51 protein-coding genes and 2 pseudogenes (1 of these 53 only partly in view) are annotated in these 55,683 nt (G+C 72.9%); 23 read left to right on the plus strand and 30 right to left on the minus strand.

Annotation, left to right across the window (positions count from 1 at the left end):
* Positions 1-227 precede the first annotated feature (227 nt).
* The 6 genes and pseudogenes from ABZX75_RS18910 to ABZX75_RS18935 all read left to right on the plus strand — a co-directional run bounded on the left by ABZX75_RS18910 (position 228) and on the right by ABZX75_RS18935 (position 6,156).
* Positions 228-2,868 (plus strand): annotated as a pseudogene (locus tag ABZX75_RS18910) (nitrate- and nitrite sensing domain-containing protein).
* Positions 2,868-3,323: a roadblock/LC7 domain-containing protein gene (locus tag ABZX75_RS18915; protein ID WP_355411834.1), complete on the plus strand. Its 456-nt coding sequence runs from the start codon at positions 2,868-2,870 to the stop codon at positions 3,321-3,323. Before ABZX75_RS18910 ends, ABZX75_RS18915 begins: the two are co-directional and overlap by 1 nt.
* 16 nt (positions 3,324-3,339) lie before the next feature.
* Complete coding sequence (locus tag ABZX75_RS18920) at positions 3,340-3,720, plus strand: DUF742 domain-containing protein (protein WP_355411836.1); 381 nt, start codon at positions 3,340-3,342, stop codon at positions 3,718-3,720.
* A 209-nt stretch (positions 3,721-3,929) separates the two neighbouring features.
* Positions 3,930-4,517 carry an ATP/GTP-binding protein gene (locus ABZX75_RS18925; RefSeq protein ID WP_355412139.1) on the plus strand — a complete coding sequence of 196 codons (588 nt, stop codon included), beginning with the start codon at positions 3,930-3,932 and terminating at the stop codon, positions 4,515-4,517.
* A gap of 232 nt (positions 4,518-4,749) precedes the next feature.
* Complete coding sequence (locus tag ABZX75_RS18930; protein ID WP_355411838.1) at positions 4,750-5,148, plus strand: roadblock/LC7 domain-containing protein; 399 nt, start codon at positions 4,750-4,752, stop codon at positions 5,146-5,148.
* Positions 5,149-5,319: 171 nt separating this feature from the next.
* Positions 5,320-6,156 (plus strand): DUF6397 family protein, encoded by an 837-nt coding sequence (locus ABZX75_RS18935; protein ID WP_355411840.1) that lies wholly within the window; start codon positions 5,320-5,322, stop codon positions 6,154-6,156.
* Here ABZX75_RS18935 and ABZX75_RS18940 read toward each other — a convergent pair.
* The 3 genes from ABZX75_RS18940 to ABZX75_RS18950 all read right to left on the minus strand — a co-directional run bounded on the left by ABZX75_RS18940 (position 6,120) and on the right by ABZX75_RS18950 (position 10,121).
* A complete protein-coding gene (locus ABZX75_RS18940; protein WP_355411842.1) occupies positions 6,120-6,521 on the minus strand; it encodes a YchJ family metal-binding protein in 402 nt (133 codons plus the stop codon). The two genes, ABZX75_RS18935 and ABZX75_RS18940, sit on opposite strands and share 37 nt — an antisense overlap.
* Before the next feature lie 8 nt (positions 6,522-6,529).
* Positions 6,530-7,519 (minus strand): acyl-CoA thioesterase II, encoded by a 990-nt coding sequence (locus ABZX75_RS18945; protein WP_355411844.1) that lies wholly within the window; start codon positions 7,517-7,519, stop codon positions 6,530-6,532.
* A gap of 79 nt (positions 7,520-7,598) precedes the next feature.
* Entirely contained in the window at positions 7,599-10,121 is a 2,523-nt protein-coding gene (locus ABZX75_RS18950; RefSeq protein WP_355411846.1) for a DUF3516 domain-containing protein, read from the minus strand.
* A gap of 145 nt (positions 10,122-10,266) precedes the next feature.
* Here ABZX75_RS18950 and ABZX75_RS18955 point away from each other — a divergent pair, with 145 nt between their 5' ends.
* Complete coding sequence (locus ABZX75_RS18955; RefSeq protein WP_355411848.1) at positions 10,267-11,058, plus strand: metal-dependent hydrolase; 792 nt, start codon at positions 10,267-10,269, stop codon at positions 11,056-11,058.
* A gap of 236 nt (positions 11,059-11,294) precedes the next feature.
* Positions 11,295-12,482 (plus strand): hypothetical protein, encoded by a 1,188-nt coding sequence (locus ABZX75_RS18960; RefSeq protein ID WP_355411850.1) that lies wholly within the window; start codon positions 11,295-11,297, stop codon positions 12,480-12,482.
* Between the two features lie 70 nt (positions 12,483-12,552).
* On the opposite strand, the gene ABZX75_RS18965 is transcribed toward ABZX75_RS18960, so the two are convergent.
* From ABZX75_RS18965 to ABZX75_RS18980, 4 genes are all read right to left on the minus strand, one after another.
* The gene (locus ABZX75_RS18965; RefSeq protein ID WP_355411852.1) at positions 12,553-14,334 is read right to left on the minus strand and encodes an ABC transporter ATP-binding protein; all 1,782 of its coding nucleotides are present in this window, start codon (positions 14,332-14,334) and stop codon (positions 12,553-12,555) included.
* Positions 14,331-16,187, minus strand: a complete 1,857-nt coding sequence (locus ABZX75_RS18970; RefSeq protein WP_355411854.1) for an ABC transporter ATP-binding protein — start codon at positions 16,185-16,187, stop codon at positions 14,331-14,333. Before ABZX75_RS18970 ends, ABZX75_RS18965 begins: the two co-directional genes overlap by 4 nt.
* A 170-nt stretch (positions 16,188-16,357) precedes the next feature.
* Positions 16,358-19,306: an FAD-binding and (Fe-S)-binding domain-containing protein gene (locus ABZX75_RS18975; protein WP_355411856.1), complete on the minus strand. Its 2,949-nt coding sequence runs from the start codon at positions 19,304-19,306 to the stop codon at positions 16,358-16,360.
* Between the two features lie 40 nt (positions 19,307-19,346).
* On the minus strand, positions 19,347-19,799 hold the full coding sequence (locus tag ABZX75_RS18980; protein WP_355411858.1) for a MarR family transcriptional regulator: 453 nt from the start codon (positions 19,797-19,799) through the stop codon (positions 19,347-19,349).
* Positions 19,800-19,893: 94 nt separating this feature from the next.
* Here ABZX75_RS18980 and ABZX75_RS18985 point away from each other — a divergent pair, with 94 nt between their 5' ends.
* Together ABZX75_RS18985 and mltG are read left to right on the plus strand one after the other, a co-directional pair.
* Positions 19,894-21,777, plus strand: a complete 1,884-nt coding sequence (locus tag ABZX75_RS18985; RefSeq protein WP_355411860.1) for an ABC transporter ATP-binding protein — start codon at positions 19,894-19,896, stop codon at positions 21,775-21,777.
* 56 nt (positions 21,778-21,833) lie between these two features.
* Positions 21,834-22,718, plus strand: a complete 885-nt coding sequence (gene mltG / locus ABZX75_RS18990) for an endolytic transglycosylase MltG (protein WP_355411862.1) — start codon at positions 21,834-21,836, stop codon at positions 22,716-22,718.
* 9 nt (positions 22,719-22,727) lie between these two features.
* Here mltG and ABZX75_RS18995 read toward each other — a convergent pair whose 3' ends face one another.
* From ABZX75_RS18995 to ABZX75_RS19005, 3 genes and pseudogenes are all read right to left on the minus strand, one after another.
* Complete coding sequence (locus tag ABZX75_RS18995) at positions 22,728-23,828, minus strand: FAD-dependent oxidoreductase (RefSeq protein WP_355411864.1); 1,101 nt, start codon at positions 23,826-23,828, stop codon at positions 22,728-22,730.
* 144 nt (positions 23,829-23,972) lie between these two features.
* Positions 23,973-24,658 (minus strand): annotated as a pseudogene (locus ABZX75_RS19000) (beta-phosphoglucomutase family hydrolase).
* A gap of 45 nt (positions 24,659-24,703) precedes the next feature.
* Positions 24,704-25,183 carry an Lrp/AsnC family transcriptional regulator gene (locus ABZX75_RS19005; protein WP_355411866.1) on the minus strand — a complete coding sequence of 160 codons (480 nt, stop codon included), beginning with the start codon at positions 25,181-25,183 and terminating at the stop codon, positions 24,704-24,706.
* 73 nt (positions 25,184-25,256) lie between these two features.
* On the opposite strand from ABZX75_RS19005, the gene ABZX75_RS19010 reads away from it, so the two are divergent.
* A complete protein-coding gene (locus ABZX75_RS19010; RefSeq protein WP_355411868.1) occupies positions 25,257-25,850 on the plus strand; it encodes a histidine phosphatase family protein in 594 nt (197 codons plus the stop codon).
* 62 nt (positions 25,851-25,912) lie between these two features.
* On the opposite strand, the gene lysA is transcribed toward ABZX75_RS19010, so the two are convergent.
* A complete protein-coding gene (lysA, locus tag ABZX75_RS19015) occupies positions 25,913-27,247 on the minus strand; it encodes a diaminopimelate decarboxylase (protein WP_355411870.1) in 1,335 nt (444 codons plus the stop codon).
* Positions 27,248-27,260: 13 nt separating this feature from the next.
* A complete protein-coding gene (locus tag ABZX75_RS19020) occupies positions 27,261-27,596 on the minus strand; it encodes an SAV_915 family protein (protein WP_355411872.1) in 336 nt (111 codons plus the stop codon).
* Between the two features lie 360 nt (positions 27,597-27,956).
* Here ABZX75_RS19020 and ABZX75_RS19025 point away from each other — a divergent pair, with 360 nt between their 5' ends.
* Positions 27,957-28,274, plus strand: coding sequence for a hypothetical protein (locus tag ABZX75_RS19025; protein ID WP_355411874.1), 318 nt, complete (start codon positions 27,957-27,959; stop codon positions 28,272-28,274).
* A gap of 42 nt (positions 28,275-28,316) precedes the next feature.
* Here ABZX75_RS19025 and ABZX75_RS19030 read toward each other — a convergent pair whose 3' ends face one another.
* The 3 genes from ABZX75_RS19030 to ABZX75_RS19040 form a co-directional block, all read right to left on the minus strand.
* Positions 28,317-28,667, minus strand: coding sequence for an ATP-binding protein (locus ABZX75_RS19030; protein WP_355412141.1), 351 nt, complete (start codon positions 28,665-28,667; stop codon positions 28,317-28,319).
* Between the two features lie 183 nt (positions 28,668-28,850).
* The gene (locus ABZX75_RS19035) at positions 28,851-29,306 is read right to left on the minus strand and encodes a DUF5133 domain-containing protein (RefSeq protein ID WP_355411876.1); all 456 of its coding nucleotides are present in this window, start codon (positions 29,304-29,306) and stop codon (positions 28,851-28,853) included.
* Between the two features lie 276 nt (positions 29,307-29,582).
* Positions 29,583-29,987, minus strand: coding sequence for an actin depolymerization factor/cofilin-like domain-containing protein (locus tag ABZX75_RS19040; protein WP_355411878.1), 405 nt, complete (start codon positions 29,985-29,987; stop codon positions 29,583-29,585).
* Positions 29,988-30,241: 254 nt separating this feature from the next.
* Here ABZX75_RS19040 and ABZX75_RS19045 point away from each other — a divergent pair, with 254 nt between their 5' ends.
* Positions 30,242-30,478: a DUF6213 family protein gene (locus ABZX75_RS19045; RefSeq protein ID WP_355411880.1), complete on the plus strand. Its 237-nt coding sequence runs from the start codon at positions 30,242-30,244 to the stop codon at positions 30,476-30,478.
* A 38-nt stretch (positions 30,479-30,516) separates the two neighbouring features.
* On the opposite strand, the gene ABZX75_RS19050 is transcribed toward ABZX75_RS19045, so the two are convergent.
* Entirely contained in the window at positions 30,517-31,362 is an 846-nt protein-coding gene (locus tag ABZX75_RS19050) for a class I SAM-dependent methyltransferase (protein WP_355411882.1), read from the minus strand.
* A 113-nt stretch (positions 31,363-31,475) separates the two neighbouring features.
* On the opposite strand from ABZX75_RS19050, the gene ABZX75_RS19055 reads away from it, so the two are divergent.
* Complete coding sequence (locus ABZX75_RS19055) at positions 31,476-32,078, plus strand: TetR family transcriptional regulator (protein ID WP_355411884.1); 603 nt, start codon at positions 31,476-31,478, stop codon at positions 32,076-32,078.
* Between the two features lie 108 nt (positions 32,079-32,186).
* Here the strand turns inward: ABZX75_RS19055 and ABZX75_RS19060 are convergent, their stop codons facing one another.
* Positions 32,187-32,810 (minus strand): DUF305 domain-containing protein, encoded by a 624-nt coding sequence (locus tag ABZX75_RS19060; RefSeq protein ID WP_355411887.1) that lies wholly within the window; start codon positions 32,808-32,810, stop codon positions 32,187-32,189.
* 84 nt (positions 32,811-32,894) lie between these two features.
* Positions 32,895-33,329, minus strand: coding sequence for a DUF6153 family protein (locus tag ABZX75_RS19065; RefSeq protein ID WP_355411889.1), 435 nt, complete (start codon positions 33,327-33,329; stop codon positions 32,895-32,897).
* Between the two features lie 342 nt (positions 33,330-33,671).
* Here ABZX75_RS19065 and ABZX75_RS19070 point away from each other — a divergent pair, with 342 nt between their 5' ends.
* A complete protein-coding gene (locus tag ABZX75_RS19070) occupies positions 33,672-35,174 on the plus strand; it encodes an FUSC family protein (RefSeq protein ID WP_355412143.1) in 1,503 nt (500 codons plus the stop codon).
* Positions 35,175-35,185: 11 nt separating this feature from the next.
* On the opposite strand, the gene ABZX75_RS19075 is transcribed toward ABZX75_RS19070, so the two are convergent.
* The gene (locus ABZX75_RS19075; RefSeq protein ID WP_355411891.1) at positions 35,186-37,504 is read right to left on the minus strand and encodes an ATP-binding domain-containing protein; all 2,319 of its coding nucleotides are present in this window, start codon (positions 37,502-37,504) and stop codon (positions 35,186-35,188) included.
* Positions 37,505-37,656: 152 nt separating this feature from the next.
* Between ABZX75_RS19075 and ABZX75_RS19080 the strand changes: the two genes are divergently transcribed.
* The 3 genes from ABZX75_RS19080 (at position 37,657) to ABZX75_RS19090 (ending at position 40,749) form a co-directional block, all read left to right on the plus strand.
* Positions 37,657-38,250 carry a GNAT family N-acetyltransferase gene (locus tag ABZX75_RS19080; protein ID WP_355411893.1) on the plus strand — a complete coding sequence of 198 codons (594 nt, stop codon included), beginning with the start codon at positions 37,657-37,659 and terminating at the stop codon, positions 38,248-38,250.
* Positions 38,251-38,479: 229 nt separating this feature from the next.
* On the plus strand, positions 38,480-39,628 hold the full coding sequence (locus tag ABZX75_RS19085) for a nitric oxide synthase oxygenase (protein ID WP_355411895.1): 1,149 nt from the start codon (positions 38,480-38,482) through the stop codon (positions 39,626-39,628).
* Positions 39,629-39,690: 62 nt separating this feature from the next.
* Positions 39,691-40,749, plus strand: coding sequence for a lactonase family protein (locus ABZX75_RS19090; protein ID WP_355411897.1), 1,059 nt, complete (start codon positions 39,691-39,693; stop codon positions 40,747-40,749).
* Positions 40,750-40,837: 88 nt separating this feature from the next.
* Here the strand turns inward: ABZX75_RS19090 and ABZX75_RS19095 are convergent, their stop codons facing one another.
* The 3 genes from ABZX75_RS19095 to ABZX75_RS19105 form a co-directional block, all read right to left on the minus strand.
* Positions 40,838-41,752: a hypothetical protein gene (locus ABZX75_RS19095; RefSeq protein ID WP_355411899.1), complete on the minus strand. Its 915-nt coding sequence runs from the start codon at positions 41,750-41,752 to the stop codon at positions 40,838-40,840.
* A gap of 96 nt (positions 41,753-41,848) precedes the next feature.
* Positions 41,849-42,535 carry a uracil-DNA glycosylase gene (locus tag ABZX75_RS19100; protein ID WP_355411901.1) on the minus strand — a complete coding sequence of 229 codons (687 nt, stop codon included), beginning with the start codon at positions 42,533-42,535 and terminating at the stop codon, positions 41,849-41,851.
* 35 nt (positions 42,536-42,570) lie between these two features.
* Positions 42,571-43,662: an exo-alpha-sialidase gene (locus tag ABZX75_RS19105; protein ID WP_355411903.1), complete on the minus strand. Its 1,092-nt coding sequence runs from the start codon at positions 43,660-43,662 to the stop codon at positions 42,571-42,573.
* 222 nt (positions 43,663-43,884) lie between these two features.
* Between ABZX75_RS19105 and ABZX75_RS19110 the strand changes: the two genes are divergently transcribed.
* From ABZX75_RS19110 to ABZX75_RS19120, 3 genes are all read left to right on the plus strand, one after another.
* The gene (locus ABZX75_RS19110; protein ID WP_355411905.1) at positions 43,885-45,255 is read left to right on the plus strand and encodes a wax ester/triacylglycerol synthase family O-acyltransferase; all 1,371 of its coding nucleotides are present in this window, start codon (positions 43,885-43,887) and stop codon (positions 45,253-45,255) included.
* 80 nt (positions 45,256-45,335) lie between these two features.
* The gene (locus ABZX75_RS19115) at positions 45,336-46,436 is read left to right on the plus strand and encodes an NADH:flavin oxidoreductase/NADH oxidase (RefSeq protein ID WP_355411907.1); all 1,101 of its coding nucleotides are present in this window, start codon (positions 45,336-45,338) and stop codon (positions 46,434-46,436) included.
* A gap of 144 nt (positions 46,437-46,580) precedes the next feature.
* Positions 46,581-46,928, plus strand: coding sequence for a helix-turn-helix domain-containing protein (locus tag ABZX75_RS19120; RefSeq protein ID WP_355411909.1), 348 nt, complete (start codon positions 46,581-46,583; stop codon positions 46,926-46,928).
* A gap of 69 nt (positions 46,929-46,997) precedes the next feature.
* Here the strand turns inward: ABZX75_RS19120 and ABZX75_RS19125 are convergent, their stop codons facing one another.
* The 3 genes from ABZX75_RS19125 to ABZX75_RS19135 form a co-directional block, all read right to left on the minus strand.
* Positions 46,998-47,609, minus strand: coding sequence for an NIPSNAP family protein (locus ABZX75_RS19125; protein WP_355411911.1), 612 nt, complete (start codon positions 47,607-47,609; stop codon positions 46,998-47,000).
* 128 nt (positions 47,610-47,737) lie between these two features.
* A complete protein-coding gene (locus ABZX75_RS19130; RefSeq protein WP_355411913.1) occupies positions 47,738-49,096 on the minus strand; it encodes an FAD-dependent oxidoreductase in 1,359 nt (452 codons plus the stop codon).
* 53 nt (positions 49,097-49,149) lie between these two features.
* A complete protein-coding gene (locus ABZX75_RS19135; RefSeq protein WP_355411915.1) occupies positions 49,150-49,806 on the minus strand; it encodes a DUF305 domain-containing protein in 657 nt (218 codons plus the stop codon).
* Positions 49,807-49,884: 78 nt separating this feature from the next.
* Between ABZX75_RS19135 and ABZX75_RS19140 the strand changes: the two genes are divergently transcribed.
* Positions 49,885-51,369: a hypothetical protein gene (locus tag ABZX75_RS19140; RefSeq protein WP_355411917.1), complete on the plus strand. Its 1,485-nt coding sequence runs from the start codon at positions 49,885-49,887 to the stop codon at positions 51,367-51,369.
* 16 nt (positions 51,370-51,385) lie between these two features.
* Here ABZX75_RS19140 and ABZX75_RS19145 read toward each other — a convergent pair whose 3' ends face one another.
* From ABZX75_RS19145 to ABZX75_RS19160, 4 genes are all read right to left on the minus strand, one after another.
* Positions 51,386-52,024, minus strand: coding sequence for a helix-turn-helix domain-containing protein (locus tag ABZX75_RS19145; RefSeq protein WP_355411919.1), 639 nt, complete (start codon positions 52,022-52,024; stop codon positions 51,386-51,388).
* A gap of 160 nt (positions 52,025-52,184) precedes the next feature.
* Positions 52,185-52,877: a phosphatase PAP2 family protein gene (locus ABZX75_RS19150; RefSeq protein WP_355411921.1), complete on the minus strand. Its 693-nt coding sequence runs from the start codon at positions 52,875-52,877 to the stop codon at positions 52,185-52,187.
* Between the two features lie 110 nt (positions 52,878-52,987).
* The gene (locus tag ABZX75_RS19155; protein WP_355411923.1) at positions 52,988-53,926 is read right to left on the minus strand and encodes a M56 family metallopeptidase; all 939 of its coding nucleotides are present in this window, start codon (positions 53,924-53,926) and stop codon (positions 52,988-52,990) included.
* Between the two features lie 81 nt (positions 53,927-54,007).
* On the minus strand, positions 54,008-54,565 hold the full coding sequence (locus tag ABZX75_RS19160) for a DUF5134 domain-containing protein (RefSeq protein ID WP_355411925.1): 558 nt from the start codon (positions 54,563-54,565) through the stop codon (positions 54,008-54,010).
* A gap of 146 nt (positions 54,566-54,711) precedes the next feature.
* Between ABZX75_RS19160 and ABZX75_RS19165 the strand changes: the two genes are divergently transcribed.
* Entirely contained in the window at positions 54,712-55,251 is a 540-nt protein-coding gene (locus tag ABZX75_RS19165; RefSeq protein WP_355411927.1) for a GNAT family N-acetyltransferase, read from the plus strand.
* A 307-nt stretch (positions 55,252-55,558) separates the two neighbouring features.
* On the opposite strand, the gene ABZX75_RS19170 is transcribed toward ABZX75_RS19165, so the two are convergent.
* Positions 55,559-55,683, minus strand: the 3' end of a protein-coding gene (locus ABZX75_RS19170) for a glycerophosphodiester phosphodiesterase family protein (RefSeq protein ID WP_355411929.1). Its footprint extends 559 nt past the window's final position; only the last 125 of its 684 coding nucleotides appear in the window; the start codon falls outside the window, past its right edge; it ends in the stop codon at positions 55,559-55,561.

The raw sequence follows: 55,683 nt of genomic DNA on the forward strand, positions 1-55,683 counted from the left end.
GGGCCGCCCACGCGACCGGGTCCACCACCGACCACGCGACGATCTACCTCTCCCTCGTCAAGCGCTGGCGGGAGGCCGGACGCACCCTTCCGGGGGGCCGACCCGGCCGCCGTGCCCGTACGGCTGCCCCGCCCACCGCACCATCCGCACGATCGCAGCACCGCAGGACCCAGTACCCCACGACCGCAGCACCGCACCTGTACGTACCGCCCCGGATCGAGGAGCCCATGCGCATACCCCGCAGGAAACCGGAAGCAGCGGCGCCGCGGCTGCCCGCGCCCCCGGCACGCGGCCGCCGGGCCCATGCCGGACCACCGGCCGAGGAACCGGTGGCGCAGCACGCGCCCCACGCACCCCGCCCCGGCCCCGTCGCGCAGCCCCGCAGCGGTGCCCGGCCCGGCAGCGGTGCCCGGCCCGGGAGGCGGCCGCGGCTGCGCCTCGGTACCGTTCGCGCGAAGATCGTCTCGCTGCTGATGGTCCCGGTCGTCTCGCTGCTCGCCCTCTGGGCCTTCGCCACGGTCAGCACCGCCCAGGACATCGCCCGCCTCAGCCGCGTTCAGCGGGTCGACGCGCAGATCCGTATCCCCGTCGCCGCCGCCGTCACCGAGCTCCAGGCGGAACGGCGCGCCGCCGTCCGCCTCCTCGCCGACCCCGCCGCCGACCAGGGAGCCGCCCTGGACCAGCAGGCCCGCCGCACCGACGCCGCCGTGCAGCGACTACGGCTCGGCGACCGGCACACCGTCGCGGATTCCGGCGACTACCGCCCCGAAGTGGGGGACCGGCTCGGCGGGTTCGTCGCCGCCGCCGAGGCGCTCACCTCCGCCCGCGAAGACATCACCGGCCGCCGGGCCACTGCGGACGCCGCCTACGAGATCTACACCCGGGTGGTCGACTCGGCTCTCGCCGTCGGCGGCGCCCTCTCCGGGGGCCAAGGCGCCGGACTCGGCCCCGACGCCCGGGTCCTGCACGAATTCGCCCGCGCCCGGGAACTCCTCGCCCGCGAGGACGCGCTGCTCGCCGGGCCCGCGCACCGCTGAAACGCTTCGCCGGCTGACCGGCACCATCGAGACCCGCCGCGCCCTCACGGCCGCCGCCGCCCGCGACCTCCCCGCCGCCCAGCAGGCCGCCTGGCAGTCCATCGCCGAGAGCGGCGCCTACGCCGAACTCACCGGCGCCGAGGACCGGGCGGCGGCCGCGGGCGCGGGCGCGGCCCCTGAGGCCGGCGGGGCCCCCGCCGGATGGGACGCCGCCTACACCGGCGTCGGCGCCTCGATGCGGGAGATCGACGAGGCCGCGCACGCCGCGGCCGCCGACCGCGCCGACCCGTTCGCCGAGGGGGCGCTCAGCCCGGCCGGAGCCGCCGTACTGCTGGGCCTGGCCGCCGTCGCCGCCTCGCTCTTCATCTCCGTGCGCATCGGCCGCACCCTGGTCGTGGAACTCGTCTCGCTGCGCAACAGGGCCCTGGAGATCGCCCGCCGCAAACTTCCGCAGGCCATGGACCGGCTGCGCGCCGGCCAAGACGTCGACGTCGACGCCGAGACGCCGCCCGGGCCCCCGGCCGACGACGAGATCACCGAGGTCGGCGAGGCGCTCGCCACCGTCCACCGGGCCGCGCTCAGGGCCGCGGTCGAGCGGGCCGAGCTGGCCAGCGGAGTGTCCGGGGTGTTCGTGAACCTCGCCCGCCGCAGCCAGGTCCTGGTGCACAAGCAGCTCACCCTGCTCGACTCGATGGAACGGCGCGCCGACGACCCGAACGAGTTGGAAGGCCTCTTCCGGCTCGACCACCTCACCACCCGGATGCGCCGGCACGCTGAAAGTCTGATCATCCTGTCGGGTGCCGCCCCGGGCCGGGCCTGGCGGATGCCGGTCTCGCTCACGAACGTCGTACGCGCCGCCGTCTCCGAGATCGAGGACTACCGGCGCGTCGAGGTCCGCCGACTCGCCGAGGCGGCGATCACCGGCGGCGCCGTCGCCGACCTCACCCACCTGCTCGCCGAACTGATCGAGAACGCCACCCAGTTCTCCCCGCCGCACACCAAGGTCCGCGTCAGCGGTGAGCCGGTCGGGGCCGGCTACGTCCTGGAGGTCGAGGACCGCGGGCTCGGCATGGGCCGCGCATCCCTGAGCGAGGCGAACCGGCGCATCGAGCAGTGCGAGGCGCTCGACCTCTTCGACAGCGACCGGCTCGGGCTCTTCGTGGTCAGCCGCCTGTCGGCGCGCCACGGTGTGAAGGTGCACTTGCGCCCTTCACCGTACGGCGGCACCACCGCCGTGGTACTGCTGCCGAAGTCCCTGCTCCAGAGCGCGATCACGTCAGGCGCCGGCGCCGGTACGGGGGAGTCCCGGGCGGCGGTCGCGCCTCCGGCCCAAGCTCCCCACCCGGCCCGGGCGTCGGCGTCGGCGGAGCACCCGCCGCCCGCGGGGACCGTCGTACGGGGGGACCCGCGGGAAGCGGCGGTTCGGGAGGACCCGCGAGCCCAGCCCGTACGGGGCGACGCACGCGGCATCCCGGCCCCGGACCGGACCCCCGCACCGCAGGGCCCGCGCCCGGCTCCGGTGGCGTCACTGCGGCCGCGCGGTCCCGGCGGCGCGGTCACCCGTACGCACGCGGCGGCGGACACCCCCACCCCGGCCGCCCCCGGCGCTGCCACGGTGACCGACCTGCCGCGCCGGGTACGCCAGGCCAGCCTCGTCCCGCAACTGCGGGAGGCTTCGGCCCCCAAGGCTCCGGCCGATGTGCGCCCGCCCGGGGAACGGCCGGGCCGCAGCCCGGAGCAGGCGCGGGCCCGGATGGCGGCCTACCGGGCCGGCTGGGTCCGCGGTGTCCGGGAGACCTCCCGTCCCGCAGGCAGCGAAGGAGAAGAGTGATGATCGAACACCGGAGAATCGACCTCGACCTCGACCTCGACGGCGTCCGCAGCTCCGGCGAACCGGACTGGCTGCTGGACGATCTGGTGCTCCGGGTGCGCGAAGTGCGGCACGCCGTGGTCCTGTCCAACGACGGGCTGGCGGTCGGATCCTCCTCCGAGCTCAGCCGCGAGGACGCCGAGCACCTGGCCGCGGTGGCCTCCGGCTTCCACAGCCTGGCCAAGGGCACGGGCCGCCACTTCCAGACCGGGAGCGTGCGCCAGACGATGGTGGAGATGGACGAGGGCTTCCTCTTCGTCGCGGCCGCCGGGGACGGCTCCTGCCTCGCCGTGCTCAGCGCCGCCGACGCCGATATCGGGCTGATCGCCTACGAGATGGCCCGGTTGGTGAAACGGGTCGGCGAGCACCTGTACACCCCGCCCCGCTGCGCGGCGCGGCCGCCGGCCGCAGGCTGAGGGCGCGGTCCGGTACATGAACGGCCACTGGTACGACGCCGACGCGGGCCCGCTGGTCCGTCCGTACGCCATGACCGGCGGGCGTACGAAACCGGGACCCCATGGGGTGCGGTTCGACCTGATCGCTCTGGTCGACGTCGACCCCGAGGGCGCCGATGAGGCGGCCGAGTCGCTGCTCGGCCCCGAACACCGGGCGCTGCTCGGGCTCTGCCGGTCGCAGACGCAGTCCGTAGCGGAGCTCGCGGCCGAGGCCGACCTGCCCGTGGGGGTGGTTCGGGTTCTGCTCGGGGACCTGCTGGAGGGCGGGCACGTCAAGGTCAGCAGACCGGTACCGCCCGCCCAGCTTCCGGACGAGCGGATTCTGCGTGAAGTCGTCGAGGGATTGCGAGCGCTGTGATGGGACTACAAGACAGCGGACCTGCGGGGTCCGTCGGATCTGCCGGACCGGCGGGACCGGCGGGACCGGGCGGATCCGTCGGACCGGCCGTGGAGCCCGAGGCCCAGCCCGAGCCCGAGTCCGGGTCCGGGTCCGTGGCCGAGTCTGAGCCCCGGCCCGAGGCCGCGTCCGAAGTCGAGTCCGAGGCCGCGTCCGAGGACGAAGGCGAACTGGCCGCGCTCGCCTTGAAGATCCTCGTGGCGGGCGGCTTCGGGGCCGGCAAGACCACATTGGTGGGTGCGGTGAGCGAGATCCGGCCACTGCGCACGGAGGAGTCGCTGAGCGAGGCCGGTGAACTGGTCGACGACACCGGCGGGGTGGAGCGGAAGTCGACCACGACCGTGGCCATGGACTTCGGGCGGATCACCATCCGGTCCGGACTGTCGCTGTACCTGTTCGGAACGCCGGGGCAGGACCGGTTCTGGTTCCTGTGGGACGAGTTGTCGCAGGGGGCGCTCGGCGCGGTGGTGCTCGCCGACACGCGGCGGCTGGAGGACTGCTTCCCGGCGGTGGACTACTTCGAGCACCGGCGCATTCCATTCGTCGTGGCCGTCAACTGTTTCACGGACGCCCGGAGGTACGGAGCGCCCGACGTATCGCGGGCGCTCGACCTGGACCAGGGCACGCCCGTCGTTCTGTGCGATGCGCGGGACAAGGATTCGGGGAAGGAAGTGCTGATCAGACTGGTGGAGTATGCCGGGCGGGTGCACACCGCCCGGCTGCTGGACTCGGTGGAGCCGCAGGCCGGTTCCGCGTGAACGGCACGGTCGGCCCGCGCCGCGCGGTGGCGTCAGCCGGCCACGCCGACGGCCGAGATCTCTTTCCGGTGCGCGTGGAACGGGAGACGAATGCCCGCCATTCCTCTTGAGTCATCTTCTTCGTCATGGAGACATCCTCCTTGCCGGAAAGGGGCTGCTGGGGAAGGCTTGCGGCACTACGGAGCGGGTGGGGCGCGGCCACGTCGGCCGCGTCGACGGGGAGGGGCTGGGAATGGCACTGGACAAGCAACTCGACTGGCTGTTGGACGATCTGACGCGCAGGGTCCAGCAGGTGCGGCATGCGGTGGTGCTGTCCAACGACGGTTTGATGACGGGGGCGAGCGCGGGGCTGGCGCGGGAGGACGCGGAGCACCTGGCGGCTGTAGCGGCCGGCTTGCAGAGCCTGGCCAAGGGGTCGGGACGGCATTTCAGGGCGGGTGAGGTCCGGCAGACCATGGTCGAGTACGACGAGGGAGCCCTCTTCGTCATGGCGGCGGGCGCCGGCAGCTGCCTGTGCGTGCTGAGCGCTGCCGAGGCCGACATCGGTCAGGTCGCATACGAGATGACGCTGCTGGTCAACCGGGTGGGCGAGCACCTGGGCGTGGCGGAGCGGCGCATCACGGGAGGCTGAGCCACCGCAGGGCCGCGGCCGCGGGCAGGGAACCGCTGCTCGGAGCCTGCGGGCGAGGGCTGCTGAAAGTTATCCACAGGCCTCCCGTGGTGTCATTGCGCTGAGTTACGGTCTTCACACAGAGTAATCGCCGCTTGTGGGGGGAGAACCGTGATGATGCAGGTGGAGACCATGTCGCGCGACGACGTCGCCGTGGCCGCGGGCAGGGCCGCGGATGTGAGGAGGGACGCGGGCGTACTGGTGGGTGGTGTGCAGGCCGCCGGTGAACTCGGGCTGAGCCGGAGCGAGTTCGCGCGCGCGGTTCAGCTGGGGATCGTGCGCGCCGGTCCGTCGGCGCCGGGCGGGGCCGCGCGGTACACGCGGGCGGAGCTGGAGCGGGTGAGGTCGGTCGAGGGCCGGCCGGGTGCGGCCTGGCCGGACGCGCTGCGCGAGCGGGTCGAGACCGCCGCCGGAGCCGAGGCGGGAGCGGAGGTGCTGGGGACCGGCCCGAGCCGGTTCACCCGACTGGCGCGCTGCGGTCATGTCACCCCGGTCGGCTACCGGATCAACCGGTACCGGGCCGTGGTGTGGCTCTATCTGGCCGCGGAGCTACGGGAATTCGCCGCGCGGGAGCCGGGGATACTGCGCGGGACCGCACCCCCGGCGGACCGGGAGCTGTTGGTGGCCGGGACGGACCTGCGCCCGCGGAAATGGCGCGGGCGGCATGTCGGGCTCCTGCTCGGACGGTCCGCCGACCCCTGGGAGCGGGCGGCCGTACTGGCCGCCGTTCTTCCGGAGGAGGACGTCCGGGAGGTGGTGCCGGATCCGGCGGAGAGGATCGTACTGGCCGCACTCGCCCCGCCCCCGCCGTACGGGCACCCCCAGGTGCCTGCGGCCGCGGCCGTGGCGCTGCGGCTGCTGCGGGCCGAGCTGCCGGAGGAGGTGCACTGGTACCGCACCAGCCTGGAGTTCGCGCTGACCGGGGCCCGCGGTCAGTCGAAGTCGACGGGGGAGAGGGGGCCGACGTAGACCCAGGCCCCCTCCTCGCGGGAGAAGGCGCTGTTCTCGTGCAGCGAGCCGGTGTGCCGCCCCTCGCGGTAGTGCGCCCGGAACTCCACCGAGCCCTCCCTCTCGAACATCCCGCCGCGCTCGGTCCCGAGGATCTCCAGCCGCTCCCAGCGCTGCCCGGGATCCAAGTCGAGCCGGCTCGGACGGGTCGAGGGATGCCAGGAGCGCAGCAGGTAGGCGGTGTCACCGACGGCGAAGGCGCTGAACCGTGAGCGCATGAGCCGCTCGGCGGTGGGTGCCTGCTGCGCGCCGGAGTGGAAGCGGCCGCAGCACTCCGGGTAGGTCGCGGGCAGCCCGCAGGGGCAGGGGACGGCCGGGGTGGACACGGATGTACTCAGCTCCTCGGGGACGGATCGGACGGGTTGGACCGCTCGGACGGGTTGGACTCCCCGGTCGGCTCGGACGGCCCCGACGGCCCCGACGTGGGGGCGGGCTGGGCCGGACGGGACGGCGGTGCGGGGTACGGCCGGAAGAGGCCTTCCTGGACCACGGAGACCAGCAGCCTGCCCTCCAGGTCGTAGATACGGCCGCGGGCCAGACCCCGGCCGCCGTGAGCGATGGGCGACTCCTGGTCGTACAGGAACCACTCGTCCGCCCTGAAGGGCCGGTGGAACCACATGGCATGGTCCAGCGAGGCCATGTCGAAGCCGCGCATGCCCCACAAGGGCTCAACGGGGATGCGCACAGCGTCGAGGAGGGTCATGTCACTGGCGTAGGTGAGGGCGCAGGTGTGCACGAGCGGGTCGTCGCCGAGCGGACCGACGGCGCGCATCCACACCGCACTGCGGGGGTCGGCGTCCTTGAGCTCCTCGGGAGTCCAGCGGAGCCGGTCCACGTACCGGATGTCGAAGGGCTGGCGGCGGGCCATCCGCTCCAGTGACTCCGGCAGGGCACCGAGGTGCTCGCGGATCTCGTCCACGACCTTCGGGAGCGAGTCCGGGTGCGGGAAGTCGAGGCGAGGAGGCAGCTGGTGTTCGATGCTGCCCTCCTCCGGGTGATGGAAGGAGGCGGTGAGATTGAAGATCGTCTTGCCCTGCTGGACCGCGGTGACCCGGCGCGTGGTGAAGGACCGCCCGTCGCGCACCCGCTCCACCTGGTACACGATCGGCACCCCGGGGATGCCGGGGCGCAGGAAGTACGCGTGCAGCGAGTGGACGGGCCGGTCGCTCTCGGTGGTGCGGCCCGCGGCCACCAGCGCCTGGCCGGCGACCTGGCCGCCGAAGACGCGCTGGAGCGACTCCTGCGGGCTGGCGCCGCGGAAGATGTTGACCTCGATCTGCTCCAGGTCGAGCAGATCGACCAGCCTTTCGGCGGGGTTCGTCATCAGAGGTTCTCCACTGTCGGGTCCGGGCGGAGCCGGCGGAACGCGGGGGTCGGCGGAGCCGGAGCGGTACAGGGGTCGGTCAGAGCGCGCCGAGCTCGCCGACCGAGGTGACGCGGACGACCGCCCGGCCCTCTTCATCGGAGGCCGCGAGGTCGACCTCGGCGCTGATGCCCCAGCCATGGTCCCCGTTGGGGTCGGCGAAGGTCTGCCGGACGCGCCACAGGCCGTGCGCCGGGTCCTCCTGGATCTGCAGCAGCTTCGGGCCGCGTGCGTCGGGGCCGGTGCTCAGGTCGTCGTACTCGTCCCAGTACCCGTCCATGGCCTCGCCCCAGGCGTCGGCGTCCCAGCCGGACTCGGCGTCCAGCTCGCCCAGGACGTTGACGTGGTCCAGGGCGGCCAGCTCCACGCGGCGGAACATGGCGTTGCGGACCAGGACGCGGAAGGCGCGGGAGTTCGCGGTCACCGGCTTGACCTGGTCGGCCTTCTCCTGAGCCTGCTCCGCCGTCTCCACCTCCGGGTTCGCCAGCTGCTCCCACTCGTCCAGCAGGCTGGAGTCGACCTGGCGGACCAGTTCGCCGAGCCAGGCGATGAGGTCCTGGAGGTCCTCGGACTTGAGGTCGTCGGGGATGGTGTGGTCCAGCGCCTTGTACGCACCGGCCAGGTAGCGCAGCACGATGCCCTCGGTGCGCGCCAGCTCGTAGAAGGAGGTGAACTCGGTGAAGGTCATCGCGCGTTCGTACATGTCACGGATGATCGACTTCGGCGAGACGGGGTGGTCGCGCACCCAGGGGTGGCTCTTGGCATAGACGTCGTAGGCGTGGAGGAGCAGCTCCTCGAGCGGCTTGGGGTAGGTGACGTCCTGGAGCCGCTCCATCCGCTCCTCGTACTCGATCCCGTCGGCCTTCATCGCCCCCACGGCGATGCCGCGTTCCTTGTTCTGCTGGGCGGCCAGGATCTGGCGCGGGTCGTCCAGCGTGGACTCGACGACCGACACCATGTCCAGCGCGTAGGAGGGGGACTCCGGGTCCAGGAGGTCGAAGGAGGCCAGCGCGAAGGTGGACAGCGGCTGGTTGAGCGCGAAGTCCTGCTGGAGGTCGACGGTGAGCCGGATGGTGCGGCCCTCCGCGTCCGGGGTCTGGAGCTTCTCGACCACACCGCCGTCCAGCAGCGAGCGGTAGATCGCGAGGGCCCGGCGGATGTGCCGCAGCTGGGCCTTGCGTGGCTCGTGGTTGTCCTCCAGGAGGTGGCGCATCGCCTTGAAGGCATCGCCCGGCCGGGCGATGACCGACAGCAGCATGATGTTGGTGACCTTGAAGCGCGAGGTGAGTGGCTCCGGGTCGGCGGCGATGAGCTTCTCGAAGGTGATGTCCGACCAGGCGACGAAGCCCTCGGGGGCCTTCTTGCGCACCACCTTGCGGCGCTTCTTCGGGTCGTCGCCCGCCTTCGCGAGCGCCTTCTCGTTCTCGATCACGTGCTCGGGCGCCTGAGCGACCACGTAGCCCGCCGTGTCGAAGCCGGCCCGGCCGGCGCGCCCTGCGATCTGGTGGAACTCGCGGGCGCGCAGCGTCCGGACGCGGGTGCCGTCGTACTTCGTGAGCGCCGTGAACAGCACCGTGCGGATCGGGACGTTGACGCCGACACCGAGGGTGTCCGTGCCGCAGATGACCTTGAGGAGGCCGGCCTGGGCGAGCTTCTCGACCAGGCGCCGGTACTTGGGCAGCATGCCGGCGTGGTGCACACCGATGCCGTGCCGGACATAGCGGGAGAGGTTCTGACCGAACTTCGTGGTGAAGCGGAAGTTGCCGATGAGATCGGCGATCTTGTCCTTCTCCTCGCGGGTGCACATGTTGATGCTCATGAGCGACTGCGCCCGCTCGACCGCCTGGGCCTGGGTGAAGTGCACGATGTAGACAGGGGCCTGCCGGGTTTCCAGCAGCTCCGTGATCGTGTCGGTGATCGGCGTGGTGACGTACTCGTACGACAGCGGGACGGGCCGGCTCGCGGAGCGGACGACCGTGGTCGGACGGCCGGTGCGCCGGGTCAGGTCCTCCTCGAACCGCTTCATGTCGCCGAGGGTCGCGGACATCAGGATGAACTGCGCCTGCGGCAGTTCCAGCAGCGGGATCTGCCAGGCCCAGCCGCGGTCCGGCTCGGCATAGAAGTGGAACTCGTCCATCACGACCTGGCCGATGTCGGCGTGCTTGCCGTCGCGCAGGGCGATGGAGGCCAGCACCTCGGCGGTACAGCAGATCACCGGGGCGTCCGCGTTCACGGAGGCGTCCCCGGTCAGCATGCCGACGTTCTCGGTGCCGAAGAGCTTGCAGAGGTCGAAGAACTTCTCCGACACCAGCGCCTTGATCGGAGCGGTGTAGAAGGTGACCTTGTCCTGGGCCAGGGCGGTGAAGTGCGCGCCCGCGGCGACCAGGCTCTTGCCGGAGCCGGTCGGGGTGGACAGGATCACGTTCGCACCGGAGACGACCTCGATCAGCGCCTCCTCCTGCGCCGGGTACAGGGTGATGCCCTGGTCCTCCGCCCACGAGGAGAAAGCCTCGAAGAGGGCATCGGGGTCGGCGTTCGGCGGGAGCTGATCAATGAGGGTCACACCCCCCATCTTGCCTGGCTTCCCCCCGTAAGAGGGAACCGGCGGACGGGAGCAAGATCATCGACTGTACGCTGTGCCGTCGATGAGGCCCGAACGAGACCGTCGACAGGGCCCGACCACACCACCACCGGGGCGGGGAACGACCATGATGGGTCCGGCGCACTCACTGTCCGGCGCAGCGGCCTGGCTGGGGGTGGGCGCGGCGACCGCGGCCGCCGGACACCCCATGCCCTGGCCGGTCCTCGTCGTCGGCGCGCTGATCTGCGCGGGCGCGGCGCTCGCCCCCGACCTCGACCACAAGTCGGCGACGATCTCGCGCGCCTTCGGTCCCCTCTCCCGGGGCATGTGCGAGGTGGTCGACAAGATCTCCTACGCCGTCTACAAGGCCACCCGCTCCAGGAAGGACGCACGCCGCACCGGCGGCCACCGCACCCTGACGCACACCTGGCTCTGGGCCGTCCTGATCGGAGCCGGCGGCTCCACCCTCGCCGTCACCACCGACCGCTGGGGCGTGCTCGTCCTGCTCTTCGTCCACCTCGTGCTGGCCGTCGAAGGCCTGCTGTGGCGGGCCGCCCGGATGTCCAGCGACATCCTCGTCTGGCTGCTCGGCGCCACGAGCGCCTGGATCCTGGCCGGCGTACTGGACCAGCCCGGCAACGGCGCGGGCTGGCTGTTCACCGACCCCGGCCAGGAGTACCTCTGGCTCGGCCTGCCGATCCTCCTCGGCGCTCTGGTCCACGACATCGGCGACGCGCTGACGGTCTCCGGCTGCCCGATCCTGTGGCCCCTCCCGATCGCCGGCAAGCGCTGGTACCCGGTCGGCCCGCCGAAGATGATGCGCTTCCGCGCCGGCAGCTGGGTGGAGCTCAAGGTCCTCATGCCGGTGTTCATGCTGCTCGGCGGTGTCGGCGGCGCGTCCGCCCTCGGCTTCATCTAGCGATCCAGGCCGGGCGACGCGTTTCGAGCCGGAGTCGGAGCCGGAGCCGGATCCGGAGTCGGAGCCGGTCGGCCGCCTTCCGTGCCCGGCGGCGGACACGACGGACGGACATCGCCGACGCGCCGCTCTTGCCGACAGGGCCTGAAAGGCCCTCTGGTCAGCCCCGCCCCGCACGGACATCATGTGAGCCGACGAACCGTCAGGTGAGTCGGCTCGCGCCATGACCGGGGGGATCCATGGGCAGGAGAACAAGAACCATCGGCGTGGCCGTGGCCGTGGCCGGGACGGTCCTCGCCTCGCTCGCCGCCGCCGCACCGGCACACGCGGCCCCGGAGCAGTCCGCCGGCTCCCCGGCGAGCGGCAGCGGCCCCGGCTGCAAGCCGTCCATCCGGGTACTGAGGTCACTGCCCGGCTCGGACACCGAGCCGAGCCCGTGGACGCACCGGACCCAGGTGAACGGCATCGGACCGCTCGGACTGTCCGTGGGCGTCTCCCACGGCAGGCCGGCGTACTGGCTCGGCGCCGGCGTCCACGCCGTACCGCTGCCCACCGGAGCCACCGGCGGCAGCGTGGAGGCCGTCAACCGCCACGGCCTCATGGTCGGCACGGTGACCACCCCCACCGGCCGCAAGGCCTTCGGCTACCGGCCCGGCGCGAGGGCGGTCAGCCTGCTTCCCGGCGGGCAGACCGCCACCGCGGTCAACGACCGGGGCCACATCGTCGGCACCCGGTACGACGCGGACACGGGCCGGACCATCGGCCTCGAATGGTCCGGCGGAACGCTCCGCAGAGAGCTGCCCCTGCCGGCCGGATTCCATCTCGGGGAGGTGACCGGCATCAACGAGGCCGGCCACGTCATCGGCCACGGCTCCGGCCCGTCCGAGGACCCCGAGGACTCCTACGGCATCAACCCCGGTCTGCTCTGGTCCGCGGATGCCGCGGCCGCTCCCGCCACGCTCCAGCCGGCCGGCGGCGCGTACGAGTACTACAAGCCGCAGGCCATCGACGACTCCGGCCGGATCGTCGGCCTCCACTGGAACAGCCGGGCCATGGAAGACACCGCGATCGCCTGGAGCGCCCCCTACGGCAGCGCCACCCCCGCCCCCTGGATGGCCGGGCGCACCAGCGGCACCTTCGAGGACATCAGTCCCAGCACCCGGGTCTCGGTCGGCATCGCCCACGACTCCCCCTACACCCATCCGCCGGGCCAGCCCCCGCCCGTCCAGGCGCAGTACTGGTCCGGCAGCGGCCCGGTGCGCGCCCTGCCCCGGCTTGCCCCCGGCGGCTTCTCCGCCGCCTACGCGGTGACGGACGACGACCAGGTCGGCGGCGTCGCGGTGGACGCCGGGGGCGTCGTCCGCCCGGTGATCTGGACCTGCGCGTCGCGGCAGGCGTACGTACCCACGGCGGATCCGGCCCCGTAAACGGCCGGCCCCGCGGCCCCCCGGTCCGGCAGCGGGGCCGGGGGCCGGATCGAGCCCTGGTCGTACGGGGTCAGCCGTGCCAGGACCGCCACAGCGCCGCATACGCGCCGTCGGCCGCGACCAGCTCGTCGTGCGAGCCCAGTTCGCTGATCCGGCCGCTCTCCACCACCGCGATCACATCCGCGTCGTGCGCGGTGTGCAGCCGGTGGGCGATCGCGATGACGGTACGGCCGTCCAGCACCCGCGCCAGCGAACGCTCCAAGTGCCGTGCGGCTCGCGGGTCCAGCAGCGAGGTCGCCTCGTCCAGTACCAGCGTGTGCGGGTCCGCGAGCACCAGCCGGGCCAGCGCGATCTGCTGCGCCTGCGCCGGAGTCAGCGCCGTGCCGCCGGAACCGACCTCGGTGTCCAGGCCGGCTTCCAGGGCCCGCGCCCATCCGTCCGCGTCCACCGCGCCCAGCGCCGCCCACAGCTCCGGGTCCCCGGCGCCCGTCCGCGCCAGCCGGAGGTTGTCCCGCAGCGAGCCGACGAACACGTGGTGCTCCTGGTTGACCAGGGCCACGTGCTCGCGCACACGTTCCGCCGGCATCCGCGACAGCCGCGCCCCGCCGAGGGTGACCTCGCCGGTCCTGGGCGCGTAGATGCCCGCCAGCAGCCGCCCCAGCGTGGACTTGCCCGCGCCCGAGGGGCCGACCAGCGCCATCCGGGTGCCCGGCGGCACGGACAGCGACACCTGGTGCAGGACGTCCACGCCCTCCCGGTAGCCGAAGCGGACGCCATCGGCCCGCACGCCCCGGCCCTCCGGCGCCACCTTCGGGTCCCCCGCGTCCGGCTCGATCTCCCGTACGCCCACCAGGCGGCCCAGCGAGACCTGGGCGACCTGGAGTTCGTCGTACCAGCGCAGGATCAGGCCGATCGGATCGACCATCATCTGAGCCAGCAGCGCGCCCGTCGTCAGCTGGCCCACCGACATCCAGCCCCGCAGCACGCAGTAGCCGCCGATCATCAGCACGGAGCCGAGGATGGTCACGTAGGTGACGTTGATGACGGGGAAGAGGACCGTCCGCAGGAAGAGGGTGTACCGCTCCCAGGCCGTCCATTCCTTGATGCGCCGCTCCGAGAGCGCGATCCGGTCCCGCCCGAGGCGGTGCGCCTCGATGGTGCGGCCCGCATCCACGGTCTCGGTGAGTGCGGCGGAGACCGCCGCGTAACCGGCCGCCTCCGAGCGGTAGGCCGACGGGGCCCGCTTGAAGTACCAGCGGCAGCCGATCACCAGCACCGGCAGCGCGACGAGTGCGGCCAGCGCCAGCGGCGGTGCCATCACCGCGAGCGCGCTGAAGAGGAGTCCCGCCCAGACCACGCCGATCGCCAGCTGCGGTACGGCCTCGCGCATGGCATTGGCCAGCCGGTCGATGTCGGTGGTGATCCGCGACAGCAGGTCACCGGTACCAGCCCGCTCCAGCACACCCGGCGGCAGTCTCACCGACCGCACCAGGAAGTCCTCGCGCAGATCGGCCAGCATCTCCTCGCCGAGCATCGCTCCGCGCAGCCGGACCAGCCGGGTGAAGAGCGTCTGGACGACCAGCGCCAGCGCGAACAGCACCGCCACGCGCCCCAGATGGAGTTCGCGCGCCCCCGCCGCGAGCTCGTCCACGACCCGGCCCAGCAGGTACGGGCCGACCATGGAGGCGATCACCGCCACCGCGTTGACCGTCACCAGCACGACGAAGGCCCGCCGGTGCCGCCGGAACAGGCCGCGCACATAGTCCCGTACGGTCGCCGACGTGCCCACGGGCAGGGTGGCGGCCGACTCGGGGGCCGCCGGATCGTACTCCGGCGGCGCCACGCCGATCATGCGGATTCCTCGATCTCGGTGAGAGCTTCCGTCAGTTCCGTCAGTTCACGCCGTGCGCGCCGCCGGGCCGCCGCGCCGCCGTCCTCGTCGGGCTCGCGGGTGACGACCGCCCGGTAGCGCGGTTCGCCGTGCAGCAGCTCGCGGTGCGTACCGACTGCGGCCACCGTGCCCTCGTGGACGAGGACGACCCGGTCGGCGCGGTCCAGCAGCAGCGGCGAGGACGCCAGTACCACCGTGGTGCGTCCGGTGCGCAGGGCCGCGACGCCGTCCGCGATCCGGGCCTCGGTGTGCGAGTCGACCGCCGAGGTCGGCTCGTCCAACACCAGCACCTCCGGGTCCGTGAGCAGTGACCGGGCCAGTGCGAGACGCTGGCGCTGACCGCCGGACAAGGACCGGCCGCGCTCGGTGATCCGCGCGTCCATCGGGTCGTCCACCCCGTCGGGCGCCGACTGCAGCAGCGCGTCCAGGACGTCCCCGCACTGGGCCGCCTCCAGCGCCGCGCCCGAGTCGACCGCTCCGGAGGCCGGTACGTCGAACAGCTCGCGCAGCGTCCCGGACAGCAGCACCGGATCCTTGTCCTGTACGAGGACCAGGGTGCGCGCGGTGTCCAGTTCGAGCTCGTCCAGCGCGACCCCGCCCAGCAGCACCGAGGGGCCGGTCGGGACGTCCGCGGCCGCGTCGTCCATGGGGTGGCCGCCGAGGCGTTCCGCGAGCCGGCCCGCCAGGTCCGGGTCCCCGCACACGACGGCGGTGAACCGGCCCGCCGGGGCCAGCAGTCCGGTCTGCGGGTCGTACAGGTCCCCGCCCGCGGCGGGGGCGCGCGCCGCCTCGGTGACGGCGGGACGCGCCGCGGCGTCGGTCCGCGTCAGCGACAGCACCCGGGCGGCCCGCTGGGCGGAGGGCCGCGAGAAGGAGTACGCCATGGCGATCTCCTGAACGCTGTGCAGGGGGTAGAGCATCAGGGCCACCGCGCTGAAGACGGCGACGAGTTCACCGACCGCGAGCCGGCCGTCCAGCACGAGCGCGGAGCCGTACCAGACGACCGTGATGAGCAGCAGGCCGGGCAACAGCACCTGGATCGCCGCGATCAGCGCCCACATCCGGGCACTGCGCACAGCGGCCTCGCGTACCGCCTGCGAAGCCTCGCGGTAACGGCTGAGGAACAGATCCTCACCGCCGATGCCGCGCAGGACCCGCAGGCCCGCGACGGTGTCCGAGGCCAGCTCGGTCGCCTTGCCGGCCTTCTCGCGCTGGATGTCGGCGCGCTGCGTGGCGCGGGGGAGCAGGGGCAGGACGGCGAGCGCCAGCACGGGCATGCCGATGGCCACGACCACCCCCAGGGCAGGCGCGTAGAAGACCAGGCCCACGCAGATGAGCACGATGGCGAGGGCGCCGGCCAGGAAGCGCGAGACCGCTTCCACGAACCATCCGATCTTCTCGACGTCTCCTGTGGACACGGCGACGACCTCACCGGCGGCGACCCGCCGGGTCAGGGCGGAGCCCAGTTCGGCGGTCTTGCGGGCGAGCAGCTGCTGCACCCGGGCGGCGGCGGTGATCCAGTTGGTCACGGCGGTCCGGTGGAGCATGGCGTCGCCGAGCGAAATGGCGACGCCGAGCAGCACGATCAGCGCGCCGGTCATGAGCAGTCGGCCGCCGTCGCGGTCCACGACAGCGTCGATCCCGATGCCGACCGCGAAGGGCAACCCGGCGATGCCGCAGTGGTGCAGCAGCCCCCAGCACAGGCTTTTGGCCTGTCCGCCGAGTTGACCGCGCCCCAGCCACACGAGGAAGCGCGGGCCGGAGCGAGCGTCCGGTACCCCTGGGTCCGGATACGGAAGATCGCTGATCTGCATGACGCCCCATGAGTGGTCGAGTGGTTCAAACCGTGCAAGGTTCGCCTTCCGGACCAGCTCCGGGCAATCGATTTTCCGTCGGTTACGCCTCGCCGACAGGAGGTTTGCGGACCCGGCGGACGGCGTAGTGCCTGGTCCTGCCGGGGGCGCGCCGGGTGCTCACGCGGCGCTCAAGGCCGACTGGCGTGCTCCAGTTCGAGCAGGGCCGAGTAGTAACCGCGTCCGGTCGCCCGGTCCATGCCCACCTCGCACATCCGGTTGGCCGACAGATGCGCGTCGAAGGACCGGGCCGTCACCTCGGCGGCCTCGCGCGCCGTCGCGGAGGCCGTCAGCTCCGGGTGGAGCATGCCCCGGTCGCCCGCGAAGCCGCAGCATCCCGTGTCGTCCGGGACGACCACCTCGTCGGCACATGCCTCGGCGACCGCCCGCAACTGCTCCTCGTCCCCCAAATGCCGCATCGAGCAGGTGGGATGCAGGACCGCCGAGCGGACCGTGCGCCGGATTTCCAGGTGGGGCAGCAGTTCGTCCGCCGCCCACACGAGGGAGTCGAGGACGGTGAGCTCCGCGTGCAGCGCCCGGTTGTCGTCGGTGAGGTACGGGACCACCTCGTGCGCGATGCCCAGTGTGCAGGAGGAGGCGTCGACCACCAGCGGCAGTTGACCGCCGGCCGTCCAGGCCCAGGCGGCCTCGACGATCCGGTTGGCCATCACGCGGGTCCCGGCGTCGTAGCCCTTGGAGTGCCAGATCGTCGCGCAGCAGGTGCCCCGCACGTCACCGGGGATCCACACCGGCTTCCCGGCCCGCTCGGACACGGCGACCACGGCCTCGGGCAGCGAGGGACCGGGACGGCCCTCGGGACCGCCGAAGATCCGGTTGACGCAGGCCGGGTAGTACACCGCCGCGGCGCCCGCCCGCCGGGTCGCGGGCAGGTTCCGCGCCGCGGCGCCCGGGATCTGCGGCAGCCACCGCGGAACGAGGCCGGGGCGTACGGCCTGGCGCGCGGCCCCCGTGAGTGCCTCCAGCAGCCGGTCCCCGACCGGGTCGGGCAGCCGGTCGGTCAGCTGGTCGGCGGCGCCCACGGCCAGCCGGGCGGCGGCCTCGACCGTCCGGAAGCGCCGCGCCGCCAGTGCGGCGGTCCGCTCCTCGCGCGGGCTGTGCCGGCGGTGGCGGAAGTCCTTCATCAGCGCGCCGGTGTCGATGCCCACCGGGCAGGCGAGCCTGCAGGTGGAGTCGCCCGCGCAGGTGTCCACCGCGTCGTATCCGTAGGCGCCGAGCAGTTCGTCCAGCACGGGGGAGCCCGGCCGCTGGCGCATCATCTCGCGGCGCAGCACGATCCGCTGGCGCGGAGTGGTCGTCAGGTCCTGGCTGGGGCAGGTCGGTTCGCACAAGCCGCACTCGATGCACGGGTCGGCCACCGCTTCCACCTGCGGAATCGTTGTGAGGCCGCGCAGGTGCGCCCGCTGGTCGCGGTCGAGGAGGATCCGCGGGGCGAGCACCCCGTCCGGGTCGACGGTCCGCTTGGTGCGCCACATCAGCTCGGTGGCCTTGGGGCCCCATTCCAGTTCCAGGAACGGGGCGATGTTGCGGCCGGTGGAGTGCTCGGCCTTCAGCGAGCCGTCGAACCGCTCCACGGTGAGTCGGCAGAACGCGTCCATGAAGGCGGCGTACCGCTCGACGTCGGCGGGCTCGGCGGCGTCGAAGGCGAGCAGGAAGTGCAGGTTGCCGTGGGCCGCGTGACCGGCGACGGCCGCGTCGAAGCCGTGCTCCGCCTGGAGTTCGAGGAGTGCCTCGCAGGCCTCGGCCAGCCGGGACGGCGGTACCGCGAAGTCCTCGGTGATCAGGGTGGTGCCCGAGGCGCGGGCGCCTCCGACGGCCGTGACGAAGGCCTTGCGGGCCTTCCAGTAGCCGCCGAGGGTCTTCGCGTCCCGGGTGAAGGCGTTGGTGACCGAGGCAACCGGCGCGACCAGGTCCAGCGAGGCCAGGACCGCTGCCGCGCGGCGCTCGTACTCCGTCAGGCCCGCTTCGTCCGGAGCCCGGAACTCCACCAGGAGCGCGGTCGTCTCCCTGGGCAGGGCCGCCCAGTCGGCGGGGACGCCCGCGACGCTGACCGAGGCGCGCAGGGTGTTGCCGTCCATCAGCTCGACGGCGATGGCCCCGGCCTCGTTGAAGAGCGGCACGGCGGCCGCCGCGGCGGACAGGGAGGGGAAGAACAGCAGGGCGCCGGCGTGTTCCCGGTCCAGCGGCAGGGTGTCGAAGACCACCTCGGCGATGAAGCCGAGGGTGCCCTCGGAGCCGACCATCAACCCGCGCAGGATCTCGACGGGGGTGGTGCCGTCCAGGTAGGCGTCGAGGCGGTAGCCGGTGGTGTTCTTGATCTCGTACTTGGCGCGGATCCGGGTGACCAGCTCCGCGTCGGCCTCGATCTCTTTCTTGATGTCCATCAGCCCGTGGCACAGGGCCGGTTCGGCGCGCGCCAGCTCCTCGTCGGCCAGCGGGTCGGCCGTGTCCACGACGGTGCCGCCGGGCAGGACGAGGGTGAGCGAGGAGAGCGTGCGGTACGCGTTCCTCGTGATGCCCGCCGTCATGCCGGAGGCGTTGTTCGCGACGACCCCGCCGAGGGTGCAGGCGAGGGCGCTGGCCGGGTCGGGGCCGAGGATGCGGCCGTGGCGGGCGAGGGCGGCGTTGGCCCGCTGGACGGTGGTGCCGGGCCGGATCCGGGCCCGGCGGCCCTCCTCCAGTACTTCCACACCGGCCCAGTGGCGGCGTACGTCGACCAGGATGTCCTCACCCTGGGCCTGGCCGTTGAGCGAGGTCCCGGCGGCGCGGAAGACGATGTCGCGCTGCTTGCCGTGGGCGTACGAGAGGACCGCGGAGATGTCGTCGATGTCCTCGGCGATCACGACGACCTGGGGCACGAAGCGGTAGGGCGAGGCGTCGGAGGCGTAGCGGACGAGGTCGGAGATCTTCCACAGCACCTTGTCGGCGCCGAGCAGCTCGGTCAGCTCGGCGCGCAACGGCTCTGGCGTGCCGGCGGCACGGTGCTCGGGTACGCGGTCGGGTGCGGGGCCGCGGATGCCGCGCGGGCGCAGGGCCCCGGGCTTCGGTTCCAGCAGCGGCATGTGCGACCCCTCGCCTACTCGCGGCCCACGCGGGGCCATCTCAGCAGTGGCGCTCCGCCGGGGCGTCCGCCAGAGCGTTCAGCAGGCCGCCGAGCACCTCGCGCTGGTCGGCGGTCAATGGAGCCAGGATCTCCTCTGCCGCGTCGGTTCGCGCGTTGCGCAGGCGGCGCAGCGTGGCGCGGCCGGTGTCGGTGAGCTCGATCCGTACGACGCGCCGGTTGGCGGGGTCGGGCGCGCGGCGCACGCACTCGGCCGCCTCCAGGCCGTCCACCAGGGTGGTCACCGCCCGGGGAACGACCTCCAGGCGGGCGGCGAGGTCCGCCATCCGTGGCGGCTGGGCGCCTTCGTAGTGCGAGACCAGGCGCAGCAGCCGACTCTGGGCAGGAGTGATCCCGAGGGGCTCCATGTGGCGCTTCTGGATCCGGTGGAGCCTGCGCGTCAGGCGGAGCAGCTGCTCGGCGAGGAGCCGGTCGGTGTCGGAAGCGGTGCTCATGACGGGAACGATATCAGGACCCCGTTCATTGTGAGTATAGGTAACAATGACCTATGCTCCAATGGACTTGACTGACGACCTCCGGAGGGTGCCCATGCGTCGCGACGAACCGGAATGGATGCCTCCGAAGCGTCCCCTCGACCCCAGCCGCCCCGACCCGGCGGAGCAGCCGCGCGAACTGCGCCGCATCGTCGGCCTCTTCCGGCCCTACCGAGGCCGGCTCGCCGTCGTCGGCGTGCTGGTCGGCGCCTCCTCGCTGGTCGGTGTCGCCTCGCCGTTCCTGCTCAAGGAGATCCTCGACGTCGCGATCCCCCAGGGCCGGACCGGGCTGCTCAGCCTGCTCGCGCTCGGGATGATCCTCACCGCCGTCGTCACCAGCGTCTTCGGCGTGCTCCAGACCCTGATCTCCACCACGGTCGGTCAGCGGGTCATGCACGACCTGCGCGCCGCCGTCTACGCGCAGCTCCAGCGGATGCCGCTGGCCTTCTTCACCCGGACGCGCACCGGCGAGGTGCAGTCCCGCATCGCCAATGACATCGGCGGCATGCAGGCCACCGTCACCTCCACCGCCACCTCCCTCGTCTCCAACCTCACGGCCGTCATCGCCTCCGTCGTCGCGATGCTCGTGCTCGACTGGCGGCTCACCCTCGTCTCGCTGCTCCTGCTCCCCGTCTTCGTGTGGATCAGCCGGCGGGTCGGCCGGGAGCGCAAGAAGATCACCACGCAGCGGCAGAAGCAGATGGCCGCCATGGCCGCGACCGTCACCGAGTCCCTGTCGGTGAGCGGCATCCTGCTCGGCCGCACCATGGGCCGGTCCGACTCCCTGACCCGGGCCTTCTCCGAGGAGTCCGAGAAGCTCGTCGGGCTCGAAGTGCGCTCCAGCATGGCCGGGCGCTGGCGGATGTCGACCATCGGCATCGTCATGGCCGCCATGCCCGCGCTCATCTACTGGGCGGCCGGCCTGGCCATGCAGTCGGGCGCCCCCTCACTCTCCGTCGGCACCCTCGTCGCCTTCGTCACCCTCCAGCAGGGCCTGTTCCGGCCCGCCGTGAGCCTGCTGTCGACCGGTGTGCAGATCCAGACGTCACTGGCGCTGTTCGCCCGCATCTTCGAGTACCTAGACCTGCCGGTGGACATCACCGAGCGCGAGGACGCGGTGCGCCTGGACCGGGCGAAGGGCGAGATCCGGCTGGAGGACGTGGACTTCGCGTACGACGCCAAGCACGGCCCGATCCTGTCGGGCATCGACATCACCGTCCCGGCCGGCGGCTCCCTCGCCGTGGTCGGCGCGACCGGCTCCGGCAAGAGCACGCTCAGCTACCTGGTACCCCGGCTCTACGACGTGACGGGCGGACGGGTGACCCTCGACGGGGTGGACGTGCGCGACCTCGACTTCGACTCGCTGGCCCGCTCCATAGGCGTGGTCTCCCAGGAGACCTACCTCTTCCACGCCTCGGTGGCGGACAACCTGCGCTTCGCCAAGCCGGATGCCACCGACGAGGAGATCGTCGAGGCGGCCCGCGCGGCCCAGATCCACGACCACATCGAGTCCCTGCCCGACGGGTACGACACCCTGGTGGGCGAGCGCGGCTACCGGTTCTCCGGCGGTGAGAAGCAGCGCCTCGCGATCGCCCGCACGATCCTGCGGGACCCGCCGGTGCTGATCCTCGACGAGGCAACCAGCGCCCTCGACACCCGTACCGAGCACGCCGTCCAGCAGGCCATCGACAACCTGTCCGCGGGCCGCACCACCATCACCATCGCGCACCGCCTCTCCACCGTCCGCGATGCGGACCAGATCGTGGTCCTGGACGCGGGCCGCATAGCCGAGCGCGGGACGCACGAGGAGCTGCTGGAGGCGGAGGGGCGGTATGCGGCCCTGGTCCGCCGGGACCGGGACGCCGCGCTGACGCCGGCGGCGGCTCAGGCGGCGCTCCAAACGCGTCCAGCCGGCCCCCGTGCGAGTGTGATTGTATGACCGGCACGCCGTGGTGGATGACTGAAATGTGATGGTTCGAGGGTTAGCGTTCCCGCATGCGTCATGAGTACCGGCCGCCACAGCGCCGTTCCCGGCTCACCCGCCGGGGCCGGTTGGCGCTCTTCCTCGGCATGCTGCTCGCCCTCGGGGCGGCAGCCCTGATCCCGCTGCTGCGGGGCGAGGAGGCGCCCGAAAGGCCGCGCCAGTTGATGATCCCCGAGGGCTGGCGGGCACCGCAGGTCTACGCCGCCGTCGACCGCGAGCTGAAGCTCCCCGCCGGCTCGACCAAGGCGGCGGTGGCCACCGCCGGGCTGGCTCTGCCCGCAGAGGCGAAGGGCAACCCGGAGGGGTACCTCTTCCCGGCGACGTACCCGGTGACCTCGAAGACCACCCCGGAGATCCTGCTCGCGTACATGGTGCGGACGGCGAACGAGAAGCTCGCCACCAAGGCCGTGGCGGACGGCGGCAGAGCCCACGGGATGACCCCGTACCAGACCGCCACCCTGGCCAGCATCATCCAGGCGGAGGCAGACACCCGCGCCGACATGGGCAAGGTCGCACGGGTCGCGCACAACCGGCTGGCGCGGTCGATGCCGCTCCAGATGGACTCCACCATCAACTACGCCCTGAACCGCACCACCGTCGACACCAAGCTGAGCGAGACCCGGATCGACAGCCCCTTCAACACGTACGAACGCCAAGGCCTGCCGCCCACACCCATCGACAGCCCCGGGCTGGAGGCCATGGCGGCCGCGGTGGCGCCGACCCCCGGCGACTGGCTGTTCTTCGTCACCGTGAAGCCGGGTGACACCCGCTTCTCCGCGACGTACGAGGAGCACAAGAAACACGTGGCGGAGTTCAACCGGATCCGCGCCGCGGCCGGCGCGAGCGCCGGCGCGCGTCCCGGAGTCCGGGCCGACGCAGGCTCCCGCGCCGGTTAGAGCGGCCCGTCAGGCGGCGGACGCCCCGGCCCGTTCGCGGGTGAGCAGGCGGCGGATCTCGCGGACCGCGGCGCCGCCCGCGCGATTGGCGCCGATCGTCGACGCCGACGGGCCGTAGCCGACGAGGTGGATCCGCTCGTCGCGGGCCGCCCTGGTCCCCTCGACCCGGATGCCGCCGCCCGGCTCGCGCAGGCGCAGCGGGGCCAGATGGTCGACGGCCGCGCGGAATCCGGTGGCCCACAGGATGACGTCGGCGTCCACGCGCTGCCCGTCCGCCCAGGCCGCGCCCGTGGTGGTGATGAGGTCGAACATCTGCCGGCGCTCCAGTACCCCGGAGTCAAGCCCGGCCCGGACGGCCTCGTTCAGCGGCAGGCCGGTCACGCTGACCACGCTCTGCGGCGGCAGTCCCCGCCGCACCCGCTCGTCCACCAGGGCCACCGCCTCCCGGCCCTCGGCCTCGCTGAAGGTGCCGTCGCGGAAGGCCGGAGGCCGGCGGGTCACCCAGGTGGTCTCGGCCGCCACTTCGGCGATCTCCAGCAGATGCTGCACGGCGGAGGTGCCGCCGCCCACCACGATCACCCGCGCGCCGGCGAACTCCTGCGGCCCCGGGTAGTTCGCGGTGTGCAGCTGGCGGCCGCGGAAGGTCTCCTGGCCCGGATAGCGCGGCCAGAACGGCCGGTCCCAGGTTCCGGTGGCATTGATCAGGGCCCGGGCGGACCAGGAGCCGGCCGAGGATTCCACCCGGAGCCTTCCGTCGACCCCGTCGCGTACGGCCGTGACGTGCACGGGGCGTCGTACCCGCAGGCCGAAGCGGTGCTCGTAGGCGTCGAAGTAGTCCGCGATCACCTCGGACGACGGCCGCAGCGGGTCGGCGCCGGTGAGCTCCATGCCGGGCAGGGAGTGCATGCCGTGGACCTTGCCGTAGGTCAGTGAGGGCCAGCGGAACTGCCAGGCGCCGCCCGGGAGGGGCGCGTGGTCCAGAACCACGTGGGCGAGCCCCGCGCGCGTCAGGTGGTAGGCGCTGGACAGGCCCGCCTGTCCGGCGCCGACGACCACCACGTCCACGTCCGCCGCATCCCGGTCCGCCGCTGCCAGCGCAATGTCGTTCACAGTTCTACTGTTCACGGTTCTACTAACTCGCGCCGACCGCGGGATCTTCCCGCGCCGCCCGGGTGCCCGGGTACGACGACCCCCATGCGATCCGGCGTGCCAGGGAGCCAGCCGGCCAGCGGGCCGAGGAGGCCGATCAGGCCCTCAGGGCGCGCCGGCGGTCCGGCGCGAGGTCAGCCACGCGTGCGCCGCGTCCGCGCTGAACTCCCGCTGCCCGCCCGGAAGAGCAGCCCGACGGCGGCGAAGGCCGGGTCGTGCGCGGTGTCCGGCACGTACGGGATCGCCACGCAGTCCATGCCGGCCGCCCGGGCGGCCCGCGCGCCCGGCGCCGCGTCCTCGAAGACCACGCAGTCCGCGGGCCGGGCGCCCAGTCGGCGGGCCGCCTCCAGGAAGACGTCCGGAGCGGGCTTGCCGTGCGCGACCTCCTCGGCGGAGACCACCGTGCTCAGCAGGGAGTCCAGGCCGGTGCCGGCCAGCACGGCGTCGATCGCCTCGCGCGAGGAGCCGGAGGCCACCGCCATCGGCACGCCCTCGGCATGCAGCCGTGCCACGAACTTCCGCATCTGCGGGAAGACCTCGGTCTCGGTACGGGCCAGCTCCAGGTAGGCGTCGTTCTGCTCGGCGAGCAGCTGTTCCACCGGCGCGGGGATCCCGTACCGGTCCTTGAGGATCTCCAGCGTCTCCAGGGTGCCGATGCCGATGAAGCGGACGTGCTGTTCCCACGTGAAACCGGTGACGCCGTGCCGCTCCAGGGTGCGGCGGCCGGATGCGTAGTAATGCGGCTCGCTGTCCACGAGGGTGCCGTCGAGGTCGAATATGACGGAGGTCATCCGTGGTGTCCGTCCTGCCGGTCGTGTCCTGTCCGGACCATCCTGTCAGTCGGTGCGGGCAGCCCGTCCCACGGATTCGACCAGTGGCAGCAGCCGGTGGGCGACCCGCTCCCGCAGGGCGACCTCGGTGCGGGTGCGGACCACGCCGGGGAGCTGGATCAGGCGCTGGATCACGTCCTCCAGGTGGGCGTTGTCCCGGGCCGCCACGCGGGTCAGCAGGTCCCCGCCGCCGGTGATCGAAAAGGCCTCGATGATCTCGGGTACGGCGGCGAGCGCGTCCCCCACCTCGTCCAGGTGACCCTGCGTGACCTCGATGTGCACGAAGGCCAGTACGGGATGGCCGAGCGCGGCGGGGGAGAGCACGGGCCCGGTGCCGGTGATCACCCCGGTACGTTCCAGCCGTTCCAGCCGGGCCTGCAGGGTGCCGCGTGCGACGCCGAGGAGCCTGGCGTACTCGCGGACGCTGGTGCGCGGCTGCTCGATCAGCAGGCGCAGGATTCTGGTGTCTAGCTCGTCCACCGCCATACCGTGACTGTACCAATGGTCCAGTCACCCGGACGAAGCGCGCATCCGCGGCCCAGCGCATAGGGTCCGCAGAGTGAGCGACCTGCTGCTAGTGAGGCACGGCGAGACGGCGTGGAGCGCGGACGGGCGGCACACCGGCCGCACCGATGTGCCGCTGACCGCGCGGGGCGTCGAGGAGGCCCTCGCACTGGCCCCCTTCTTCCGGGACCGGCACCCGGCCCTGGTGCTGACCAGCCCGCTGCGCCGGGCCGTCGCCACGGCCGCGTGCGCCGGGCTGACCGGCGGCGTCGCGGACCCGGACCTGTACGAGTGGGATTACGGCGGCTACGAGGGCGTCACCACGGCGGAGATCCGGAGGACCCGGCCGCACTGGTCGCTGTGGACCGACGGCGTCCCGCCGGGCGATGCCGCGCATCCCGGCGAGAGCGCCGCCGAGGTGGGCGCCCGCGCGGACCGGGTCCTGGCCCGGGTGGCCCCGGTGCTCCGCGCGGACGGGGGGAACGCGGTGCTGGTCGCCCACGGCCATCTCCTGCGGGTCCTGACCGCCCGCTACCTCGGCCTGCCGCCCCAGGACGGCCGGCTGTTCCTCCTGCTCACCGGCACGGTGAGCGTGCTCTCCACGGAGCACGGGCTGCCGGTGATCGCGGGCTGGAACACCCGCCCCTGACCGCCGCCGCCTCCTCCTCCTCCTCGGCCCTTGACCCTCGACTGGACCCGCGGCCTGCGGCCCTATCCGCCGATGTCGCGGCTGCGGAAGTCCTCCAAGGTCTCGCGCCGGACGAGCAGCCTGGCCGTGCCCTCGTGGACCGCGACGACCGGGGGCCTGCCGACGAGGTTGTAGCCGGAGGCCATGGACAGTTGGTACGCGCCCGCCACCGGCACCGCGAGCAGATCGCCGGGCCGGATGTCGGCCGGCAGCGGGACGTCGGCCGCGAGGACGTCACCCGCCTCGCAGTGGCGTCCGACGACCGTGGCGGTACGGGGACCGGCCGCCGAGTGACGCCCGATGAGGCGGGGCGCGTACCGCACTCCGTACAGGGCAGGGCGAGGGTTGTCGCTCATGCCGCCGTCGACGGCCACGAAGACGCGGTCCCCCGTGTGCTTGACGGTCAGCACCCGGTACAGCGCCACCCCCGCCGGACCCACGAGCGCGCGGCCTGGTTCGACGGCCAGACGGGGGACGGCGATCCCGGCGGCGGCGCAGCTTTCGACGAGTTCCGTACGGAGCCTGCGGGCCAGGGCCGTCAGGTCGAGTGCCGGCTCGCCGGGCCGGTAGGCGATGCCGTGGCCGCCGCCCATGTCCAGTTCGGGCAGGGTGACTCCGTGGCTGTCGCGGACGCGGGCCATCAGGCCCACCATGCGGCGCACCGCGGTGACGTACGGCTTGACCTCGGCGATCTGGGAGCCGATGTGGCAGTGCAGGCCGGTGAGTTCGAGCTGCGGCTGCCCCAGCACGCGGGTGATGGCGTGCTGCGCCGAACCGTCCGTGACGCACAGCCCGAACTTCTGGTCGTCCGTACCCGTACGGATCTTCTCGTGGCCGCCCGCCGAGATGCCGGGGACGACCCGCACCATCACCTTCTGGTGGCCCCGCGGACCGACGGCAGAGGCCAGCCGCGCGATCTCCGACGGGCTGTCGATCACGATCCGGCCGACGCCGAGCCGCAGCGCCGCCGCGATGTCCCGGGGCGACTTCGCGTTGCCGTGCAGCACGATGCGCTCGGGCGGGAAGCCCGCGGTGACGGCGAGTTCGAGCTCGCCTGCCGAGCACACGTCGAGCCCGAGCCCCTCCTCGTCGATCCAGCGCACCACCGCCCGGGACAGGAACGCCTTGGCGGCGTACAGCACATCGGCGCCGGGGAAGGCGTCCCGGTACGTACGGCAGCGTTCGCGGACCTCGCCCTCGTCCAGGACGTACGCGGGCGTGTCGAACCGGTCGGCGATCTCCGTCAGGGACACCCCGCCGACCGCGATCCCGCCCTGCGGTAGGCGGGTCGTGGAGGCGGGCCAGACGGACAGGTCCTCCGCGCCGGTGGGGAGCTCGCGGAGCTCGGCCACGGTCATGGAAGCCTCCCCCTCAGACGGCACGTACGGAGAACTCGGCCGCCGGCGCCGGCACCGGGGTGACGGCGGGGGCCGAGAAGGTCGGATCGATCGTGAGGAGGCGGACGCCGAGCGGCGCGGCCATCGCGCGGAGCGCGGACTCCGAGAGCCGGATCCAGGACTGCTGGGCTCCGAGCATCGCGGACAGCGGGTCCCTGCCGGTGAATCCGACGGCGGTGCGTTCCCCCAGAGGCGTGCGGAACATCCGGAGCACCACCTCCGCTCCCGCGGGCCGGACCGGTACGTACAGCGGCCGGGCCGGGAACCGTTCCTCGGGCTGGGGATCGTCGGCGTACCGGAACAGACACATGGGGCGCTCCTCAAGGCCAACCACGGTCGGCCTGCGGTCGGTTGGCGGGCGGTTGCGATCGGTTGACGACACGGAAACCTTCCCCGCCCACGTACCTCCGCGGCCGCTCCTTGACGCGGCCTTGACGTCCGTAGGGCCGGTTCATACGGATCGCTGACGGCGAACCGGCGCGGCCGGCCTCCTCGCCACCCGGGGCTGCCGCGCGCCACGGCCCGCCGGGGCGTTCGCTTCGGTCGCCCGGCACGACGGCATGACCCCCGGTGACCGGTCACCGGTGCCGGCCGCCTGCGCGTACGCAATGCCGCGCGTGGTCCGGCAGGTCAACCCGCCGATCATGCCCCGGGATCCTAGGCTCGGAGGGTGACCGAGAACGAGATCAAGCTCAAGGCCATCGCCGCCCTCACGGCCCTGCGCGGAGGCGAGGAGGAGAGTTTCGTCTCCGACCTGCTGGGCGAGGTGATTCCGTCGCAGTTCGTCGTACCGGCGTTCGCCGGCCCCGAAGAGGTCGGTCTGTCGGTGCTGAGCCAGCTCGCCGAGCCGTTGAGCGCTCTGCTCACCGGATTCATCCTCGCCTTCGAGGCGGTCTCCGACGCCTACGACGAGGCCGAGGTGGAACCGTCGACCGAGGAAATCCTTCAGGAGCTGGCCCTCGGGCTGGCGCGCGACGACACCCAGTGAAGACGGCGGGACGGCGAGCCGGCGCCCTCGCCGGCCGCTGCGTCATGCCAGGCGCAGGGCCACCCGGATGGTCTTTCCGCCACGTGCGCCCGGCGTGATGGTGACGCTCTCGGTCAGCCGGCAAATCAAGGGCCATCCGAACCCGCCGGCGCCCGAGCGCGGATCTCGCGACGGCTCCGTGCGGGGGAGTTCGCGGCTGGGGTCGGTGACCGATATCCGCAGCAGGTGCCGATCGACCTCCGCGGCGAAGTGGAGCACTCCGCCTCCGTGCCTGACGGCATTCGTGACCAGTTCCGAAGTGATCAGCAACGCGTCCGTCAGGACGTCGGCCGACGCGGCGGACCCCGATGCGACCAGAGCCTTCACAAGGGCACGGGCCCTGGCCGGTGACAGTGCGCCGGCGCGCTCCGCCCGGTGGGCGGCTGTCCGGTGAACCGCTGTCCGGCGCATGGTCATGGGGCGCATCCCTGGTCCCGGCTTTCCTGGCTCATAACGCGCTCCTGCCCCGTCAGGGGAGCGGGACACGCCCGAATCCGCTCGGGTGCCGAGCGATTCCGGCGGGGAAGCGGTCATCAGCTACGAACCCGGGCGCGACATCACGTACTCCTCCGCCGCCCGCAGCGCCTGGTGCGCGGTACGCCGCCCCATGAGGACGCACAACGTGTACGCCGCGTCGTCCAGCGCGCGCCGGGCCGCCGTGTCTGCCGGAGCGGCCTGGACACGGGCCAGACAGGCACGGAAACGATCCAGCACCTCGGCCGCCCGGCCGAGCTCGGGCAACAGCCCGCACGAGGGACCTGCCGCCGGAGCCCGCGCGGCCTCCACCGCCAGCCGCAGCGCACGCTCGACCCGCCTCGGCAGCGGCCCGCCCCGGGCCTGCTCCGACAAGGCCGAGGCGACCTCACGTGGTGTGACCCCGGCCGTCCTCGCCGCCGACTCCAGGATCTCCGCGGCTGCCGGAGCGGTGCACGGAGTGAGCGCCATGAGCATCCCGAGGGCCCACTGCGTCGGCTCGTCCACGACAGCCCGCACGGGGCCGCGCCGGGCAGCCCGGGGCGCCCCCGAAGCATCGGGTGCCGATCGCTCGGGAGCAGCAGGAGGCGTCACGGTGCCATCCCTTCGTCCATGGGTCATGGGGCGTGTCCGTGCTGGCAAGCAGTATGTGAGGTATGCCCGCGAAGGGCGGCGCGGCACACCCACGCAGGGTGACGAGGCGGGGAGCGAGCGCCCCTTCCGGCGGACCGTCCGCGTCCGGGGCAGGAGGCCGACGCTCCTGTCCGCCGGTCTCCTGAAGCCGCGGAAGCCGCGTCAGGAGGCCCTGGCCACGAGCTCGTGGTACTGAACCTCGGCCAGGACCGTGGCCTGTACGTGGACCTGGACACCGTCGAGCAGGTCCCCGAGGGTGCCGTGGGCCGAGGAGTGCGCCCTTCGCCGCTCGGCGTCCGTGCCCTCGGGGCACCAGGAGATCAGCACGACCAGGTTCCTGCGGGCTCCGTCGGCCGTGGCGAAGGCCAGGTCGTACACGACGAACCGGGGTTCGGCGGCCGGGAGCGACTTCAGGAGCTCCTCGTGCGTCAGGTTCCCCGTGAAGTCCAGGACGACGGCGTCCAAGTCGTCGCTGAGCCGGAAGACCACGGTGTTGACCGCCCGCTTGCTCTTCAGGTCCTGGAATGCGCTGAGACAGCTGTCTTCCACGGTGATGTCACTGCTCACGGCGAGTCCTTAGGGTCATTCGGGCGGCAACCGGTCGAGCGGCTCAACGAACCGCCCCCGGGGAGGTTCCGCGGCGCGCCCGTGGCCCCGGCGTGCGGCCGCCACCGGGCGCTTAGCGCCCCCGGGCCCGGGTAGCCGTTCGATGAAGGGGTTGCTTCCAGTGGCGGGAGACGGCCATGGCCCAGCGCGTCCAGGAAACATCAGGACCGCGAAGGCCGACACCTGACGCTCCTCACTCGGGGGAGGCGGTTTCCATGATGAATGTGTCCGTGCCCCTCGCGCCCGCGCCGACGGGCCACCTGATGGTCCCCGCCGACCAGGTGACCGGCCTGCTGCGGCGCCTCGCGGCCGACTGGCTGCGCACGACGGACGAGACGGACCTCGATCCCGAGACCGTGCTCGCCCTGGCCGGTGTGCTGAACGTGCTCGCCGACCAGCTCGACGTCGATTGCATCGCGTTCATGCCGATCCAGACGGAGGAGGTCGTCTGACACCGGGGCGCGCGGTCGCGCGGTGGCGCGGTCCCGGTTCACGTGCGGACGGCGGTGACCAGCCAGGCGCTGCTGCGCAGCAGTACGCCGCCGTCCGTCTCGTGGGGGCGCATCACGTCGACGAGGGTCCGCCGGGCCAGCGCCCCCACGCGCGAGTCCACCTGGGCGAGCAGATGGCGGCCGGGGCCGGAGTCCAGCAGGAACGCGGCGGCGTCCTCGGCGTCGCGGCCCCAGTTCCCGAAGGCTTCGACACGTACCGCCTGGGCCCCCTCGAAGCCGGCGGCGGACAGGATCCCGTACGTGTCGTCGGGGACCGCGAGGGAGAACATGCCCGGCGTTCCCGGCTTGCCGAAGTCCCCCACGGGGAGGATGTCGCGCAGGGCGGCGATGGCCTGGAGCCATTCGTTGCCCTCGGCCTCCGCCGTGCAGATGAAGGCCAGGCGGCCGCCGGGTCGCAGGGCCCGACCGATGTTGGCGAAGGCGGCCACGGGGTCGGCGAAGAACATCACGCCGAAGCGGCTGACGGCCGTATCGAAGGTGCCCGGCTCCAAGGGGTGGACCTGGGCGTCGCCCTCGACGAAGGACACGTTGTCCAGCCCCTCGCGCTCGGCGCTCGCCCGGGCCCGTTCCAGCATGGGGGCCGAGAGGTCCAGACCCACGGCCTGGCCGCCCGCGCCGGCCTGGCGGGCGGCGAGGCGCGTCGTACGGCCGGCCCCGCAGCCGATGTCCAGGACGCGGCTGCGGCCCGCGATCGCGGCCGCGCCGAGGAGGAGCTGGTTGAAGCCGTCGTTGACGGCGTCCCAACGGTCCTGGTGCCGTGCCCAGTGGGCGCCTTCGCTTCCGTTCCAAGCCTGAGCCTGATCGGTGTTGGCGATGCGGTCCATGCGAAACCTCCGAGACCTGCGGGGCGACGCAGTGCGTCCCCCTAGAATGGGCGAATGCCCAAAGAGTATGGGCGTCCGCCCATACTTGCCATCGGATTCCGGAAAGAGGCCCTATGACACCGCGTGGAGTGGCGATCCCCGACCTGCGCGAGCGGCTGTTCGCCGCAGCGGAGCGCGTGGTCGCCCGGGACGGCGCAGCGGCCCTGACCAGCCGGGCGGTCACGGCGGAGGCGGACTGCGCCAAGGGGGTCCTGCACACGCACTTCACCGGGCTGGACGAATTCGTCGCGGAGCTGGTCCTCGACCGGTTCGCGCGCAGCGCCCGCAAGGCCGAGGAGCTGGCCGCGCGGGTGGGGCAGGACAGCGTGGCCGGGAACCTCGTGGAGGTCGCGCTCGCCCTGCTGGGCTCCCTGGACCCGGCGGTGGTCGGCCTCGCCCTGACCCGCCCGGGTGCCTCGCTGCACACCCGCGAGGCGTTGCGGGCCGGCGCGCCGGGCTTCGCCGCGATGCAGGAGTCGGTCACCGCCTATCTGGAGGCGGAACGGAAACTCGGCCGGGTGCCCGAGGGCGCCGATGCGGCCATGACCGCGCTCGCGCTGGTGGGTACGGTCCACCACCTGCTGATGACCCGCGTCCCCGGCGCCCGGACGGACCCGCGCGAGACGACCGAGCGCCTGGTCGCGCTCCTGCTGGGGACGCCACACCCGCCGCGGTGATCTCCCCGCCTTCACCGTGACCCGGCCGGGCCGGCCGCTGCGCGCGGACACCCCGAAGCCGTGACGGCTCCGGGGTGCCCGCCCCGGCCCGAAGGCCGGCGCGCGAGGTCAGCTCTTGCCGAGGAGCGCGTTCATGCGGGCGATCTCGGCGCTCTGAGAGGTGACGATGGCGCCGGCCATCTCCTTCGCGGGCCCGTACGAGCCGCCGGACTGCTCGGCCTTGGCCATGGCGACGGCGCCTTCGTGATGCTTGACCATCATCTCCAGGAACGCGGTGTCGAAGGCCTTGCCGGAAGCCTTCTCCAGCCGTTCCATCTCCTCGGCCGTCATCATCCCCTCCATGGCGTGCCCGCCGTGGCCTTCGCCCTCGGCGGGCACCTGCTCACCCCAGGAGGTGAGCCAGCCGGAGAGCGTCTTGATCTCCGGGTCCTGAGCCTTCTTGATCTCGTCGGCCAGCTTCTTGACCTCGGCCGATTCGGCGCGGGTCGGGGCCAGGTCCGCCATCTCGACGGCCTGGCGGTGGTGGGGGATCATCCCCTGGGCGAAAGCGGTGTCGGCGGCGTTGTGCTCACCCTGCCGGGCCGATGCGGTGGCGGTGGGCGAGGCGCCGGAGTCGTGACCGTTGTGGCCCGCGCCTCCGTCGTTTCCGCCGCAGGCGGCGAGGACGAGGCCGGCGGCGGCGGCCGCGGCCACTGCGGTGGCGCGGCGGATCAGGGAACGCTTGCTGGACATGGTGCTGCTCCTGGCTGTACTGAGTACGCCCGACAAGGGCGCATGCGGAAAGAGGACCGGGCCGGCGGGCAGGCCGGGGCCGTCCTATATGCGCAGGAGTTGCAGTTCGCTCAGGGAAGGGGGCGGGCGTCCGTACGCCGCAGCGTCCGACGTGGTCCCGTGGGCGACGGTTGCCGCCGCCGCCGGCCCCGCCTTGACGAGGCCCGGCGCGGGCAGAACGGGCGCGCCGCCGACACCGGCCGCAGCGCAGGTCGCGTCGGCGTGCTGGGAATGCCCGCCGCCGTCCTCCGGGGAATCGCCGGCCGGGAGAAACTCCTCATGGCCGGCTGCCACTGCCATAGCAGCGGGCGTGTGAGCGGGCGTGTGGCCGGTCGCCCGGCCGCTGGTGTGCGCGGCCGCCGGGACCGCCTGCGGCCCCAGGCCGTGCATGGCGACGAGACCGGCCAGCACCGCCAGGACGAGCAGCAGGCGGGCGCGCAGCCCGAAGGGCTTCCTCGCTCGTCTCGCCCGGCCGCTCATACCCCGCATCGTAAGCAGTCCTCACCAGGCCGGCGCGGCCGGTCCGCCACTCGTGCACGGACGGCCCGTCGTCCCGCCGGTCCGTTGGCACGCCCTTGGCCCAGGAACAGCCCACCGGGCTGTACCAATGGCCCAGTGTTTCGGACACGACTTGAGCCATTGCCCCTATGGATGCTTATCTGTGGTCTATCCATGCATAATCGGCGCCGCGCAGCGCCGGACGGCAACGAAGCCGGATCCGGACCGCGGTGCCTTCGTCGTGCCTGCGCGCGCCCACCATCCCCGGGCCGCCCGCGGCCGTCGGTGAGCAAGACAAGGGGGCGGCCGACCGCCGTGAAGAGGATGTTCGTGGCTCCGGATCCGGGGCGCATCAGGCTGAGGACCTCGTCCCGCGCCGTCATCGGCGTCGGCCTCGCCGTCGCCGTGGCGGAACTCGCCGGGTTTTCCCTGACCGCCTCGATCACCGGGGGACTGGCGGCGCTGCTCGCCCTCTTCACCGTCACCGACACCACCGTGCGCCGCCAGGCGGTCTCCACCGCTCTGCTGCCGGCCGTCGGATTTCCCGTACTCGCCCTCGCCACCACCCTCCACGGCGTGACCCTCGCCCGCGACACGGTCTTCCTCCTCGTCGTCTTCTGCGGGGTCTACGCCCGCCGCTGGGGGCCGCGCGGCCACGCGCTCGGGATCTTCGCGTTCATGAACTTCTTCATCACGCAATTCCTGCACGCCGTCCCCGCTCAGCTGCCGGAGCTGTACGCGGCCGTCGCCCTGGCCCTGGTCGCCTCCGGCGCCGTGCGCTTCCTGCTGTGGCCCATCGAGCGGCGCACCCCGCCGGCCGCCGCGCCCGCGCCGCTGACCGGCCGCGGCCTGGCCCGGCCCACCACCCGCCAGGCCTTCCAGGCCACCGCCGCGTGCGCCTTCGCCCTCGCCATCGGCCAGGTGCTCTCCGAGGACCGCTGGTACTGGGCCGTCGGCACCGCCTGGTGGATCTTCGTCAACACGGTGTCGCGCGGCGAGACCCTCGTACGCGGCTTCCGCCGCGTGCTGGGCACGGTGGTCGGCATCGTCGTCGGCGTGCTGATCGCCATCCCGCTGCACGGGGCGCCCGCCCCGACCGCCGCCCTGGTCGCCGTCTGCGTCTTCGGCATCTTCTACACGGCCGCGGTCTCCTACAGCTGGATGGTGCTGGCCGTGACACTGATGGCAGGGCTGCTCTACGGCCTGCTGGGCGTGCTCGACCCCGGCCTGCTCCTGCTCCGCCTGGAGGAGACGGCCATCGGCGCGGTGGGCGCCTCACTCGCCGTGCTCCTCGTGCTGCCGGTCACCACGCACTCCACGAACGACGCCTGGATCCAGCGCGCGCTGCACTGCGTACGGGCCTCCACCTCGGTCTCCCTCCGCCGCCTGGCCGGCGACCCGGAGGCCGACCCCGCCCCGCACGCCGCCGAACTGGAGCTGCTGCTGGGACGGGTACGGCTCTCCCTCGCGCCGCTCGTCCATCCGCTGAGCCCGTTCCGGGGCCGCAAAGCGCGTGCCCGGCGCGTACTGGCGCTCCTCGACGCATGCGCCCGTGAGGTGCGCGGACTCGTCTCGGTGGCGGCGGACCCGGACGCGAGCCATGACGCCCGCCTCGCGGCGGCCTGCTGGCGCGTCGAGGCGGCCGTGGAAGCCCTGACCTCCCCGGGCGCCGACCTGCCGGGGGAGGGGGCGGCGCCGACCGTCTCCCGTACGGCGCCGGCCCACGACGAGCCCGCGCTCACTCATGTGAAGGGACTGGAGCGCCTCCTGGCCGAACTGGTCGAGCCGCTGCGGACGCCGCCGACCGAGCCCCTGGCACGTGCCTGAGCAAGAGCCCCTCAGGAGCTGGCGCCAGGCCCGTGCCTGAGCAGCAGCCCCTCAGGAGCCTGCGCCAGGCCCGCGGGCAGCCGGCCGGCGGTGTGCACCACGCCGAGGGCCTGGGTGGCCCGGGTCAGCGCCACGTAGAGGTCGCTCGGCTGGAGGTCGGCGGGCTCCACCACGATCACCGTGTCGAACTCCAGCCCCTTGGCCTGACGCGGATCGAGGAGGACCAGCTCCCGGGTCAGATCCGGCTCCTCGCCCGCCCGTACTCCCGGCAGCGCGGCGGCCAGCGGCACGTGCAGCGCACGCGGCGCGATCACCGCGAGCCGGCCCTCGGCCGGGAGCGCCTCCGCCACGGCCTCCGCGACCGCCCGCGCCGGATCCCCGGTGGCCCGGGCCCACGGCCGCACCCCGGTGGACCGCACCGAACTCGGCGGTTCGAAGGCGGCATCGCGGGCGCGCAGCACACAGGCCGCCACCTCCATGATCTCCGCGGGCGTGCGGTAGTTGACCCCCAGCCGGACCAGCTCCCAGCGGTCGTCCACGTACGGCTCGAGGATCCGCTCCCAGGATCCGCAGCCCGCCTCCTCGGCGGTCTGCGCCGGATCGCCGACCAGCGTCATGGACCGGGTCGGGCAGCGCCGCATCAGCAGCCGCCACGCCATCTCCGACAGTTCCTGCGCCTCGTCCACGATGACGTGCCCGAAGGCCCACGTGCGGTCGGCGGCGGCCCGCTCGGCCGTGCTGCGGTGGTCGGCCTCCTCGTGGCGCTCGGCCATCCGCTCGGCGTCGATGATGTCGTGCGCCGCGAGGAACTCCTTCTCCTCGTCCTCGAACTCGTACGACTGCGAGCCCTCCGACAGGTCCAGCACGCCCTGCGCGTACGCGACGCGCTGCAGGCGTTCCCGCTCCGCCGCCACCCGCCGGGCACTGTCGTCCTCCCCGAGCAGCTCGGCCGCCTCGTCCAGCAGCGGTACGTCGGCCGGGGTCCAGCGCAGCCTCGCCGTAGCCTCCCGGCGGATCAGCTCGGCCTCGTGCGGGGGCAGGTACGCGGGCTCCGCGAGGAACTCGGCCACCAGCCGCTCGGGGGTGAGGGTGGGCCAGAGCGTGTCGATCGCGCAGTGCACGGCGGAGCTCATCGCGATCTCCTTGCCGAGCTGGGCGACGTCGTCCGCGCCGAGCAGGTTCGGGCCGCCGTACGGATCGGCGCCCAGCCGGTCGGCGAGCTGCTCGGTGAGCGCGTCGATGATGCGGAAGGCGAAGGTGGCGCGCGCCTGGTTGTGCGGCAGCCCCGTGGCCCGGGCCCGGTCGCGTGCCTCGTGCGCCATGGTCCGGTCCAGCAGCAGGGTTCCGTAGTCGTCGTGGTCGATCTCCAGGGCCGGTTCGGGGACCGTGTCGTACTCCTCGCCGCTGGCGGCCGGCACGGTTTCGGGGAGGCGCTGGCGGTCGGCGACGACCCGGGCCAGGACGTCCGCCATCACGGCCCGGCCCTTGACCGCGGCGGCCCCGGGACGGTCGGCGGCGGTGGCGTGGACGCCGGGGAAGAGCTCGCCCGGGGTGGCGAGCAGGACGCCCGTCTCGCCGAGCGAGGGGAGTACCTCGCCGATGTAGCCGAGGAAGGCCGGGCCCGGCCCCACGATCAGCACTCCGCGCTTGGCGAGCAGTTCCCGGTGCGCGTACAGGAGGTAGGCGGCGCGGTGGAGCGCGACCGCGGTCTTGCCGGTGCCGGGACCGCCCTCGACGACCAGCACCCCCCGGTGCGGCGAGCGGATCACCCGGTCCTGCTCGGCCTGGATGGTGCGCACGATGTCGTGCATGCGGCCGGTGCGGCCGGCGTCGAGTGCGGCGAGCAGCACCGCGTCCGCGTCGGCCCCCTCGTGACCCGTGCGCTCGGCGTCGGTCAGATCGAGGATCTCGTCGTGGAGAGCGGTGACCACCCGCTCCCGGCTGGTGATGTGCCGCCTGCGGCGCAGGCCCATGGGGGTGTGGCCGGTGGCGAGGTAGAACGGGCGGGCCACCTCGGCGCGCCAGTCCAGCACCATCGGGGTGCGCTCGGCGTCGTCGGCGCGGATTCCGATCCGGCCGATGTGGTGGTCGCGGCCGTCGGAGAACTCCAGCCGGCCGAAGCAGAGGCCGTTCTCGCCCGTATTCAGCGCGGATAGCAGACCGGACTGTTCGGCGACCAGGACATCGCGTTCCAGGCGGGCCTGATACCCGCTGCCGGTGTCGCGCAATGCCCCCTGGACAGAGCGTTCGGCCTGGTCACGCAGGTGGTCGAGGCGGCGATAGAGGCCGGTGACGAACTGCTGCTCTTTCCGGAATTCCTCGGTTGACAATTGCACTCCTGCCGCGTTACAGTGTGGACGTACAGTTCTTTACGTGTCTTCTTTGGTGAAGATATGAAACGTCAAATATACGCACTCTCGTCCCTCGGTAGCAATTGGCGCAGCCAATTCGGCCGGGGGATTTTTTGCGTACGGTGGGTGCCATGACCACCGCACAAGGCGCCCCGTCCGGCTCGCCCCACGGCATCTCCTACCGGCTCGCCCGGCCGCAGGACGCGGGGGCCATCGAGGCCCTGGACGGCTCCTTCACCACCGACTCCGTCTTCGAGGTGGTCGCCACCGACGCCGGCTTCACGCTCCACGAGGTCCCCGTCGACCCGCCGGTCCACAAGATGTTCCCGCCCGAGGAGCACGACGAACAGGTACTCGGCGGCTCCGCGGGAACGGGCCTGCAGGCGGACGCGCGAACCTACGTCGCCCTCGACGGCGGGCGGCTGTGCGGCTTCGCCGCGGTCGGCTACTCCGCCTGGAACCGGCGGCTGACGATCGAGGACATCGAGGTCTCTCCCGGCGACCGGGGCCGGGGCATCGGCCGCGCGTTGATGGAGTGTGCGGCCGCCTTCGCCCGTGAACGGGGCGCCGAACACCTCTGGTTGGAGGTCAGCTCCGTCAATGCCCCCGCCGTGCACGCCTACCGGCGTCTGGGATTCACCCTCTGCGGTCTCGACACCACGCTGTACGACGGCACGCCCTCCGCCGGCGAGCAGGCGCTCTTCATGAGCCGGCCCTGTCGCTGAACGCGGTGGAGCGGCCCGTCTGCTCCGGCTCGGCTTTCGGAGGCCGGCGAATCATACGTGCCACCCGTTCCCTTCCGCTGCCCGACCCGTGGGGATCACTCGGGTGAGTGTTCAGGGCGCTCCCGCCGCACTACGCTGACCTGCGGCATGCACAAGAGGTGTTTGTCCATCGCACATTCATCCGGCATGGGCGGGGTGGATCTGGCCGCACAAGGGGTAATCGCCCGGAATGAAAATACCGCGACGGCGCTCCACCACCGCCCAGGTGTGGGAAGCGGCCGAGGAGTTCATCCGGCTCTTCCACCGGGAGAATCCGGACGCCGGTGATCCGAGGGCCCGGCTCCTCGCCGTACGGGCCGAGATCGCCGAGTCCGGCACCTACCGGCACACGCCCGAGGAACTGGTCCACGGTGCCCGTGTGGCCTGGCGCAACAGCAACCGCTGTATAGGCAGGCTCTACTGGAACTCGCTGCGGGTCCGCGACCGCCGCGAGCTCACCGACGCCGACCAGATCGCCTCCGAGTGCTTCGAGCACCTGCGCGAGGCGACCAACGGCGGCCGGGTCCGGCCGATGATCACGGTCTTCGCCCCCGACGCGCCGGACCGTCCCGGCCCCCTGATCTGGAGTGAGCAGCTCGTGCGGTACGCCGGCTACGGCGACCACCACTCCATCATCGTCGGCGACGCCCGCAACGCCCCGCTCACCGAGGCCCTGCTCCGGCTCGGCTGGTCCGGCGGCCCCGGCACCCCCTTCGACCTCCTTCCCCTGGTGGTCCAGGGCGTCGACGACAAGCCCCGCTGGTTCGACACCCCCGGGGACGCCGTGCTGGAGGTGCCGATCGAGCATCCCGACGGCGACCGCGACGGCGACGGCTGGGCGGACTGGGGGCTGCGCTGGCACGCCGTACCCGCCATCTCGAACATGTGCCTCGAGATCGGCGGCGTGCACTACCCGGCCGCCCCCTTCAACGGGTGGTACATGGGCACCGAGATAGGCGCCCGCAACCTCGCCGACACCGACCGCTACAACATGCTGCCCGCCGTCGCCCGCCGCCTCGGCCTCGACACGTCCACCGAGCGCTCGCTCTGGAAGGACCGCGCGCTGGTCGAGCTCAACCGGGCGGTCCTGCACTCCTTCGACCGGGCCGGGGTCACCATCGCCGACCATCACACGGAGTCCCGGCGCTTCCTGACCCACATGGAACGGGAGGAGCGCAAGGGGCGTGAGGTGGGCGCCGAATGGGCCTGGATCGTGCCGCCGATCTCCGGCTCCGCGACCCCGGTCTTCCACCGCACGTACGAGGACCGACAGAGCCACCCGGCCTACGTACATCACCCCGGCGCGCTGGAAAGGGCGCAGGGGCGGGACTTGGTCTAGACCTTCTGTTAGCGTCGCCCCCCAACGATTCCGAACGGCGGAGAGGGCACCCGGTGGGCGACGTGGACACGACGGACCAGGACGGCGGACGGCGGGCCTACATCGGCTCCTTCACCTCGGGGGGCGGCCGCGGGATCCTCACGGCGGCGGTGGACCCGGCCACCGGGGCGCTGACCCCGCTCGCGGTCACAGACGCCCCCGAGAACCCCTCCTGCCTCACCCTCGACCCGGTCTCGGGTGTGCTCTACGCGGTGAGCGAGACCGAGCAGGGCGCGGTGGCCGCCTTCCGCCCGACCGCCGAGGGGCTCACCGCCCTCGGCCCGGCCGTCGGCGTCGGAGGCTCCGGACCCACCCATCTCAGCGTGGCCGGCCGCCGGTTGCTCACCGCCCAGTACACCTCCGGCAGTGTCAGCAGCCTCCCGCTCGCCGCCGACGGCAGCCTGGGCGGGCCGCCCCGCGTGCTCGCGCACCAGGGCTCCGGACCCGATCCGGACCGGCAGGACCGGCCGCACGCCCACCAGGTGCTGCCCGACCCGTCCGGCCGCTGGGTGCTCAGCGTGGACCTCGGCACCGACTCGGTACGGGTCTGCTCGCTCGACCAGGCCACGGGGGCGCTGCGGATGCACGCCGAGACCGTGCTGCGCGCCGGGACCGGTCCCCGCCACCTCGCCTTCCATCCGGACGGTGACGTGGTGTACGTACTCCACGAGCTGGAGCCGCAGCTGACCGTCTGCCGCTGGAATCCGGCGTCGGGGCAGCTGGAACCGGTCGGTGAGGTTCCGGTCGCCTCCGCGGGCTCTCCAGGGGCCGCACGGGACTATCCGTCGGAGGTGGTCGTCTCACGGGACGGGCGCTTCGTCTGGGCGGCGATCCGGGGCGCCGACGCCATCGCCACCCTCTCGCTCTCCGGCAGGACCGAGAAGCCGCAGCTCACGGACACCGTGGACGCTGGCGGCAGCTGGCCTCGGGATCTCGTGGCCGACCCTTCGGGACGCCGGCTGTACGTGGCCAACGAGTGGTCCGGGAACGTCACGTGGTTCGACGTCGACCAGCGGACGGGGCAGCTGCGCCGGGCCGGCCGGCTGGAGGTCCCCGCGGCCGCCTGCGTGGTCTTCGCCTGACCCGGTCGGGCCCACCGCCCGCACGGCACGGACGAGGGCCCGCCCCCGCGATCCCGGGAGCGGGCCCTCGTCCGTGCGACGGTACGGGTCAGTTCGCCGCGGCGCCCTGGGTGATCCCGAGGGCCGCGGAGTACTGCGCGACGGCGAGCTTGCCGAGCGCGGGGTAGGCGCCGAGTACCTCGGCGGCGGCGCAGTCCGCCTCCTTGCAGGCGGTGTCCAGCAGCCCCTCGGCGGCCTCCGGGCCGATCAGGTACGGGGCGAGCGCCAGCTGGGCGGAGCCCTCGCGGCGCAGTTGGTCGGCGACCGAGGCCACCGAGCCCTCCTGATCCAGCGCGGCCGCCTTGACGGGCACGGCGAGCCGGGCGGCCAGCAGCATGCCGGTGATCCCGGCGGCCTGTACGGCCTCCTCGCCACCGGTGGTGGCCAGGACGATGCCGTCGGCGGCGGTCGTCACCGTGAAGAGCCGGGCGCGGTCGGCGCGGGCCAGCCCGGCCTCGGACAGCCGCACGTGCAGGCCTTCGGCGAGCAGCGGGTGCGGGCCGAGTACGTCGGCCAGTTCGGCGGCGGCCGAGGAGTCCATCAGCGCCTGGCGCACGCGACGCAGCAGATCGCCGTCCGGGCCGGCCAGCAGCGGCACGACGACGGCGTCCGGCCCGGTCGGCGCGGGCACCTCGTGGCCGGCGGCGCGGGCGAACTCCGCGCGCGCGGTGCGCTCGGTCGCGATGGCGGTCAGCACGCCCGACAGGGACGGGAACTCGGAGGCGTCGTCACCGTCGAGGAAGCCGATCCGGCCGTCCAGGCCGGGCAGTTCGGAGCGGCCGATGCTGATGATCTCTTCCGCGAGCTGCCGCGAGGCGGCGGAGGGGACACCGGGCACGGCGAGCACCAGCGCGGGCGCGCCCTCGGGCGCCACCGCGGGCTCGGGCCGGCGGTGCCGTCCGGTCTGGCGGGGTCGCGGCATTCGTACGGGCAGGCCATTTGCGGGCCCAGTGGGGGAGCTCATGGCGCCGCATGCTACTGGTTTATCGGAACCGGGTGTTCGGGCAGGGCCTTCTCGGGCGGCATCTGTCCGTATTTATCCGGTGAATTTCATACAGGCTCAACTGACGGAGGGCAACTGCCAGTCCACGGGCTGTGCACCCTGGTCCTTCAGGAGTTCGTTCGTCCTGCTGAAGGGCCTGGAGCCGAAGAATCCGTAGTCGGCGGATTTGGGGGAGGGGTGGGAGGACTCCACCACCGGCAGTTCGCCGAGCAGGGGGCGCAGATTGCGGGCCGCCCGGCCCCAGAGGATGGAGACCAGCGGCTTGCCGCGTGCCGCCAGGGCCCGGATCGCCTGGTCGGTGACGAGCTCCCAGCCCTTGCCCTGGTGCGCGTTCGACCGGCGCGGGGCGGTGGTGAGGGAGCGGTTGAGCAGCAGCACGCCCTGCCGGGTCCAGGGGGTGAGGTCGCCGTTCGCGGGCCGGCCGGTACCGAGATCGCGGTGCAGTTCCAGGAAGATGTTGTCGAGGCTGGGCGGCACGGGCCGCACCTCGGGGGCCACCGAGAAGGACAGCCCGACGGCGTGCCCCGGGGTGGGATAGGGGTCCTGGCCGACGATGAGGACCTTGACCTCGTCGAAGGGCTGCTGGAAGGCGCGCAGCACGTTGGCCCCGGCCGGGACGTACGTTCTCCCGGCCGCGACCTCGGCGCGCAGGAAGTCACCCATGGCGGCGATCTGCCCCGCCACCGGCTCCAGAGCCCGGGCCCAGCCCGGCTCGACGATCTCGTTCAACGGTCGTGCTGCCACGGTGGATCACTCTACTGGCCGATCCACCGGGCCTTCTACCGGCTCAGCACCGCCGCCCGCACGCACAGCACGTCCGGCAAGTGCTCGGCCAGCAGGTGCCAGCTGTTCCCGTCGTCGTGGCTGGCGTACAACTCGCCGTTGCGGTTGCCGAAGTAGATCCCCGCCGGATCCGCGTCGTCCGTGCACAGCGCGTCCCGCAGCACCGTGCCGTAGTGGTCGTCGGCCGGCAGTCCCCGCGTCAGCGGTTCCCAACTGGCGCCCGCGTCCTGCGTGCGGAAGACACGGCACCGGTGCTCGGCCGGGACCCGGTCGGAGTCGGCGTTGAGCGGGAAGACGTACGCGGTGTCCGGCCGGTGGGGGTGGGCTGCCACGGCGAAGCCGAAGTCCGAGGGGAGCCCGCCGCCGATGTCCGTCCACCGGGCCCCCGCGTCGTCGCTGCGGTAGACACCCCAGTGGTTCTGCAGATACAGCCGGTCCGGATCTCCGGCGTCCCGGGCGATCTTGTGCACGCACTGGCCGAATTCGGGATGGGGGTCCGGCAGGAAGACCGCCGAGACCCCCTCGTTGGAGGGTGCCCAGCTCGCCCCGCCGTCCTTGGTCCGGAACACCCCGGCGGTGGAGACCGCCACCGTGACCACCTCCGGGTCGGCGGAGTCCGTCAGGACCGTGTGCAGCGCCTCGCCACCGCCGCCCGGCATCCAGCTCTTACGGCTCGGGTGCTCCCACAGGGGGCGGACCAGCTCGAAGGACTCGCCGCGGTCCGCCGAGCGGAACAACGCGGCCGGCTCCGTCCCCGCATAGACCACGTCCGGGGCCTCGGGCCCGGCCGGCTGCAGCTGCCAGACACGCTCCAGAGAGGCGCCGGTGTCCTGGGGGAACTTCACGGCGGCCGCGGCGGGTTGGTGCCAGGTCGCCCCCAGGTCGTCGGAGCTGAAGACGGAAGGTCCCCAGTGCGAGCTGTCCCCGCCGACCAGCAGCCGCGGCGCCGGGCCCCGCCGGTCGATCGCGACCGCGTAGACGGCCTGGGCGTTGAACCGGGGCTCGCCGAACTCCCACTGGCCGCCGCCTTGTCGGCGGCCGATGAAGAGTCCTTTGCGGGTTCCCACGAGCAGCAGTACGTCGGCCATGGCCGGCACCTCCGGACTTCGTCGTCCTTGCAGGGCGTTCCTTGCGGGCGTCTTTCCGGCCAGTGTGCACCCACCCACTGACAGGGGCCCGGCGGGCGCCGCGAGGCTCTAAGTAGGTGATCGATACCGATCATTCACGCTATGGAAATGGTTGTTGCTTGCATGAGGGTGTCCGAAATGGATTGACTTCAGGTTTCTGCTGCCGCATGCGAGAGGACCTACGTGGCCACCGAGCACCTGTCCCCGCTCGACCTCGCCTTCTGGCGGATCGAATCCGCCGCCCACCCCATGCACCTCGGCGCCCTCGCGGTCTTCACCGCCGCCGGCCCCGGCGCCGCCGAGCACGCCGCCGAACTGCTCACCGCCCGCTGCGCCGCCGTCCCGGGCTTGCGCCGCCGCATCCACGACGTGCTGCTGCCCTTCGGCGCGGCCGCCTGGTCGCCCGACCCCGATTTCGACCCGGCGCGGCACGTGTTCCTCGTACGGACGACGACGGCGACGGCGACCGGCGCGCCCGGTCGGGAGGGGCCGCAGCCTGCGGCGGCGGATCTGCCGGCCGCCGCGGGCCCGCTGATGGCCCGGCCGCTGGACCGCCGCCTTCCGCCGTGGGAGGCGCACGTACTGGCCGGGCCGGACCCCGACTCCTTCGCGGTGCTGTTCAAGTTCCACCACGCCCTCGCCGACGGTCTGGGCGCGCTCGCCCTGGCCGCCTCCCTCTTCGACGAGGGGCCACCCCTGCGTGCTCCCGCGCGACCGCTGCCCGAACAGCGGGCCGGATCCGCGCTGAGCCGCCTGCCCGGAGCCTTGGCCTCCCGGGTGCAGGACGTCGGCCAGGCCCTGGAGATCGGCGCGGCCGTGGCGCGCGCCGGGCTGCCGCTCGGGGTCCCCGAAGCGCTCACCGCCGACCCGGCCGGCGTGGCGGGTACCCGGACGGTCGCGGGCCTCGCGCTCGACCTGGACGAGGTCAACCTGATCCGCAAGACCACCGGCGGCACGGTGAACGACGTGCTGATCACCCTGGTCGCCGGCGCGCTGCGGCGCTGGCTGGCCGGGCGCGGTGCCCCCGCGCCCCGGGAGCCCGGCCCGCGCGCGCTGATCCCGGTGTCCCGCCGCCGCGGCCCCGGGGGCGGCGGCGCCGGGAACCGGCTCTCCGGGTACCTGCTCCGGCTCCCGCTCTGCGAACCCGACGCGCTGCGCCGCCTGTACCGCGTCCGGATCGCGATGGACCGCAACAAGGACGCCGGGCCCGCGCGCGGCGCCGGTGCCGTCGCGCTGCTCGCCGACCACGTCCACCCGCTCGGCCACCGGCTCGGCGGCCCGCTCGTGGCGCAGGCCGCCCGGCTGCTCTACGACATCCTGATCACCAGCGTCCCGCTGCCCGGCCTGACCTTCTCCCTCGGCGGCAGCCGCGTCCGGGAGGTCTACCCGCTCGCGCCGCTCGCCCGCGGCCAGTCCCTCGCCGTCGCGGTCTCCACCTACAAGGGCACGGTCCACTACGGACTGGTCGCCGACGCGGCCGCCGTTCCGGACGTGGACGCCCTGGCCGGGGCCTTGCGCGCGGAACTGGACATGCTTGTACGAGAGGTCTCGTAGTACGAGGGTTTTCGTAGTACGGTGAGTCTCGTACTTAGCCGCCGACCCCCGGCGCGCACGGTGACCTCTGGAGAGCCCTGATGAGTGCTGCCCCCGCTACCTTCACCGCCCTGTTCACCCCCTGGACCATGCGGTCGGTCACCATCCCGAACCGCGTGTGGATGGCCCCGATGTGCCAGTACAGCGCCGAGGCCTTCGGCCCGAACGCGGGCGTCGCCCACGACTGGCACTTCGCCCACTACGCGGCCCGCGCCGTCGGCGGCACCGGCCTGATCATCCAGGAGGCCACCGCCGTCTCCCCGGAGGGCCGGATCTCCCCCTACGACCTCGGCATCTGGAACGACACCCAGGTCGAGGCGCTGCGCCGGATCACCTCCTTCCTCAAGGCCCAGGGGACGGTGCCCGGCATCCAGATCGCCCATGCCGGCCGAAAGGCGTCCACCGACCGGACCTGGAAGGGCGGCGGTCCGGTCGGACCCGAGGCCCATGGCTGGCAGCCGAGCGCCCCGAGCGCCGTGCCGTTCGCCGAGGGCCACCCGGTGCCGCACGAGCTGACGCACGAGGAGATTCACGAGATCGTCGGCCAGTTCGCGGCCGCGGCCGGGCGCGCACTCACCGCGGGGTACGAGATCGTCGAGATCCACGGCGCCCACGGGTACCTGATCGGCGAGTTCCTCTCTCCGCACAGCAACAAGCGCACCGACGCGTACGGCGGCTCCTTCGAGAACCGGACCCGCTTCGCCCTCGACGTCGTGGACGCCGTACGGGCGGTGTGGCCCGAGGAGCTGCCGCTGTTCTTCCGGATCTCCGCCACCGACTGGCTGGAACGGGACGGCTGGAGCACCGACGAGACGGTCGAACTGGCCCGGCTGCTCCAGGAGCACGGGGTGGACCTCCTGGACGTCTCCACCGGCGGCCTCGCCCCCGGGGTGACCATCCCGGTCGGCCCCGGCTACCAGGTGCCGTTCGCGGCCCGCGTCAAGGCCGAGACCACGCTGCCCGTGGCCGCCGTCGGCCTGATCACCGAGCCGGCCCAGGCCGAGAAGGTCCTGGCCAACGGCGAGGCCGACGCGGTGCTGCTGGGCCGCGAGCTGCTGCGTGACCCGTACTGGGCCCGCCGCGCGGCCGCCGAACTCGGCGCGGAGCTCCGTACGCCCGACCAGTACCACCGGTCCTGGTGAAGCGGATGCGGCTCGGGCGCCCCCTGCCCGGGCCGCACCCCGCCGCTCCTACGACGACTCTCGTACGATGGGTCCCGAACGAGCCGAACGACAGGCAAAACGACAGGCAAAACGACAGCCAAGCCGGATGAGCGGAGCAGGCACATGACGGAACGTGACGCGGCCCGCGCCCTCGCCCACCCCGAAGCCACCGACATCCGCCTGGAGGGAGTGCTGCACGCGCTCTCCGATCCGGTCCGGCTGTCCATCGTCCGCGATCTCGCGGGCTCGGACGCCGAACTGGCCTGCTCGTCCTTCGAGCTGCCCGTCACCAAATCGACCACGACCCATCACTTCCGCGTCCTGCGCGAGAGCGGCGTCGTACGTCAGACCTACCGCGGCACGACCAAGCTCAACGGCCTGCGCCGCGACGAGCTGGAGTCCCTCTTCCCCGGCCTCCTCGACAGCGTCCTCACGTCCGCCGCCGCCGAGGAGGCGCGGCTGGCCGGCTGACGGCCGCCGGACGGGCATCAAGCGCGCCGGCTCGGGACGGGTATCAAGCGCGCCGGCTCGGGACGGGTATCAAGCGCGCCGGCTCCGCACGGGCTCCAGCCGCAGCCGCTGCGGAGGCGACTTCAGACGGGCCGACAGGTCCGGCAGGGGCTCTGCCTCTCCCGCCGTGAACCAGAGCAGGACGTCCTCACCGGTCCGGACCGGCAGCGCGGGGAAGTCGTTCTCCGCGTGCTCGGTGCGGTGGACCCCCAGTGCGGGAGTTCCGGCGGCGGCCAGAGCGGGGCGCAGGTGCTGCTCGAAGTGGGCGGCGAAGTCCGCGGCGTCCGAGGGACGGCAGACGGTCGCGACCACCGGCCCGGCGGTGTCCGGGGCCGCGAAACCCGGTCCGCGCAGCAGGAGCACGTCGTCCGAGTCCAGCATGGTCGCGTTGGCGGCATCACGGTGGGCCTGCCATACGGGGCCGGAGTAGAAGGCGTGCAGAGCCCGGGCCCGCGCCTCCATGTCCGAGAAGCCGCGGAGCCAGACGAAGCGGTCCGGGTCGTCCAGGTCCCGGAACCGGCCGCCCACGGTGATGCCGACCGCCTCCTGTCCGGTGACGAACTCCCGCTCGAAGAGGTCGATCAGGGTGTCCCGCGCTCCCGGGCGGAGGGTGTACTGGCGCAGTTCGACAATGGCGTTCATGCCGCGAGGCTATGGCGTATCCACTGACAGCTCCCGTCAGTGGATACGGGCGAAGGAAGCGGCCGATGGAAGTGCCGAGGGAAGCGGCCGACGGTGACGGTCACGCGGCATGGCCCGACGGCATGCCCCTATGCCAGGCCCGCCGCTCCCAGCAGCCCGGGCCAGTCCGGGATCTTCACCGAGCGGCGGCCCAGCGAGCGCCCCAGCTCGGCCTCCGCCGATTCGATGGCGAGCCAGCCCGGCCACAGCACCGGGCGCAGACCCGCCGCCCCCAGGACGTCGAGGGGATCTCCGGGCAGCTCGCGCCGGGCCAGCATCCCCGCGTCCTGGAGCAGCGAGGACACGGTCTCCTTGGAGCAGGGCCGGTTGGTGCCGATCACCCCGGTCGGGCCGCGCTTGATCCAGCCCGCCACGTACTCGCCGGGCGAGGCCCGGCCCGCGCGCAGGACCCGGCCCGCGGCGTGCGGGACCGTACCCGTCGCCGGGTCGAAGGGCAGGCCGGGCAGCGGGACGCCCTTGTAGCCGACCGACCGCAGCACCAACTGCGCCTCGATGTCCTCGTACACGCCCGTACCGCTCACCCCGCCGCGGCCGTCGGGGGCGGTCCGCTCGAAGCGCATCGCGACGACCCGGCCGTCGGGCCCGCCCAGGACCTCCACCGGCCGCAGGTAGAACCGCAGGGCGATGTGGCGCCGGGCGTCGCCCGGGCCCTGCTGGGCCCAGCCGCGCAGCACCTCGAGGTTCCTGCGCGCCACCGCGGGCAGCGCGGCCGCCGCGCCCGGGTCGGCGTACGTGGGGTCAATGGCCAGTTCGGCCGGGTCCACCAGGGTGTCCACCCCGGGCAGCGTGCCCAGTTCGCGCAGCTCCTTGGTGGTGAACTTGCCCTGCGAGGGCCCGCGTCTGGCCACCATCGCCACCGTGCGCACCCCGCTGTCCGCCAATGCGCCGAGCGCGGGCTGCGGCATGTCGGTCGGCGTGAGCTCCGGCAGGCCCCGGGCCAGCATCCGGGTCACGTCGACGGCGACGTTGCCCGCCCCGACCACCACCGCCGAGCCCACGCCCGGCAGGCCGAAGGCCTCGGACGCCGCATCGGGATGACCGCTGTACCAGGACACGAAGGCCGTAGCGGAATGCACCCCGGCCAGCTCCTCACCGGGGATGCCGAGCAGCCGGTCCCGCGCCGCCCCCACGCAGTACACCACCGCGTGGTACAGCTCGAGCAGCCGCCGCGTGGACAGCTGCTCGCCGCCGACCTCGACGTTTCCGAGGAAGCGGATCCGCTCGTCCTCCAGCACGGTGCGCAGGCTGCCCTGGAGAGACTTGATCTTCTCGTGGTCGGGGGCGACCCCGTACCGCACGAGTCCGTACGGAGCGGGCAGCCGGTCCAGTACGTCCACGCGCACGCCCGGCACCTCACGCTGCTCGACCAGTGTCTGGGCGGCGTAGACCCCGCTGGGGCCCGATCCGACGACGGCGACACGAAGCACGGCGGAACTCCTCCCGCAGGTGGTTCCCAGCATGACACCCGCTCCCGCGCCCGTCAGCCCATCGCGCGCATCCGGTGGATCTCGGCGCTCTGCGTGGCCACGACCTCGGTGGCCATCTCCTCGACCATCACGTTGTTGCCGCCGGCCAGCGCCTCGGCGGCCATCTTCAGCGCGCCCTCGTGGTGGGCGGTCATCAGCTTCAGGAAGAGCCGGTCGAAGTCGGCCCCCGCGGCGTCCGCCAGCTCTTTGAGCTGCTGCTCCGTCGCCATGCCCGGCATCGTGCCGTGGTCGTGTCCGCCTGACCCCTGGCCCGCGGCCGGTGCGGGATGGCGGGCCGACCACATCTCCATGGCCGCGATCTCGGGCCGCTGCGCGGCGGTGATCCGCTCCGCGAGCCGTTTCACCCCGTCCGCCGAGGCCCGCGCCGGAGCGAGGGAGCTCATCGTCAGGGCCTGCCGGTGGTGCTCGATCATGCCCCGTACGTAGGCGTGGTCGGCTGCGTTGGGGGTGTCGTCGGGCCGTTCCTTCGCAGCCTGCTCCGGGGACAGGGTGCGAGCCTTGTCCCCCGGACCGCCGGGTGCGATCACCACGGCGCCGCCGTCTTTCGCCGCGTCGGCGCCGTCGTCGTCCTGGCAGCCGGTGAGTGTGAGGAGGAGGGCGGCGGCCATGGCCGCCCAGGGGATTCGGCGTAACCCTTTTGCCATGTCCATGGAAAGGAAGATACTGCCGGGGTCCTGGTTCCGTTCCCACTGAGGACGGAACCGATGTCACTCCCATCGGAGGGCACAGTGACCTCGTTGCACACCACCCGAGTGCGGCACGGGAGACTGGGGGCGGCCGCCGCGGCGGCCGGGCTCATCGCCACGCTCCTGGCGGCCGGACCCGCGGCCGCGACCCCCGACCCGGGCGACTTAACGCCCGGCCGCACCGCCGAATCCGGGCAGAGCGCGCCACCGGGCGGAGAACTCGCCCCGGGCGAGATCCCCGGCCAGGACGCGATCGTCCACAGCCGCAACATCAAACCCCTGGCCAACATCCCCAGCGCCGTCCCGGACGGCCTCAACACCGACCTCGCCTTCCAGGGCAAGTACGCCTACGCGGGCAGCTACGACGGCTTCACGATCTACGACATCGGGAACCCGAAAGCACCGAAGACCGTCAGCCGGGTCCTCTGCCCCGGCGGCCAGAACGACATCTCCGTCCACGGTGACCTGCTCTTCCTCTCCACCGACTCCTCGCGCAGCGACGACTCCTGCAGCAGCGTCTCGCAGCCCGCGACCGAGAAGTCCTCGTGGGAAGGGATCAAGATCTTCGACATCAAGGACAAGAGCAACCCGAAGTACATCAAGTCCGTCGAGACCGCCTGCGGTTCCCACACCCACACGCTGGTTCCGGGCGGCCGCGACCTCTACGTCTACGTCGCCTCGTACAGCCCGAACGCGGCCTTCCCCGACTGCCAGCCGCCGCACGACGGCATCTCGGTGGTCAAGGTCCCCAAGAAGGCCCCGACGCAGGCCGCGGTGGTCGCCTTCCCGGTCCTCTTCCCGGACGGCGGAAACCCGGGCGGGCCCACCCACCCCGGTGTCTCCAAGACCACCGGCTGCCACGACATCACGGTGCTGCCGTCCAGGAACCTGGCCGCCGGCGCCTGCATGGGCGACGGGATCATCTTCGACATCAGCAAGCCCGAGCAGCCGAGGGTCATCGACCGGGTGCAGGACAACGTGAACTTCGCCTTCTGGCACTCGGCCACCTTCAACGAGCGGGCGAACAAGGTGGTCTTCACCGACGAGCTCGGCGGTGGTGGCGGCGCCACCTGCAACGAGGCCACCGGGCCGAACCGCGGCGCCAACGGCGTCTACGACATCACCGGCAGCGGCGACGCGCGCAAACTCGTCTTCCGCAGCTACTACAAGATCCCGCGCCACCAGGCCGACACCGAGAACTGCGTGGCCCACAACGGCTCCCTGATCCCCGTCGGCGGCGGCCGCGACATCATGGTGCAGGCCTGGTACCAGGGCGGCGTCTCCGTATGGGACTTCACCGACTCCGCCCGCCCCCAGGAGATCGGCTACTTCGAGCGCGGACCGCTCACCACGGACCGGCTCGCGCTCGGCGGGTCCTGGTCGGCGTACTACTACAACGGGCACATCTACTCGAACGACATCGCCAAGGGCCTGGACGTGCTGCGGCTCGACGACTGGCGCACCGACAGCGCCAAGGGGGTGCGGCTGGACCGGCTCAACGTGCAGACCCAGCCCGAGTACCGCTAGCCGTCCCCTCACCCCACTAGCCCTGAAGCGCGAACGTCCCGCCGGGCGGCCCTCCGTCCGGCGGGACACCGAGCTCCCAGTCCAACCCGTAGCGCTGGAACAGCTCGGCCCGCAGCCGGGCCGGCGGCATCGGCGCGCCGGGCAGCAGGACCGCCACCACGGCGCCCATCAGCAGGGCCCGCAGCAGCGGGTAGTCCGCGTCCACGTCCGCCGAGCCGTACCGGGCGATCGTGTCCCGCAACAGCTCCGCCAGCCGCTGCTGTTCGGGACACTGTACGAAGCCCTCGGCCGTCAGGATGCCCGCCATGTGCGTCCGCATCAGCAGCGGCTGGTCCCGGGCCAGCCCGAGGATCGCGTCCACGGCGCGGGCGAGGCGCTCGCGCCCCGCGTGTTCGTCGGTGCGCTGCGGTTCCCGCTCCAGCGCCGCCTGCAGGGTGAGGTGCATGAGCCGGTGCACCGCCGACTGGAGCAGCTGCCGCTTGCCGGGGAAGTAGTACGAGACCAGACCGCGTGCGGTGCCCGCCCGGTCGGCGATGTCGCCGAGGGTGGTGGCCTCGTAGCCGCGCTCCGCGACGAGTTCGACCGTGGCCTGGAGCAGCCGCTCCCGGGAACGTCTGCGCAATTCTTCATTGACCGATGCGCTGCGCGGGGACATGCTTACTCCTGCGTTGACTGGCTCTCAGCCAATATACTCAGCGCGCGGGGACCGTCTGCTCTGGGTGACACGGGGGATCGCCCAGAGCAGGCATGCCCCTAGCAGGTCAGGCCTGCTTCTTACGCTCCGATGCGGGACGCTGGGTGAATCCTGGGGGAGATCATCTACCGCACCGGGCGATGGAGCGGGCCCGCTGGGGGAGGCCGGCTCCGGAGGTCGCGAGCGCCACCAGGGCCACGCCCAGCAGCCAGCCCGCGAAGACATCGGACATCCAGTGCACGCCGAGGTAGACCCGGGTGAAACCGACGCCGAGCACGGAGACGGCCGCCACCGCCCAGGCGCTCCGCACCGCCCACGCCGACCGTCTCGGGGACGCCGGCCGCTCCGGCTGCCGCGCGGCCGGCCGGGGGAGCAGCCAGAGCAGCAGACCGCACACCACCGCCGCCGTCATGGCGTGCCCGGAGGGGTAAGCCGCGTAGTTGGCCGAGTCGACCGGGTCGGGCCACACCGGGCGCTCACGGTCCGTCACCGCCTTGACCCCCTGCTGCACGGCCGAGGCGACCACCGTGGCCAGCGCCACCCGCACGGAGCGTTCCCGCTCACCACGCCGCCACAGCCACACACAGGCGAGGGCGGCCAGGGCCCGCATGGTCCAGGGGTCCCACACCCAGTCGGAGAGCACCCGCATGAGCCCGGTGACGCCGGGGTGGGCGACGGCGTGGGCGTGGAGGTCCCGGGCGACCTGGTCGTCGTACGAGAGGAGCGGCCGCCACCCCGCCACCACCAGCGCTGTCAGGACGGCGGCGAGCAGCGCACAGCCGACGCCCGTCCGCCGTAGGTGTTCGTTCCGCATAGGGCGATCCTCGCACCGCCGGACTCCCGCACCGCGCCGGGCCCCCGGCCGCGTCGCGAAAACCCGCCCGGCCCCGCCCGGCCCGCTCCCCGGGCGATCCGTCCAACTGCCTACGCCAGGGCGCTGAGCCCCGGTACGAAGGCCACCAGCAGCGGCACCGCCGGAACGAGCGTGGCCAGCGCCGTCAGCCGCAGCCGGCGGGCCGCGGGCAGGCGGGGAGCGGCGGACAACAGGCGCCGCACCCGCTGCGGGACGTGCGCCTGCGGCGTCGGGCAGGGCCCGAACACCCCCCGGTCCTCGTTCAGTCCGACCAGGGCCAGCGCGATCGTCAGCCGGCCGAACCGCCGGGAGGCCACATCGTCGGCGGCCAGCTCCACCAGCCGGTGCATCTGCGCCTCGAACGCCGCGAAGACCGGCACCTGCGGGAACCCGCCGGCCAGCGCCCGTGAGCAGTGCAGCAGCCAGTCGTGCCGGGCCGCCGCGTGCCCCTGCTCGTGCGCGAGCACGGCATCCAGCTGGCTCCCCTTGAGCCGGCCCAGGGCCGCCGTCGTGACGACCAGCTGCGGGGCGGGGCCGGACAGCCACCAGGCGTCCGGTCGCGGCCCCTCCAGGACGACGAGCCGGGTCCCGGAGGGGTCCTCCCCGGGCAGCAGGGGGGCCCGAGTCAGCATTTCGGTGCCCCGCGCGCGCCGCCGGGCCCGCGCCCGCAGCACTTCCCGGGTCAGCATCGCCCCGGTCCACAGGGCGCCGCCCGCCAGCGCGAGCGTCGTGCCGACGGCCCAGGCGCCGCCGGAGGCGCCCAGCGCGTACGCGTCCACCACCCCGTGCGGGGCGGCGGCGAAGAGCCGGCCGCGCACGGCGTGCCAGCCGGCCGCGGCGCTGAGCAGCATCGACAGTGCCAAGCACAGGAGGACCGCGCCCACCACGCACTGCCAGACCCACAGGGCGACGACGGGTTCACGCTCGGGCCATTCGGCGCGGGCCAGCAGACGGGGCGCGAGCACCGCGGTCAGGGCGCCGAGCAGGAGGAGAACGGCGGGGACCATCATGTCCGCCAGCCTATGAGCGCGGGCCTACCTGCGGGTACGGCCTGGAGTGATTGGTGACGCAGGACACGTCTGCCCGGGGTGTCACATCGTGATCAGCATGGCCAACATCCCCATCCCCATGGCCAGTCGGCAGGCACGGGTCAGTTCGGCCGACCTCAGGGGCGGACCGCCGGGAGCCGCCGAGGCCGGCTGCGGCCCCCCGCCCGCCGTGACCAGGCGGGCCCCGCCCAGCAGGACGTACCCCGCGAAGTAGAGCAGGAGCACCCCGGTGACGAGCGGTGCCCCCGCGCCGTGCCCGGAGCCGCTCCCGTGGCCGTTCCCGGCGGCCGCCGCCGTCAGCGCCATGTAGGCCATGGCCACCGAGCCGACCAGGTGGTGCGCGTGGTGCATGCCGCCCCGCAGCAGCCACAGGGCGTGCACCGCGATCCCGCAGAAGAGGGCCAGCAGGATCCCGGGCCCCCACGGTCCGATCCCCGGGGGCACGGCCATCAGCGCCATGCCGAAGCCCATCAGCGCCTCGCCCGCCGCCGCGCCGCGCGCGTCCCGGCCGGCTCTGCGTGCCCGCACCAGGCAGTACGCACCGCTCACCGCGCACAGCAGGACGAGGAGCCAGGAGGAGGCGGAAGCGGAGAAGGACATGGCGGGACCGTGCACGGCGGAACCTCCCGGTTCGTCGGGGTCACGGGAAGAGATGCCCGCCCACGACGGCCCGCACGCCGCCCCGGGTTAGGCTCTCCGTGATGTACCGGGCATGTCATATGCCACTGCGCAGAACGGAGCCCCCGATGTCGACCGCCCATCCCGCCGCCCTGAGTTTCCGCAGCGCCGTAGAGGCGGACGTGACGGAGCTGGTGGCACTCGTCGAGTCGGCCTATCGCGGGGACGCCAGCCGCGGCGGCTGGACCACGGAGGCGGACTACCTGGAGGGCCGGCGCACCGACGAGGACGGGGTCCGCCAGATCATCAACGCCCCCGACGGCACCCTGCTCGTCGTCGAGCGCGCCGGTGAACTCGTCGCCTGCTGCCAGCTCGAACACCGCGGCGACCACGCCTACTTCGGGATGTTCGCGGTTCGCCCCGGCCTCCAGGGCGGCGGCCTCGGCAAGGAGATCCTCGCCGAGGCCGAGCGCCGCGCCCGCGAGACGTGGGGCGCGCAGGAGATGCGGATGACGGTGGTGAACGTACGGGAGGAGCTCATCGCCTACTACGTGCGCCGCGGGTACCGGCGCACCGGCGAGCTGAGCCCCTTCCCCTACGGCGACGAGCGCTTCGGCATTCCGCTCCGTGACGACCTGGCCTTCGAGCTGCTGGTCAAGTCCCTCTAATCCCTCTCGTTCCCCTAGTGCTGTGACCGGAAAGGTTCACCGGCCCGCGACGCCCGGCACGGCATCTCGCTGCACTGCGTTCGCTGCGCTCACTGCGTCTCGGCTCCTCTTCGAGGACCTTGGAGGCCGAGCTGTCGGACCGCGCGAGTACGGCCGAGTACGAGCTGTGGCCCTCCGCCTTGCGATGCAGCTCGGCATCCGAAGGATGGGGCGAAGAGCCGAGGCGAAGCGAGTGCAGTGCACCGGACGCCGCGGGCTTACCGGCAAACCTTTCCGGTCACAGCACTATTGCCTCTGAGGGCCGCCCTCACGCCATGAAGCGGCCCGTACTGCGGATCTCCGGGAAGTCGGTGGCCACGCCGTCCAGTTCGAGGGCCCGCGCCAGGCGCAGCTGCTCCAGGGTGTTGACCGTCCAGCCGATCACCCGGAGCC

The organism is Streptomyces sp. NPDC003038, assembly GCF_040611115.1.
Lineage (GTDB): Bacteria > Actinomycetota > Actinomycetes > Streptomycetales > Streptomycetaceae > Streptomyces.

Excerpts from the sequence above, each read along its gene's own strand:
- ABZX75_RS18915 (WP_355411834.1), top strand. The coding sequence starts at position 2,868 with ATGATCGAACACCGGAGAATCGACCTCGACCTCGACCTCGACGGCGTC.
- ABZX75_RS18920 (WP_355411836.1), top strand. The coding sequence starts at position 3,340 with ATGAACGGCCACTGGTACGACGCCGACGCGGGCCCGCTGGTCCGTCCG.
- ABZX75_RS18930 (WP_355411838.1), top strand. The coding sequence starts at position 4,750 with ATGGCACTGGACAAGCAACTCGACTGGCTGTTGGACGATCTGACGCGC.
- ABZX75_RS18935 (WP_355411840.1), top strand. The coding sequence starts at position 5,320 with ATGTCGCGCGACGACGTCGCCGTGGCCGCGGGCAGGGCCGCGGATGTG.
- ABZX75_RS18945 (WP_355411844.1), bottom strand. The coding sequence starts at position 7,519 with ATGACGAACCCCGCCGAAAGGCTGGTCGATCTGCTCGACCTGGAGCAG.
- ABZX75_RS18955 (WP_355411848.1), top strand. The coding sequence starts at position 10,267 with ATGATGGGTCCGGCGCACTCACTGTCCGGCGCAGCGGCCTGGCTGGGG.
- ABZX75_RS18960 (WP_355411850.1), top strand. The coding sequence starts at position 11,295 with ATGGGCAGGAGAACAAGAACCATCGGCGTGGCCGTGGCCGTGGCCGGG.
- ABZX75_RS18965 (WP_355411852.1), bottom strand. The coding sequence starts at position 14,334 with ATGATCGGCGTGGCGCCGCCGGAGTACGATCCGGCGGCCCCCGAGTCG.
- ABZX75_RS18970 (WP_355411854.1), bottom strand. The coding sequence starts at position 16,187 with ATGCAGATCAGCGATCTTCCGTATCCGGACCCAGGGGTACCGGACGCT.
- ABZX75_RS18975 (WP_355411856.1), bottom strand. The coding sequence starts at position 19,306 with ATGCCGCTGCTGGAACCGAAGCCCGGGGCCCTGCGCCCGCGCGGCATC.
- ABZX75_RS18980 (WP_355411858.1), bottom strand. The coding sequence starts at position 19,799 with ATGAGCACCGCTTCCGACACCGACCGGCTCCTCGCCGAGCAGCTGCTC.
- ABZX75_RS18985 (WP_355411860.1), top strand. The coding sequence starts at position 19,894 with ATGCGTCGCGACGAACCGGAATGGATGCCTCCGAAGCGTCCCCTCGAC.
- mltG (WP_355411862.1), top strand. The coding sequence starts at position 21,834 with ATGCGTCATGAGTACCGGCCGCCACAGCGCCGTTCCCGGCTCACCCGC.
- ABZX75_RS19005 (WP_355411866.1), bottom strand. The coding sequence starts at position 25,183 with ATGGCGGTGGACGAGCTAGACACCAGAATCCTGCGCCTGCTGATCGAG.
- lysA (WP_355411870.1), bottom strand. The coding sequence starts at position 27,247 with ATGACCGTGGCCGAGCTCCGCGAGCTCCCCACCGGCGCGGAGGACCTG.
- ABZX75_RS19020 (WP_355411872.1), bottom strand. The coding sequence starts at position 27,596 with ATGTGTCTGTTCCGGTACGCCGACGATCCCCAGCCCGAGGAACGGTTC.
- ABZX75_RS19045 (WP_355411880.1), top strand. The coding sequence starts at position 30,242 with ATGATGAATGTGTCCGTGCCCCTCGCGCCCGCGCCGACGGGCCACCTG.
- ABZX75_RS19050 (WP_355411882.1), bottom strand. The coding sequence starts at position 31,362 with ATGGACCGCATCGCCAACACCGATCAGGCTCAGGCTTGGAACGGAAGC.
- ABZX75_RS19055 (WP_355411884.1), top strand. The coding sequence starts at position 31,476 with ATGACACCGCGTGGAGTGGCGATCCCCGACCTGCGCGAGCGGCTGTTC.
- ABZX75_RS19060 (WP_355411887.1), bottom strand. The coding sequence starts at position 32,810 with ATGTCCAGCAAGCGTTCCCTGATCCGCCGCGCCACCGCAGTGGCCGCG.
- ABZX75_RS19065 (WP_355411889.1), bottom strand. The coding sequence starts at position 33,329 with ATGAGCGGCCGGGCGAGACGAGCGAGGAAGCCCTTCGGGCTGCGCGCC.
- ABZX75_RS19070 (WP_355412143.1), top strand. The coding sequence starts at position 33,672 with ATGTTCGTGGCTCCGGATCCGGGGCGCATCAGGCTGAGGACCTCGTCC.
- ABZX75_RS19080 (WP_355411893.1), top strand. The coding sequence starts at position 37,657 with ATGACCACCGCACAAGGCGCCCCGTCCGGCTCGCCCCACGGCATCTCC.
- ABZX75_RS19085 (WP_355411895.1), top strand. The coding sequence starts at position 38,480 with ATGAAAATACCGCGACGGCGCTCCACCACCGCCCAGGTGTGGGAAGCG.
- ABZX75_RS19095 (WP_355411899.1), bottom strand. The coding sequence starts at position 41,752 with ATGAGCTCCCCCACTGGGCCCGCAAATGGCCTGCCCGTACGAATGCCG.
- ABZX75_RS19105 (WP_355411903.1), bottom strand. The coding sequence starts at position 43,662 with ATGGCCGACGTACTGCTGCTCGTGGGAACCCGCAAAGGACTCTTCATC.
- ABZX75_RS19115 (WP_355411907.1), top strand. The coding sequence starts at position 45,336 with ATGAGTGCTGCCCCCGCTACCTTCACCGCCCTGTTCACCCCCTGGACC.
- ABZX75_RS19120 (WP_355411909.1), top strand. The coding sequence starts at position 46,581 with ATGACGGAACGTGACGCGGCCCGCGCCCTCGCCCACCCCGAAGCCACC.
- ABZX75_RS19125 (WP_355411911.1), bottom strand. The coding sequence starts at position 47,609 with ATGAACGCCATTGTCGAACTGCGCCAGTACACCCTCCGCCCGGGAGCG.
- ABZX75_RS19135 (WP_355411915.1), bottom strand. The coding sequence starts at position 49,806 with ATGGACATGGCAAAAGGGTTACGCCGAATCCCCTGGGCGGCCATGGCC.
- ABZX75_RS19145 (WP_355411919.1), bottom strand. The coding sequence starts at position 52,024 with ATGTCCCCGCGCAGCGCATCGGTCAATGAAGAATTGCGCAGACGTTCC.
- ABZX75_RS19150 (WP_355411921.1), bottom strand. The coding sequence starts at position 52,877 with ATGCGGAACGAACACCTACGGCGGACGGGCGTCGGCTGTGCGCTGCTC.
- ABZX75_RS19155 (WP_355411923.1), bottom strand. The coding sequence starts at position 53,926 with ATGATGGTCCCCGCCGTTCTCCTCCTGCTCGGCGCCCTGACCGCGGTG.
- ABZX75_RS19160 (WP_355411925.1), bottom strand. The coding sequence starts at position 54,565 with ATGTCCTTCTCCGCTTCCGCCTCCTCCTGGCTCCTCGTCCTGCTGTGC.
- ABZX75_RS19165 (WP_355411927.1), top strand. The coding sequence starts at position 54,712 with ATGTCGACCGCCCATCCCGCCGCCCTGAGTTTCCGCAGCGCCGTAGAG.